General features: G+C 72.9%; 46 protein-coding genes and 2 pseudogenes (1 of these 48 running past the window's edge). 30 read left to right on the top strand and 18 right to left on the bottom strand.

Going from position 1 to position 51,533, the window contains the following annotated elements:
- Window positions 1–179: 179 nt before the first annotated feature.
- Window positions 180–953: a DeoR/GlpR family DNA-binding transcription regulator gene (locus ACFYTE_RS16675; RefSeq protein ID WP_388710155.1), complete on the bottom strand. Its 774-nt coding sequence runs from the start codon at window positions 951–953 to the stop codon at window positions 180–182.
- A gap of 474 nt (window positions 954–1,427) precedes the next feature.
- Here ACFYTE_RS16675 and ACFYTE_RS16670 point away from each other — a divergent pair, with 474 nt between their 5' ends.
- Genes ACFYTE_RS16670 through ACFYTE_RS16655 form a run of 4 tightly spaced genes read left to right on the top strand, consistent with a single transcriptional unit; the run spans window position 1,428 to window position 7,007 of the window.
- A complete protein-coding gene (locus ACFYTE_RS16670) occupies window positions 1,428–2,897 on the top strand; it encodes an APC family permease (protein ID WP_388710153.1) in 1,470 nt (489 codons plus the stop codon).
- Window positions 2,894–4,327, top strand: coding sequence for an FGGY family carbohydrate kinase (locus tag ACFYTE_RS16665; RefSeq protein WP_388710152.1), 1,434 nt, complete (start codon window positions 2,894–2,896; stop codon window positions 4,325–4,327). Before ACFYTE_RS16670 ends, ACFYTE_RS16665 begins: the two co-directional genes overlap by 4 nt.
- Complete coding sequence (locus ACFYTE_RS16660; RefSeq protein ID WP_388710150.1) at window positions 4,324–5,760, top strand: NAD(P)/FAD-dependent oxidoreductase; 1,437 nt, start codon at window positions 4,324–4,326, stop codon at window positions 5,758–5,760. Before ACFYTE_RS16665 ends, ACFYTE_RS16660 begins: the two co-directional genes overlap by 4 nt.
- Complete coding sequence (locus tag ACFYTE_RS16655; RefSeq protein WP_388710148.1) at window positions 5,757–7,007, top strand: NAD(P)/FAD-dependent oxidoreductase; 1,251 nt, start codon at window positions 5,757–5,759, stop codon at window positions 7,005–7,007. The genes ACFYTE_RS16660 and ACFYTE_RS16655 overlap by 4 nt, the downstream gene beginning before the upstream one ends.
- Window positions 7,008–7,118: 111 nt before the next feature.
- Here the strand turns inward: ACFYTE_RS16655 and ACFYTE_RS16650 are convergent, their stop codons facing one another.
- Window positions 7,119–8,120 (bottom strand): helix-turn-helix transcriptional regulator, encoded by a 1,002-nt coding sequence (locus tag ACFYTE_RS16650; protein WP_388710147.1) that lies wholly within the window; start codon window positions 8,118–8,120, stop codon window positions 7,119–7,121.
- A gap of 376 nt (window positions 8,121–8,496) precedes the next feature.
- Here ACFYTE_RS16650 and ACFYTE_RS16645 point away from each other — a divergent pair, with 376 nt between their 5' ends.
- On the top strand, window positions 8,497–11,001 hold the full coding sequence (locus tag ACFYTE_RS16645; protein ID WP_388710145.1) for an NB-ARC domain-containing protein: 2,505 nt from the start codon (window positions 8,497–8,499) through the stop codon (window positions 10,999–11,001).
- Between the two features lie 87 nt (window positions 11,002–11,088).
- Here ACFYTE_RS16645 and ACFYTE_RS16640 read toward each other — a convergent pair whose 3' ends face one another.
- Window positions 11,089–12,795: a hypothetical protein gene (locus ACFYTE_RS16640; protein WP_388710143.1), complete on the bottom strand. Its 1,707-nt coding sequence runs from the start codon at window positions 12,793–12,795 to the stop codon at window positions 11,089–11,091.
- 873 nt (window positions 12,796–13,668) lie between these two features.
- Here ACFYTE_RS16640 and ACFYTE_RS16635 point away from each other — a divergent pair.
- Window positions 13,669–14,574, top strand: a complete 906-nt coding sequence (locus tag ACFYTE_RS16635; RefSeq protein WP_388710141.1) for a hypothetical protein — start codon at window positions 13,669–13,671, stop codon at window positions 14,572–14,574.
- Window positions 14,575–14,875: 301 nt separating this feature from the next.
- A complete protein-coding gene (locus ACFYTE_RS16630) occupies window positions 14,876–15,421 on the top strand; it encodes a hypothetical protein (RefSeq protein ID WP_388710139.1) in 546 nt (181 codons plus the stop codon).
- A 152-nt stretch (window positions 15,422–15,573) separates the two neighbouring features.
- Here ACFYTE_RS16630 and ACFYTE_RS16625 read toward each other — a convergent pair whose 3' ends face one another.
- Complete coding sequence (locus ACFYTE_RS16625; protein WP_388710184.1) at window positions 15,574–15,720, bottom strand: CGNR zinc finger domain-containing protein; 147 nt, start codon at window positions 15,718–15,720, stop codon at window positions 15,574–15,576.
- Window positions 15,721–16,097: 377 nt separating this feature from the next.
- On the opposite strand from ACFYTE_RS16625, the gene uppS reads away from it, so the two are divergent.
- On the top strand, window positions 16,098–16,877 hold the full coding sequence (gene uppS / locus ACFYTE_RS16620; protein WP_388710182.1) for a polyprenyl diphosphate synthase: 780 nt from the start codon (window positions 16,098–16,100) through the stop codon (window positions 16,875–16,877).
- A gap of 134 nt (window positions 16,878–17,011) precedes the next feature.
- Window positions 17,012–18,391, top strand: a complete 1,380-nt coding sequence (locus ACFYTE_RS16615) for an oxygenase MpaB family protein (RefSeq protein ID WP_388710180.1) — start codon at window positions 17,012–17,014, stop codon at window positions 18,389–18,391.
- A gap of 552 nt (window positions 18,392–18,943) precedes the next feature.
- Here the strand turns inward: ACFYTE_RS16615 and ACFYTE_RS16610 are convergent.
- The 3 genes and pseudogenes from ACFYTE_RS16610 to ACFYTE_RS16600 all read right to left on the bottom strand — a co-directional run bounded on the left by ACFYTE_RS16610 (window position 18,944) and on the right by ACFYTE_RS16600 (window position 21,944).
- A complete protein-coding gene (locus tag ACFYTE_RS16610) occupies window positions 18,944–20,662 on the bottom strand; it encodes an amidase (protein WP_388710138.1) in 1,719 nt (572 codons plus the stop codon).
- Window positions 20,663–20,880: 218 nt separating this feature from the next.
- Window positions 20,881–21,178: pseudogene (locus tag ACFYTE_RS16605) on the bottom strand (GrpB family protein).
- 103 nt (window positions 21,179–21,281) lie between these two features.
- Window positions 21,282–21,944: an IclR family transcriptional regulator gene (locus ACFYTE_RS16600; protein ID WP_388710178.1), complete on the bottom strand. Its 663-nt coding sequence runs from the start codon at window positions 21,942–21,944 to the stop codon at window positions 21,282–21,284.
- Window positions 21,945–22,138: 194 nt separating this feature from the next.
- Here ACFYTE_RS16600 and ACFYTE_RS16595 point away from each other — a divergent pair, with 194 nt between their 5' ends.
- The 6 genes from ACFYTE_RS16595 to ACFYTE_RS16570 all read left to right on the top strand — a co-directional run bounded on the left by ACFYTE_RS16595 (window position 22,139) and on the right by ACFYTE_RS16570 (window position 27,893).
- On the top strand, window positions 22,139–22,714 hold the full coding sequence (locus tag ACFYTE_RS16595) for an SDR family NAD(P)-dependent oxidoreductase (protein ID WP_388710136.1): 576 nt from the start codon (window positions 22,139–22,141) through the stop codon (window positions 22,712–22,714).
- A gap of 55 nt (window positions 22,715–22,769) precedes the next feature.
- Window positions 22,770–23,537, top strand: a complete 768-nt coding sequence (locus ACFYTE_RS16590) for an SDR family NAD(P)-dependent oxidoreductase (protein ID WP_388710177.1) — start codon at window positions 22,770–22,772, stop codon at window positions 23,535–23,537.
- The gene (locus ACFYTE_RS16585; protein WP_388710134.1) at window positions 23,537–24,958 is read left to right on the top strand and encodes an FAD-dependent oxidoreductase; all 1,422 of its coding nucleotides are present in this window, start codon (window positions 23,537–23,539) and stop codon (window positions 24,956–24,958) included. Before ACFYTE_RS16590 ends, ACFYTE_RS16585 begins: the two co-directional genes overlap by 1 nt.
- 56 nt (window positions 24,959–25,014) lie before the next feature.
- The gene (locus tag ACFYTE_RS16580; RefSeq protein WP_388710133.1) at window positions 25,015–26,373 is read left to right on the top strand and encodes an MFS transporter; all 1,359 of its coding nucleotides are present in this window, start codon (window positions 25,015–25,017) and stop codon (window positions 26,371–26,373) included.
- Between the two features lie 532 nt (window positions 26,374–26,905).
- Window positions 26,906–27,451, top strand: a complete 546-nt coding sequence (locus ACFYTE_RS16575; protein ID WP_388710131.1) for a helix-turn-helix transcriptional regulator — start codon at window positions 26,906–26,908, stop codon at window positions 27,449–27,451.
- 94 nt (window positions 27,452–27,545) lie between these two features.
- Entirely contained in the window at window positions 27,546–27,893 is a 348-nt protein-coding gene (locus ACFYTE_RS16570; RefSeq protein ID WP_388710130.1) for a DUF190 domain-containing protein, read from the top strand.
- A gap of 12 nt (window positions 27,894–27,905) precedes the next feature.
- Here ACFYTE_RS16570 and ACFYTE_RS16565 read toward each other — a convergent pair whose 3' ends face one another.
- From ACFYTE_RS16565 to ACFYTE_RS16545, 5 genes and pseudogenes are all read right to left on the bottom strand, one after another.
- Window positions 27,906–28,259 carry a DUF190 domain-containing protein gene (locus tag ACFYTE_RS16565; protein WP_388710128.1) on the bottom strand — a complete coding sequence of 118 codons (354 nt, stop codon included), beginning with the start codon at window positions 28,257–28,259 and terminating at the stop codon, window positions 27,906–27,908.
- A gap of 11 nt (window positions 28,260–28,270) precedes the next feature.
- A complete protein-coding gene (locus tag ACFYTE_RS16560; protein WP_388710126.1) occupies window positions 28,271–28,645 on the bottom strand; it encodes a hypothetical protein in 375 nt (124 codons plus the stop codon).
- 40 nt (window positions 28,646–28,685) lie between these two features.
- Entirely contained in the window at window positions 28,686–29,873 is a 1,188-nt protein-coding gene (locus ACFYTE_RS16555) for an SPFH domain-containing protein (protein WP_388710124.1), read from the bottom strand.
- 39 nt (window positions 29,874–29,912) lie between these two features.
- Window positions 29,913–30,077: a hypothetical protein gene (locus ACFYTE_RS16550; RefSeq protein WP_388710122.1), complete on the bottom strand. Its 165-nt coding sequence runs from the start codon at window positions 30,075–30,077 to the stop codon at window positions 29,913–29,915.
- Between the two features lie 277 nt (window positions 30,078–30,354).
- A pseudogene (locus ACFYTE_RS16545) lies at window positions 30,355–30,784 on the bottom strand (hypothetical protein); the annotation flags it as partial.
- 508 nt (window positions 30,785–31,292) lie between these two features.
- Between ACFYTE_RS16545 and ACFYTE_RS16540 the strand changes: the two are divergent.
- Complete coding sequence (locus ACFYTE_RS16540; protein WP_388710120.1) at window positions 31,293–31,877, top strand: TMEM165/GDT1 family protein; 585 nt, start codon at window positions 31,293–31,295, stop codon at window positions 31,875–31,877.
- Between the two features lie 60 nt (window positions 31,878–31,937).
- Here the strand turns inward: ACFYTE_RS16540 and ACFYTE_RS16535 are convergent, their stop codons facing one another.
- On the bottom strand, window positions 31,938–33,953 hold the full coding sequence (locus tag ACFYTE_RS16535; RefSeq protein WP_388710118.1) for a heavy metal translocating P-type ATPase: 2,016 nt from the start codon (window positions 33,951–33,953) through the stop codon (window positions 31,938–31,940).
- A 128-nt stretch (window positions 33,954–34,081) separates the two neighbouring features.
- On the opposite strand from ACFYTE_RS16535, the gene ACFYTE_RS16530 reads away from it, so the two are divergent.
- Window positions 34,082–34,486, top strand: coding sequence for an ArsR/SmtB family transcription factor (locus ACFYTE_RS16530; RefSeq protein WP_388710116.1), 405 nt, complete (start codon window positions 34,082–34,084; stop codon window positions 34,484–34,486).
- 42 nt (window positions 34,487–34,528) lie between these two features.
- Here the strand turns inward: ACFYTE_RS16530 and ACFYTE_RS16525 are convergent, their stop codons facing one another.
- Window positions 34,529–35,497, bottom strand: a complete 969-nt coding sequence (locus tag ACFYTE_RS16525) for a phosphotransferase family protein (protein ID WP_388710175.1) — start codon at window positions 35,495–35,497, stop codon at window positions 34,529–34,531.
- 356 nt (window positions 35,498–35,853) lie between these two features.
- Here ACFYTE_RS16525 and ACFYTE_RS16520 point away from each other — a divergent pair, with 356 nt between their 5' ends.
- Window positions 35,854–36,477, top strand: coding sequence for a histidine phosphatase family protein (locus ACFYTE_RS16520; protein ID WP_388710114.1), 624 nt, complete (start codon window positions 35,854–35,856; stop codon window positions 36,475–36,477).
- A gap of 73 nt (window positions 36,478–36,550) precedes the next feature.
- Here the strand turns inward: ACFYTE_RS16520 and ACFYTE_RS16515 are convergent, their stop codons facing one another.
- Together ACFYTE_RS16515 and ACFYTE_RS16510 are read right to left on the bottom strand one after the other, a co-directional pair.
- On the bottom strand, window positions 36,551–36,685 hold the full coding sequence (locus ACFYTE_RS16515) for a hypothetical protein (RefSeq protein ID WP_388710112.1): 135 nt from the start codon (window positions 36,683–36,685) through the stop codon (window positions 36,551–36,553).
- Window positions 36,660–37,430: a hypothetical protein gene (locus ACFYTE_RS16510; RefSeq protein ID WP_388710110.1), complete on the bottom strand. Its 771-nt coding sequence runs from the start codon at window positions 37,428–37,430 to the stop codon at window positions 36,660–36,662. Before ACFYTE_RS16510 ends, ACFYTE_RS16515 begins: the two co-directional genes overlap by 26 nt.
- A gap of 553 nt (window positions 37,431–37,983) precedes the next feature.
- Between ACFYTE_RS16510 and ACFYTE_RS16505 the strand changes: the two genes are divergently transcribed.
- A complete protein-coding gene (locus tag ACFYTE_RS16505) occupies window positions 37,984–38,775 on the top strand; it encodes an SDR family NAD(P)-dependent oxidoreductase (RefSeq protein WP_388710174.1) in 792 nt (263 codons plus the stop codon).
- 80 nt (window positions 38,776–38,855) lie between these two features.
- Window positions 38,856–39,668, top strand: coding sequence for a polysaccharide deacetylase family protein (locus tag ACFYTE_RS16500; protein WP_388710109.1), 813 nt, complete (start codon window positions 38,856–38,858; stop codon window positions 39,666–39,668).
- Between the two features lie 197 nt (window positions 39,669–39,865).
- Here the strand turns inward: ACFYTE_RS16500 and ACFYTE_RS16495 are convergent, their stop codons facing one another.
- Window positions 39,866–40,933 (bottom strand): galactosyldiacylglycerol synthase, encoded by a 1,068-nt coding sequence (locus ACFYTE_RS16495; protein WP_388710172.1) that lies wholly within the window; start codon window positions 40,931–40,933, stop codon window positions 39,866–39,868.
- 350 nt (window positions 40,934–41,283) lie between these two features.
- Between ACFYTE_RS16495 and ACFYTE_RS16490 the strand changes: the two genes are divergently transcribed.
- The 5 genes from ACFYTE_RS16490 to ACFYTE_RS16470 all read left to right on the top strand — a co-directional run bounded on the left by ACFYTE_RS16490 (window position 41,284) and on the right by ACFYTE_RS16470 (window position 44,911).
- Window positions 41,284–42,192, top strand: a complete 909-nt coding sequence (locus ACFYTE_RS16490) for a DMT family transporter (RefSeq protein ID WP_388710107.1) — start codon at window positions 41,284–41,286, stop codon at window positions 42,190–42,192.
- A 99-nt stretch (window positions 42,193–42,291) separates the two neighbouring features.
- Complete coding sequence (locus ACFYTE_RS16485; protein ID WP_388710105.1) at window positions 42,292–42,447, top strand: DUF6131 family protein; 156 nt, start codon at window positions 42,292–42,294, stop codon at window positions 42,445–42,447.
- Between the two features lie 256 nt (window positions 42,448–42,703).
- Window positions 42,704–43,801 (top strand): Dyp-type peroxidase, encoded by a 1,098-nt coding sequence (locus ACFYTE_RS16480; protein ID WP_388710103.1) that lies wholly within the window; start codon window positions 42,704–42,706, stop codon window positions 43,799–43,801.
- A gap of 19 nt (window positions 43,802–43,820) precedes the next feature.
- Entirely contained in the window at window positions 43,821–44,657 is an 837-nt protein-coding gene (locus ACFYTE_RS16475; RefSeq protein ID WP_388710102.1) for a family 1 encapsulin nanocompartment shell protein, read from the top strand.
- Window positions 44,654–44,911 (top strand): hypothetical protein, encoded by a 258-nt coding sequence (locus tag ACFYTE_RS16470; protein ID WP_388710100.1) that lies wholly within the window; start codon window positions 44,654–44,656, stop codon window positions 44,909–44,911. The genes ACFYTE_RS16475 and ACFYTE_RS16470 overlap by 4 nt, the downstream gene beginning before the upstream one ends.
- A 101-nt stretch (window positions 44,912–45,012) precedes the next feature.
- On the opposite strand, the gene ACFYTE_RS16465 is transcribed toward ACFYTE_RS16470, so the two are convergent.
- Window positions 45,013–45,771: a DUF1275 family protein gene (locus ACFYTE_RS16465; RefSeq protein ID WP_388710098.1), complete on the bottom strand. Its 759-nt coding sequence runs from the start codon at window positions 45,769–45,771 to the stop codon at window positions 45,013–45,015.
- Window positions 45,772–46,068: 297 nt separating this feature from the next.
- Here ACFYTE_RS16465 and ACFYTE_RS16460 point away from each other — a divergent pair, with 297 nt between their 5' ends.
- The 5 genes from ACFYTE_RS16460 to ACFYTE_RS16440 all read left to right on the top strand — a co-directional run.
- The gene (locus ACFYTE_RS16460) at window positions 46,069–46,530 is read left to right on the top strand and encodes a hypothetical protein (protein WP_388710096.1); all 462 of its coding nucleotides are present in this window, start codon (window positions 46,069–46,071) and stop codon (window positions 46,528–46,530) included.
- Window positions 46,531–46,713: 183 nt separating this feature from the next.
- Window positions 46,714–47,460 (top strand): hypothetical protein, encoded by a 747-nt coding sequence (locus tag ACFYTE_RS16455; RefSeq protein WP_388710094.1) that lies wholly within the window; start codon window positions 46,714–46,716, stop codon window positions 47,458–47,460.
- A 165-nt stretch (window positions 47,461–47,625) separates the two neighbouring features.
- A complete protein-coding gene (locus ACFYTE_RS16450; protein ID WP_388710092.1) occupies window positions 47,626–47,916 on the top strand; it encodes a hypothetical protein in 291 nt (96 codons plus the stop codon).
- The gene (locus ACFYTE_RS16445; RefSeq protein WP_388710091.1) at window positions 47,903–50,383 is read left to right on the top strand and encodes a SpoIIE family protein phosphatase; all 2,481 of its coding nucleotides are present in this window, start codon (window positions 47,903–47,905) and stop codon (window positions 50,381–50,383) included. The genes ACFYTE_RS16450 and ACFYTE_RS16445 overlap by 14 nt, the downstream gene beginning before the upstream one ends.
- Window positions 50,384–50,765: 382 nt before the next feature.
- Window positions 50,766–51,533 carry the 5' portion of a cytochrome P450 gene (locus ACFYTE_RS16440; protein WP_388710089.1) on the top strand. It continues 375 nt past the right edge of the window, so 768 of the gene's 1,143 nt are visible here — the first part of the coding sequence; its start codon is at window positions 50,766–50,768; its stop codon lies off the right edge, out of view.

Genomic DNA, 51,533 nt, shown 5'->3' with positions numbered 1-51,533 from the left:
CTCACACCCTGCTGCATGAGCCGGGAGTATGCCTCCCGCTCCCGCGCGAGCTTCTTCCTGCCCTGAGGCCTTGTCCGGTCCTTACGGATCTCGAACTCCATCGCACCCCTTGAACTGGGGTGTTGCAACGACTCCTAGAACCCAAGCAGTTCCCCGCGCCCCTTCGGGGCGCGGGGTGGTTACGCGGTCTTTGGGGCCACTATGACGGTGGTGTCCGCCCGGCTCAGGGCGGTGCGTAGTTCGGCCGGGCACGGTTCGTCCGTGATGAGGGTGTCGAAGTCGCCGAGTCCGCACACGCGGTGCGCGGCGGTGCGGCCGCACTTGCTCGCGTCGGCCAGCACATAGCGGTGCGAGGCGCCCGCGAGCATGGCCCGCTTGGTGGCGACCTCGTCCAGGTGGAAGTCGGTGAGCCCGTAGGGGGCGAGGCCACCGGATCCCAGGAAGGCGGCGTCCACGCGCAGATCGCCGAAGAACTCCACGGCCTGGGCGTTGGAGCAGGCGAGGTCGCCGGGGCGCAGCCGGCCGCCGCTGACCAGGACCTCGACCCGGGGGCGGGTGCTGACCTCCGCGGCCACCAGCAGGGAGGGGGTGGCGATGACCCCGGTGTGGTCGGCGGGCAGGGCGCGGGCCACTTCCAGCGCGGTGGTGCCGACATCGATCACGACGATCTGGTTCGGTTCGATGAGCGCCGCCGCCGCCCGGCCGATGGCCTCCTTCTCCGCGGCCAGGGTCCCGCTGCGCTCGGTGAAGGACGCCTCCTCGCCGACGGGCGCCCGGGGGCTGGTCGCGCCGCCGTGCACCCGGGCGAGTTCGCCGCGCCGCTCCAGCAGCGCGAGGTCCCTGCGGACCGTTTCGTGGGAGACACCCAGCAGCGTGGTCAGATCGTCGGTGGTGACGAACTTGAGCCGGGCGATCTCGGCGACGATTCTGCGGTGGCGCTCGGCGGCGAGCACGACCCACCTCCCTGGAGCTGTGACCGTTTCTGTGGACCTGTGACTGCATCCTACGGGTCCGGCCTGTAGTCCCCCGCGTCCGCACCCACCGGCCCCTCATCGCGTCATCGCGGTTACGCGGATTCCAACCCTTGACGTCGGCCGGGCAAAGGTCCACACTTCCAGTACCTCGCGGTCAATAATCCACAAGAACGGTCAGCATCGGTCGATGCCGGGCCGGCGGTGGGGAGTCGACCGCCACGGCCACGGCCGCGCGCACCATCGCGGCCCGCCGCACCCACAGCAGACAGGCCCCAGCAGACCCCGCACCAGGGGCCCGCCCGCAGACCGACAGTGTTCGGTTCGCCACGTCCACTGGCTCTCGCATCCACCGCGGGGCACTCTTGAGCAGGGAAACGAGTGATGGCACACACAGACACAGGTCCCACGAGACCGGGAACAGACGGCCCGGGCGGCGGTGAGCCCCAGCAGCACATGGCACGAGAACTCGGCTGGTACGCCTCGTTCTCCGTGGCCTTCGGCTTCGTCTCCATCGCCACCGGCATCTTCACCACGTACGGCTCGGTGCTCGCCACCTCCGGCGCGCGGGGCATCTGGGCCTGGCCGATCTCCGTGATCGGCCAGCTGTCCATCGCCCTCGTCTTCGGCGCCCTCGCGGCCCGCATCCCCATCAGCGGCTACTCCTACCAGTGGGTGTCGCGCATCGTGGGCCCGGTGTGGGGCTGGATCATGGGCTGGATCTCGTTCGCCTTCCTGGGCGTGGTCCTGGTCGCCGTGGACTACACGATCGCCTCCACCATCCTGCCGGAGCTGTTCCGCTACGTCGGCACCACACAGAACGCCTGGGTCATCACGGCCGGTGTGGTCCTGCTCCAGGCCATCCTGGTCGCCGCCTCCACGCGCACCACCCACCGGGTCAACAACACCGCCGTGACCGTGCAACTCATCGGCATGATCGCCCTGACCGTGCTGCTGTTCGCGGTGGGCGCCTTCACCGGCAAGCTGGACTTCGCCCACCTCTTCGACACCGGGACCGTCCCGGACAGCGGCTACTACGCGCTGGGCGGCGGCACCCACGCCGGGCCCTTCGCGCTCGCCTTCCTGCTGGGCGCCTTCACCATCGTCGGATTCGAGTCGGCCGCCAACCTCGCCGAGGAGACCAAGGACCCGGCCCGCGTCATCCCCAAGGCGATGGTCCAGGCCGTGCTCTCCCTTGGCGTACTGGGCTTCCTGTTCCTCGTCGCGGTCACCGCCGCGGCCGGCCGGATCGACGGGGTCGCCTCGTCGGCGACCCCGGTGGCCACCGTGATCACCGCCGTACTCGGCTCGGTCGTCGGCAAGATCCTGCTGGTCCTGGTCGTCGTCTCGATCTTCTCCTGCGGCCTGGTGATCACCCTGAGCGGCACCCGCCTGGTGTACGCCATGGCACGCGACGAGCGTTTCCCCGGCTGGCAGCTGCTGAAGCGGATCGACCGGCGCACGGCGACCCCGCTGAACGCCTCCGTGTTCATGATGCTGATCGCGCAGATCATCCTCGCGGTCTTCTCCCACTCCACCGACGCGCTGTTCCAGCTGTTCTCCGCCGGCACCCTGCTGCCCGCCCTCATCTACGCCGGCACCGTCGCCATGTACGCGGTCAAACGACGCTCGCTGCCCGCCTCCCAGGGTTTCTCCCTGGGCCGCTGGGAGGTCCCCGTCCTCGTCGTCGCCGCCGTCTGGCTGGTGTACGAGCTGCTGATCTTCCGCGACGCCTCCTTCCGCGCCCCCTGGACCTATGTACTGGTCCTGTTCGCGATCGGCGCGCTCTACTTCGCCGGTCTGCTCGTCCGGCGCGGACGCGACGGCCTGACCATGCCCGACATGGCCGACGTCGACCGGGCACTCGACACCACCGACACCGGGCCGAAGCCCGCGAACGCCACGGCCGGAGACGACGCACGATGACCGTGATCCTCGCCATCGACCAGGGCACCTCGGGTACGAAGGCCATCGTCGTCGACGACGCGGACGGCACCGTCGCCATCGCCGAGGAGAGCATCCGCCCCCACTACCTGCCGGGCGGCGGCGTCGAACAGGACCCCCGGGAACTCCTCGACTCCGTCCTCGACGCCGGCCGCCGCGCGGTGCGGGAGGCCGGCCGGCCGATCGACGCCGTCGCCCTGGCCAACCAGGGCGAGACGGTCCTCGCCTGGGACCCGGCCACCGGAGCGCCCCTGACCCAGGCGATCGTGTGGCAGGACCGGCGCGCCGAAGGCATCTGCGCCGAACTCGCCGACCACGCCGCGGACATCGCCCGGCGCACCGGCCTCGTCCTCGACCCGTACTTCTCCGCACCCAAGATGACCTGGCTGCGCCGCAACCTCACCCGCGACGGCGTGGTGACGACCACCGACACCTGGCTGGTGCACCGGCTCACCGGGGAATTCGTCACCGACGCCACCACCGCGAGCCGCTCGCTCCTGCTCGACCTGGACACCGCCACCTGGGACCCGGGGCTCGCCGACCTGTTCGGGCTCGGCGCGGAGCGGCTGCCACGCATCGCCGCCTGCGACGAGATCGTCGGCACCACCGGTGCCTTCGGCCCGCAGGTGCCGGTGGCCGGACTGGTCGTCGACCAGCAGGCCGCCCTGGTCGCGGAGGGCTGTCTGGAGCCGGGCAGCGCCAAGTGCACCTACGGCACCGGCGCGTTCCTGCTCGCCAACACCGGCCTGAACCCGGTGCGTTCCAGCGCGGGCCTGACCACGTCGGTGGCCTGGCAGGCGGCCGGACAGACCCCGTACTGCGTGGACGGACAGGTCTACACCGTCGCCTCCGCGGTGCGCTGGCTGAAGGACCTCGGCCTCGTCGAGTCGGCCACCGACCTGGACTCGATGGTCGCGGCCGACGCGGAGGGCGTCCTGTGCGTGCCCGCCTTCGCCGGTCTCGCCGCCCCCTGGTGGTCGCCGCAGGCCACCGCGTCCTTCACCGGCATGACCCTGGCCACCCGCCGCGAACACCTCGTGCTCGCCGTGCTCCAGGGCATCGCCGCCCAGGTCGCCGCGCTGGGCGCCCTGGTCGCGGACGACCTGGGCCGGCCCCTGACCCGGCTGCGCGCGGACGGCGGACTGACCAACTCGGCCGCCCTGATGCAGGCCCAGGCCGACATCGCCCAGATCCCCGTCGACATCTACCCCCACGCGCACGCCACCCCACTGGGCGCGGCGGCCCTCGCCCGTTGCGCCCTCGACCCGGCGCTCACCCTCAAGGAGGCCGTCGGCGACTGGCGGCCGACCACCATCTACGAACCCCGCTGGTCCGCCGACCGGGCCGAGGAGTTCCGTACCACATGGGCACAGGCCGCGACGGCCTGCGCCACCAAGGGAGACCACTCATGACCGCCACCCCCCACCGTCCCCACGACGGCGTCTTCGACGTCGCGGTGATCGGCGGAGGAATCGTCGGCGCGGCGATCGCACGCGAACTGTCCGGCTGCGACGTCTCCGTCGCCCTGCTCGAAGCCCGCGACGACGTGGGCGACGGAACCAGCAAGGCCAACACCGCGATCCTGCACACCGGTTTCGACGCGAAACCCGGCACACTCGAATCCCGGCTGGTGGCCCGCGGCTACCAACTGCTCAGCGCCTACGCCAAGGCCACCGGCATCCCCGTCGAACACACCGGCGCCGTCCTCGTGGCCTGGAACGACGAGGAACTGGCCGCGCTGCCCGCGCTGAAGGAGAAGGCCGAGGCCAACGGCTACGAGCACTGCCGCATCGTCGACGCCGACGAGGTCTACCGCGCCCTTCCCGACCTCGGCGAGGGCGTGCTCGGCGGACTGACCGTTCCCGACGAATCCATCATCTGCACCTGGACCACCAACCTCGCCCTGGCCACCGACGCCCGGCAACGCGGCACCACGATCCTGCTCGACCACGCCGTGACCGGCATCGACCAGGACGACCTGACGACCGTCCTGCACACCTCAGCCGGCGACGTACGGACCCGCTGGGTCGTCAACGCCGCCGGCCTCGGCGCCGACCACATCGACCGGCTCTTCGGCCACGACCGTTTCACCGTCACGCCCCGCCGCGGCGAGCTGTTCGTCTTCGACAAGCTCACCCGTCCCATGGTCGACAAGATCGTTCTGCCGGTGCCCACCTCCCGAGGCAAGGGCGTCCTGATCTCCCCGACCATCTACGGCAACGTCATGCTCGGCCCCACCGCCGAAGACCTCACCGACCGCACCGACACCGCCACCTCCGAAGACGGCTTCGACTTCCTGCTCAGCAAGGGCGAACGCCTCATGCCACGGCTGCTGGCCGAGGAGGTCACCGCAAGCTACGCCGGCCTGCGCGCCGCGATCGACCACCCCGACTACCTCATCGAGGCCACACCCGGGCAGCGTTACCTCCTCGTCGGCGGCATCCGCTCCACCGGCCTGACCGCCGGCATCGCGATCGCCGAACACGCCCGCACCCTCCTCGAAGCGGCCGGGCTGACCCTGCGTACCCGCGGCGACCTGCCCGACCCCCCGCAGATGCCGAACATCGGCGAGGCGTCCCCACGCCCCTACCAGGACGCCGACCTCATCGCCCGCGATCCCGCCTACGGCACCGTCGTCTGCTTCTGCGAACGGGTCACCGAAGGCGAGATCCGCGACGCCTGCCACGCCACCCTGCCCGCCCGCAGTCCGGAGGGACTGCGCCGGCGCACCCGCGCCATGAACGGCCGCTGCCAGGGCTTCTTCTGCGGCGCGGCCGTCGCCGCGCTGCACGCACAGCACCACACCCACGACGGCCGCGCCGGCCAGCACAAGGACCCCCGATGACCGAGCCGCACCTGATCACACCCGACGTCCTCGTCATCGGCGGCGGGCCCGCCGGGCTGACCGCCGCCACCGCACTCGCCGACCGGGCCGCCGGCCACGTCCTCGTCGTCGACCGGGAAGCGGCCGCCGGCGGCATCCCCCGGCACAGCGACCACACCGGCTACGGGCTGCGCGACCTGCACCGCGTGATGACCGGCCCCGCCTACGCCCGCCACCTCGTCCGGCAGGCGACCCGGGCCGGCGCGGAGATCCGCACCCGCACCATGGTCACCGGCTGGGCCGACGACCACACCCTCGACGTCACCAGCCCCGACGGCCGCTACCGGATCCGCCCGCGGTCCATCGTGCTGGCCACCGGCGCCCGCGAACGCCCGCGCACCGCCCGGCGGATCCCCGGCGACCGCCCGCACGGCGTCTACACCACCGGCCAGCTGCAGAACCTCGTCCACCTCCACCACCGGCCCGTCGGTGAACGGGCCGTCATCGTCGGCGGGGAACTCGTCAGCTGGTCCGCGGCCCTCACCCTGCGCGAAGCGGGCTGCACCCCCGCCCTGATGATCAGCCAGTACCCGAAGGCCGAGTCCTTCGCCGCCTTCAACGCGGCCGGCCGCACCCTGCTGCGGGTCCCCGTCGCCACCCGCAGCCGCGTCACCCGCATCATCGGCAAGGGCCGCTGCCAGGCCGTCGAACTGGAACACCTCGACACCGGCCGGCGGCGCACCGTCGCCTGCGACACCGTCGTCTTCACCGGCGACTGGATCCCCGACCACGAACTCGCCCGCAGCGCCGGCATCGCCCTCGACGAGGGCACCCTCGGCCCGCTCACCGACACCGCGCTGCGCACCAGCCGCCCCGGCGTGTTCGCCGCCGGCAACGTGCTGCACCCCGTCGACACCGCCGATGTCGCCGCCCTCGACGGCCGGCACGTCGCCGAGCAGGTCATCGGCCATCTGAACGGCCGCCCCCGCCCGGCCGACGGGGTCCGGCTGGTCGCCGACGCCCCGTTCCGCTGGGTCGCCCCCCAGATCCTCAGGCCCGGCGACCCGGCGCCGGCCCGGGACCGACTGCTGCTGTGGACCGACGAGTTCGTCCGCTTCCCACGGGTGACCGTCCGCCAGGACGGGCGGGTCATCGCCCGCCGCGCCCTCACCTGGCCGGCCGCCCCCGGCCGGGTCTTCCGCGTGCCCTACGGGGTGCTCAGCGGTGTGTCTGCTGCTGGAGGGCCGGTTCGTATCGGGCTGGGGTAGACGGTCTGCGGGGTTTGGTCGGCGGGGGTGTGATGTGGGTGCGGGTTGTTTGTGGCTGGGCGCGCCGTTCCTCGCGCCCCTTTGGGGGCTGCTGTAGTGGGACGGGGTTTGTTAGTGCAGTGGGGTGGTTGTGGCGTTGGTGTAGCGGTGGGCCAGGCGGGCGAAGGCGTCCCGTAGCTGGGGGGGTCCGACGACCTGGACGTCCGCGTCGAATCTGCCGACGGCGGTGGCCAGTCCGATCCACGACCAGGCGCCCAGGAGGAGCCGGCAGCGGTGGGGGCCCAGTTCCTCGACGATGCCGTCGCGGCTGTACGCGGACACCACGGAAGCGGGCAGGTCGAGGATCACCTCGCCGCGGCACGGCCAGCCGCCGGCACCGTCGGAGCCCTGGAACCGGCGGGCGACGAACGCGGCCACATCCCCTCCGGGAACCTCGCGCGGGGCGAAGCGAGGCCCGGTGGGAGTGCGCGGTGCCATCCGGTCGACACGGAAGGTGCGCCAGTCGTCCCGGTCCAGGTCCCAGGCGACCAGATACCAGCGGGCCCCCCAGGTGGCCAGGTGATGCGGCTCCGCCCGACGCGGCGGCACCACCGCCCCTCCGGTGCCGGCGGCTTCCGGCACGAAGACCGGGGAGTAGTCGAAGCGCAGCACTTCACGGTCCCGGACGGCGGCGCTGAGCGCCACCAGCACCTGCGGATCGACCTGCGGGTTCGGCCGGGTGCCCGCACGCTCCACGGCGGTGACCTCCAGGGCGTCGACGCGATGGCGCAACCGGGCCGGCATGACCTGCCGGACGGTGTTCAGCGCCCGCGCCGCGGCCTGCTCGATCCCGGCGCCGGTCGCGGCGGCGGTCCGCAGCGCGACGGCCAGGGCGACGGCCTGGTCGTCGTCGAACAGCAGCGGCGGCAGCCTGCTGCCCGCCCCGAGCCGGTAGCCCCCGTCCGGCCCCTTGGCGGCCACGATCGGGTAGCCCAGCTCCCGCAGACGGTCGATGTCGCGGCGCACGGTGCGCGGACTGACCTCCAGCCGTTCGGCCAGCAGCTGCCCCGGCCAGTCCCGGCGGGCCTGGAGGAGCGAGAGCAGCGACAACAACCGCGCCGAGGTCTTCTGCATGCCCCCATTCTGCCCATAGAACCGGCCACAATCTGTCCGCTTCTGCTGCGAGGGCGGGTGACGTCGGATGACGAGAACGACCAGAAGGCCCCGATCGCGTGCCCGGGCTGCTGACCCGGCCGGGCGCGGCGCGGATACCCCTCGTGCGCCGTACCGTCCACCTGCTCGCCGCCGACGACGCCCTGACCCGGCGGGCCCGGCACGAGACCATGCTGCGCCGGCGGGTGCTCGGCGCCTACCCGGCGTACGCCGTCGGTGGAGCCCGGGCGCGGAGGTCGGGCCGCTTTGTGCGTGCCGGGCTGTCCAACGGTGCAAGATCTCTTTACGGTGGATGCCTGACGGGCCCGTTGCGGCGCCGCACGATGAAGGGGGAGTGGTGGAAGCCGAGTTGGCGGCGCTCGCGGCATCGGGGGCGACGACGCTGGTCGGGTTGATGGTGTCGGAGTCGTGGGAGCAGGCGAAGACACGGCTGGCCCGGCTCCTCGGCCGACGCGGCGCGACCGACTCCGCCGAAGCGGAACTGCGGCGGACCGAGCAGGCGCTGGCGACGGCGCGCTCCGCCCACGACGACGAAGCCGAGACCAGGCTGCGCGGCGACTGGCAGGCCCGCATCCTCGACATCCTGACCACCGATCCCGACCGCGGCGAGGAACTGCTGCGGCTGCTGGCGGAGCTGGCGCCGCCCGGCACCGTGGTCGGCTCGCTCTTCGCCGGCACCCATCACGGCCCCGCCTTCCAGGGCTCCGCCATCTACGGCGGCGTCACCTTCCATGTGCAGGCGCCCGCCGAGAACGGCGGGCGGATCAAACCCGATCAAGTGCCCGCCGTGACCGCCCGGTTCATCAACCGTACGGCCGAACTCGCCCGGCTCGACGAGGCCTTGGGCGCCGTGGGGAACGGGCCGCGGCAGCCCGTGGCGCTCGGCGTGGTGCACGGCCTGTCCGGCATCGGGAAGTCCGCGCTGGCCCGCTGGTGGGCGCACAAGGAACACGCACGCTTCCCCGACGGCCAGCTCTACGTGGACTTCGCACCGCTGAAGGGCGAGGCGGCGACTTCCGGCGCGCCGGGCGGGGACGTCTCCGAGGCCATGGCCATGGTGCTGCGCGGACTGCACGTCGCCGACGAGTTCATGCCCGCATCGCTGGCGGAACGGACCAATCTGCTGCGCTCACGCACCGCGGGACAACGCCTGCTCGTGGTGCTGGACGGCGTCGACCAGCCGGCGCAGGTCCGCCCGTTCATCCCCAAGGGACCCGGCAGCGCGGTGCTGGTCACCAGCCACCGTCGGCTGGGCGAACTCGCCCTGGACGGCGCCCGGATGATCGATGTGCGGCCGCTCGACTCGCACGGCGGGCTGGCGCTCCTGGCGGACCTGTGCGGTCAGCTCGCCGTCGACGGCGAGCGGGACGCCGCCGCGCGCCTGGTCCAGCTGTGTTCCGGGCTGCCGGTGGCCCTGCGGATCGTGGCCGCCCGCCTGTTGAGCGACGACGGCATGACCATCGCCTCGCTGGCCGCGGAACTGGACGACGAGACCGGCCGGCTCGCCGGGCTGTCCCTGGAGGGGGAGGAGCTTTCCATGTCCGCGGCACTCGGGCCGTCCTACCGTCTGCTGGCGCCCGAGGCGGCGCGGCTGTACCGGCTGCTGGGCCTGCTGCCCGCCGGTCCCGTCGACGCCGCCGTCGCCGCGGCCGCCGCCGGCACCGATCTGGCGGCCGCCCAGCGGCTGATGCGCGTGCTCGCCACCGCCCACCTGGTGGAGACCGCGCCCGACGGCCGCCACCGGATGCCCGACCTGGTCCGCCTGCACGCCCGAGAGCAGGCCGCGCAGCAGGAGACCGCCGCCGAGCACACTGCGGTGCTGCGACGGGTGGCCACCCACTACCTGGCCATGACCGCGTTCGCCGACCGGGCCGTGAAACGCGACCGGCTGCGCATCGCATCGCTGTCGCCGCTGCTGGACCAGGCCGTCGACCCGTTCACCGCGCCCGGCGGACCCGATCCCCTGGAATGGCTGGACGCCGAGCGCACCATGATCCTGGCGGTGCTGCGGGAGGCCGCCCGGCACCGGCTGCACGACCTCGTGTGGCCGCTGGCCGAGGCGTTCACCGTGCTGTTCCTGCATCGCCGCTATCTGGGCGCCTGGAAGGAATCACTGGAACTCGGCGTCGCCGCGGCCACCGCCGCCGGGGCGTCCGCCACCACGGCGGCGCAGGTCGAGCAGGCCGCGGCCGCCGAGGCACGGCTGCGCAGCCTGCTGTCCCGGCCGCTGATGGACCTCGGCGAGTACGCCGCGGCACACACGGAATTGGAGACCGCCGCCGCCCGTGCCGAGGTGACCGGCAACCTGGTGCTTCGGGCCTCGGTCCAGGAGTTTTTCGGCCGGTATCTGGACGTGGCCGAACCGGACCGGGCGGTCGAGGCCTACCAGCGCTCCCTGGACCTCAACATCCGCGCCGGGGAACGCCGTGGCGCCGCCATCGCGGCCTTCTTCCTCGGTTGCGCGCAGGATACCCGAGGGGACCATGCCCAGGCCCTGGCGACCCTGCTCAAGGCGCGCGAGGACCTGCTGTCGGGCAGCGAACCCGATCCGCGGATGGCCGCCCGGGTGACGGCCGCCCTCGGCATGGTCCACGCCCACCTGGGTGACACGGAAGCGGCAGTCGCCGCCCTGAGCGAGGCGGCCGACGAACTGCGCCGACAGCGGGCCGGCCACTACGAGGCGCAGGCCCTCGGCCGGCTCGCCGACCTCGTCCAGCCGATGGGGCGCACCGCCGAAGTGCGCCGTTGGCTCACTCGCGCCCTCGCCATCCACACCGCGAACGGCAGTCCGGAGGCGGAAGACCTGGAGCGGAGGCTGAACGCCCTCGACGCCGAGAGCTGAGGCGAGGGAGGACCGCGGACCGTAGCGACCGGGACCGGGCCGACGCGGGCGGTGCGGGAGACACCGAGGTGTCGTTGGCCCGCGGGTTCATCCGGGGCGGACCGGGCGCAGCCGCAGCGCGACGTCCTCCTCCCGCCCCCGGTCGCCGACGCGCATCGTCACCACCGTGCCGTCCACGTCCACGCCACCGCGCAGACAGGTGTAGACGACCGCGGCGGGCAGCCCGGCGTCCAGGGGCGGTCCCGTCACCACGGCCTCCACCATCCGGCCGTCCCGCAGCCCGATCAGCGCACCGCCCCCGCGCACGGGCACGGCGGCCAGCAGGCTGCCCGGCAGCCGCGCCAGCGTCTCCCCGATCCATCGCACCGCCTCGACCGCGCGGTCGGCCGGGCACCGACGGACCACCACCGAGGCGCTTTCCGCCAGCCGGCCGTCACGCTCGTCGTCCGCACACGCCAGATGCGCAAAACGCGTCGGCGTCTCGGTGGCATCCGCCCGGGTGCCCACCGCCGCCGGAAAGCGGCGTACCCCGATCACCGGCTCCCCGTCATCGGCCGCCAGTGCCGTGGTCACCAGCCAGGAGGTGACCTCGGCGCCCGGACGATCGGCCACCGGCACGGACCGCACCGACGGAGCAGCCGCTTCCGGTTCGGCGAGCCGCAGCAGGTGGTACAGGACCCTGCGCAGCCGGGCAAGGGCCTGCCCGCGCGCGGCGAAGGCCCGCTCCGTCACCTCGGCGTATCTGAGCGGCGAGTGGGAGCGCACCGCGTCCTCGATCTGGCCGCGCAGATCGCCCGCCGGGTCGAGACGGGGCGCGCGGGCCGCCAGATCCGCGGCGGCGGTCCCCGCCACCGAATCCCGGCCGAAGGCGCCGAGCAGCACCGGCAGGCCCGCCGCGGCCCCGTACAGGGTGACCGACCCGTGGTCGCCGATCACCACGTCGGCCGCGACCAGGGCGGACCGCCACGCATGCACCGGGGGCACCAGCATCAGGCCCGCGGACACGGCGTCGCCCAGCACGGTGCGCAGCTGCCAGGCGCCGTGCGCGGCCCACACGTTGGGATGCACCACCGCCGCGATGCGGTACTCGTCCCAGGGCAACTCCGCGAGCAGCCGGGCGGGCAGCCCCGGGTGCCCGCCCAGCAGCGAGGTGGGCCCCCATGTCGAACTGACCAGCACCAGTCGGTGCTGTGCCGTGAGCCCCATGGCGGCCCGGTACACCGCGCGCCGCGACCGGCTGATGACCAACTCGTCCAGGCACGGATCACCCACGAGCACCGTGCGCCCGGCCGTCTTGGGATGCGCCGCGAGCAACTGCTGCTCCTGGGCCGGATGCGAGACGGCCAGCCAGGCGCGACCCGCCTCCAGCAGGGCGTCGGACACCACGCCGGACAGCCGCTCCCCGGTACTACGGGAATCCGGCACATGTTTCTGGAAGCCCACGCCGTGCGGCAGCACCAGCACCGGGCAGTCGCCTTCCGGCACCTCGATGTTCTCGCTGGCCGTCACGATGAGGTCCGGTGAGATCTCCGCCAGTTGCTCCCAGGGCATGACCCGGCACCCGGCCTCGTGGAGCAGCGTGAGCACCCCGGCGTTGAAGGCCGAGGTGGGGTCGTAGGCGAACACCACGGCCACCCGCCCGTCGCCGTCCAGTACGGCGGGCAGCGCCTCCAGGACCCGTACCGTCGACGTGACGGTGCGCGCGGCGACCACCAGCGTCCGCTCGCTGTGGAAGGTGCTCCACCGGGACGCGTCATGCCCCACCGGCACCCGCAGGGGCGAACTACCAAACACCGCGGTCACCTCGGGCGGCCATGCCGGTCGGCGCTCGCGGCCCGCGGCTCGCGGCCCGCGTCGGTGCTGGCTCAGCGCATCTCAACGTGCGTGGCAATCCTTCCCCTGGCAGGCAGGCGACCGGAACACGGACAGGTACAGGGACACGGTAACGAATGCCCCCGAGGCGCACGATCCGGCGCGGGCCCGGCGGCCCGGAAGAGCCCGAGGCCGCGCGCCGGTGCGCCTCGGGTGAACGTCGGCCGCGGCGCACCCCCCAACCGGTCCGTGTCCCCGGGAAGTTGAGCCCACCCGCGGCGTCGGCGCGGGGAGTGACGCATCAGGACGACGACACTCCTTCACGAATTCCCTGCACCGATATGGACCGTTTCATCCCTTCACTTGGGGGTGGCGAGGGGTGGCGGTTGCGGCGGGTCCGCCAGGAGTGCATATGCGGGCGACGTACGCCCGGCAGACTTCCGTCACGGACCGGCCGCAGCGGCGCCGTCGCAAGCCGTTCCCACCCGAGGCGCGTTCCTCGCGAGCCGCGAGAGCCGTCCGAGACGGGACCTGTCTGTGCACCAGCGACCCTCGTAGGGAGGCAGCGCGCGCACGCCCGACGTGCGCCGACAGCACGATGTCCACATCCTTCATGCACGATCTCAGCGCTCAGTACATGGCATCGGTGATGTTCGCGCTCACGATGCTCGCGGCCGGCGCCGCCCGGACGGCATGGCGACGCAGAACCGCAGGCCGACGCCGGGCGCGGACGGCCACGCCGATCCCCTCGGATGCCCCACCCGCACAGTCGCCCGATGCGGGGCGTGACGTGCAGGTGACGGCACCGGCCCAGGACCACGGAACGTCGTCCGCCGGACGACGCAAGGTGTCGTCATGAAGACGACAGACCGTCCAGAAGGCCCGAGGGACGACCGGGGACAGCGCAACCGGGCACGGGCCTGGGCCCTGCTCACCGAGAAGACGCCTGGCGCCCGCCGCCTCCCGCGCCCCGACGGCGACTCACCGGGCCGGCTGATGGACATCGCACGGAACTACGACCGGGTCTGCCAACGGGCCGAGGGCGAACTGCAGCCCGATGCCACGGAGGCGGAGATCCTGGCCGCCCTGCTCGGCATCCGCATGCTCCGCGAGAAGCTCGACCACGACGAGCTGAAACTCACCACGCTGGCGCGCACCAAGCGGATCACCTGGGCGCGCATCGCGGAATGGCAGGAGCTGAGCGGCCGTCAGGCGGCCGAGCGGCGCCACCTTCAACTGGGCCGTTCCTACACCCGTCCGGACGGCACGGTGCCGTCCACACAGAGTGAGCGGGTGGAGTACGCCCGTGGGCTGCGCAGCCGCCGCGCCGAACGCCAGTGGGCCCTGGACCATGCCACCCGGATCCGCCGCGTGGCCGCCCAACTGGCCGCCATCGAGGACCTCCAGCAACGGGTGGACGGCTCGCACGAGGCCCGTATCATGCACGCCATCCGTCATGGCGAGGAGGCACCGGACAACGGGCCGCGCAGGGAACCCCTGGTGTGGCCCAAGGCGCTGCGCGAGTGTGTCACCGAGGACGAGCGCTTCCGCAACACCCCGCCGCCGCTGGTCGACGACGGCCTCCACGACGCCCGTTGGCAGCGTCAGCAGCAGGAGGCGGACATCGTGCACCGGCTCCTCGGGCTGATCGGCTACGCCGCCAACCCGAGGAACATCGAACTGACCGACCTGCCGGACCTGGCCGACGCGATCTTCGATCTGTGCAACGACGCCCAGCAGGCGGCGAAGACCCGCCGCTGAGCCCGAGGACGTCGGGCATGACAGGGGACGTCGGGCACGACCGGGGACCGGCCGGATGCCCCCTGCCGTGCGGACCGACGCATGAGCGGGGCGACGAGGGCATCGGGAGCCGGGCGACGGAGGCGTCGGGGAGTCAGGCGAAGGAGGCATCGGGGAGCCGTTCGACTGCTGAGCCCCGAACCCGCCCCGCTCGACGAGGCGTTGGAGCGGACGCCGCCGCCCGGAGCCCGCGCGGCGCGCCTCAGCCGATCGTGCCGTCGCGGTCGATGAAGCGTCCTGAGCCGGCGCCGGGATGCTCGGTGTGCGCCGAGTACTGAACCGGCTCGGCGACGTCGCGGTCGCGGTGTTCGCCGCGGACTGGCAGATGATCTGGTGGAACCCGGGGTGGGCGGCGCTGCTCGGTGACCCGTCGGCCTCCCCGCCGGAACTGCGCAACTTCGCCCGTGAGCGGTTCCCGGTCGGCTCCGACCGCGTACGCATCTCCCGGTGGCCGGTGTCCGTGCGGAACAGCGAGGTCTCGGACCTCGCCGTCGTGTCCGACCTGCGCCGCGCGACCGGTCGCTTCCCGCAGGACGCGCGCCTGGCGGAGCTGATCCGGGAGCTGACCGCGGGCAACCGGACCTTCGCCCGGCTGTGGGCGAGCGGTACGGTGGCCGCGCACCGCGAGGACCGCAAGACGGTCGAGCACCCTGTGGTCGGTCCCGTGGACGTGGACTGCGACGTCCTGACCGACGGTGACTCCGAGTTCAAGATCGTGTTACTGACGGCGGCGCCCGGCAGCGCGGACGGGGACAGGTTCAGGCACGCCCTCGTCGACGCCGACCGCACGCGAGCCCCAGCCCTCTGACGACGCTCGCCGGGTCCCGGCACCCCCCACCGTCATACGCTCGCACCCGGCCGTGCCGCGCCCGCGGGGCCGGCGGGCGGCGGCCCGCAAGTGACGGAAGCGCCGTACGGGGTCGGCGGCCGGCCTCTGGCCGGTACGCCGGCCGCCCGGTGTCACTCGGCTGGGACGCTGTGCTGCCGCCGTTCGCGACAGGTGCGGGCCTTGATCCGGTTGCCGCAGGCGGCCATGGAACACCACCGGCCGGCGCCCCCACGAGACGTGTCGTGGAAGGCACAGCGACAGTCGGGGGCGGTACGCAGCCGGGTGCGGCGTTACGGGCCGTCGGCCACTGCGCGGGCGACCGCCGGGGGCTCGTCTCGGCGCGGTCGTCGGCTCAGTGGTGCGCCGCGGTGTCGGCCGTGCACCCAACGGCCTGGATCGCGGTCGGAAGACGGGGCGTTCGGTATGCGCTGACCGGGTCGGCAGACCGTCGCGGGACCCGTGGCATCCGGCACAGAAACCGCCGGATCGGATGGGCGTTCCCCGGGTGAATCCGTGCCGGGTGCGGCCTGCCGAGGATCCCGGTGCTGACACGCTGCTGCGGAGGCGGGCGGCTCGCGGGGCGGGGTGCCGCGCACCGCGCGGGGGAGAACGACAGCACGGGTGGGCTGGGGGCGGCATGACGGTTCGGCAGGCCATGGGCGGTTCCGCCCCCTCACCCGACCCCGCCCCGCGGCGCGCGGACGGCGACGGCCGGCGGGGGACGCCACGGCACGTCGCGTGTGTGATGGACGGGAACGGCCGCTGGGCCGCGCAGCGTTCCCTGCCGCGTACGGCAGGCCACCGCGCCGCGGAGACCACGGTGATCGACGTCATCGAGGCGGCGCGGTCGGCCGGCGTCGAATGGCTGAGCCTGTACGCGTTCTCCACCGAGAACTGGCGGCGGCCGAGCACGGAAGTCGACTTCCTCATGCGGACGGTGCGTCGCGTGGTGCGCAAACACGCCGTGCTGCTGCACGCGCGCGGGATCCGCTGCCGGTTCCTCGGCGTCTCGGACCCACGCATCCCCGCCGCACTGACCCGGGACTTCGCCGACCTGACGACACTGACCGGCAAGAACCGGCGTATGACGCTGACCGTCGCGTTCGACCACGGCGGGCGCAGGGACATCGTCGAAGCCGCACGGTCGCTGATCCGCAGCGGAGTGCCGGCCGACGCCGTGACCGAGCAGCACTTCGCCGCCCATCTGCCCTTCCCCGACACACCCGACGTGGACCTCGTCATCCGGACCTCGGGGGAGCAGCGCATCTCCAATTTCATGCTCTGGCAGGTCGCCTACGCCGAGTGGGTCTTCCCGCCGGTGCTCTGGCCCGACTTCCGCGCGCCGCACTTCCTGGAGTGCCTGCACACCTATCAGCAACGCGATCGCCGCTTCGGCGGTGTGATGCCGACTTCGAACGGAGAGCCCCGATCGTGACCGACACCGATTCCGGCCACCCCGAGCACGCCGACACCGACACCGGCATCGGCTCCGTCGGCGGCGATCCGCGACGGCCCGCCGCCGAGGCGGTCACCGGGCCCGTGTTCGGCCCCGGCTCGCAGTTCCACGACATGCGCAACGACCCGCGCTGGGCACTGGCGCTGATCCGGGCGACCGTACTGGAGGCCGCCCACCCGCAGATCGGCGCGGCCCTGATCGACAACTCGACGTTCGTGGCCCACCCTTGGCGACGGCTGCGCAACACCCTCGTGAGCCTGCAACGCATGTTCGGTGCCGACGATCACACCCGGCACCGGGAGGCGGCGCGGCTCAATCGCCTGCACGCACGGCTGAGCGGCACCGACGCACAGCACCGGCCGTACGACGCGCTGGATCCCGGGGTGCGCGCCTGGGTGGTCGCCACCCTGTTCGACAGTGCCGTCACCATGTGCCGGCTGAGCGGACAGCCCCTCGAACAGACCGCCATGGAGCATCTGTACGCCGAATTCCAGGGATTCCTCGCCACGTTGGGCGACCAGGCCGGTCATCTGCCGCACAGCCTGCACGAGTTCTGGCCGTACTTCGACCGGGTGGTCGAGGAGGAACTGGAGAACACGGAGGCGATGCGCATCATCCTCTACAAGCTCTTCGATCATCTGCCGGCGCCGCCCCTGCTGAACGGTCTGCCCACGCTGTGGGCGGCCGGCCGCACCGTCGCGGGGCCCGTCGTCGGAGCGATCACCGTGGCCTCCCTCCCGGAACCCTTCCGGCGGCGCGCCGGGCTGCCCGAGATCCCCGGTGCCCAGACCCTGATGCAGAGCGCCTACCTGGCCGCCGGCCTGGCCCGCTTCCTGCCCGAGGGCTGGATCCGGGCCGAAGGCATCACCGACCTGCTGGCCCTGTCGCCCGACAGTGACGACCCACGGGCGATGACGATCACCGCGCTGCACGATCAGGTCAGGCGGGCCGGGGCCCTGATCCGGCTGATCAACCCGCTGTCCGCGCCACCGCCGGACCCGGGGGAGACCGACGTACGGCGCGGCGCCGAGGAGTTCTTCCGGGCCGTGCTGGACCAGACCGGCGACGGCTACCTGGACTGGCCCGACCTCGCCGCCATGGCCCGGGAGCTGGCCGGCCGCCTCGACCTGGACGAGCCCGAGGAGACCAGGCTCTACCACGCCTACGCCGACTGGTGGCGGGAACTCCAGTCGGCCCTCGACACGGACGGCGACGGACGCGTCAGCGCGCAGGAGTACGCCGTGGCCGTCCCCTCCCTGGCCGGACCCGCGTTGATCAGGGTCGCCGAGGTCCTTTTCGACGTCACCGACAAGGACGGCGACGAGCGCATCGACGCCGACGAGTACCGTGCCCTGTTCCGCACCGCGTTCCGCCGCGACACGAACGGCGGCGAGGGAACGTACGGCCGGGTCGCGTTCGTCAAAGACTTCCTGTCGTTCATGTCGGGCCGCAGGCGCTCGACGCCGTACGACCCCCTGTTCGCCGACGCGTGATCCTCACCCTCTCGCGGCGCACAGCTCCTTGGCTGTCGCCCGGAGGTTCGCCGCGGAGGGCGCCACCGTGTAACGCGACCCCGGCACGGGGCGAACCGCAGCTGGCGGACTCGCTCGCGACGATCGTTCCGCTCGGCAGGCTCGGCCACGCCGACGAGGTCGCCGCCGCGGCGGACTTCCTCGCCTCGGACCAGAGTTCACCACCGGAGCCGAACTCTTCGTCGACGGCGGCCTGGTCCAGGTCTGAACGCCGGCCACCGGCCTGCGGCCTCCGCGGCGCCCGCGCCCCACGGGAGCCCCCACGGTCACCGGCCCGGTCGGCACCGTACGCAGACGGGTACCCGCCCAGCCGGCGGTGGACCACGGACCGGCCGGTGGCGTCGGTGAGGGCCGCGGGGATGTCACCGGACGGAGTGGCCGGGGGCGGTGTTTCTCAGCCGCAGGGCAGCGGGGATCGGTCCGTGTCGCCGGCCTCGGTCGGCACCTCGGCCGCCACCGGCGCCCTGAGGCCGCCCGGCAGGGCGCTGTCGCCCTGCGCCGTGATCGTGGCGGTCAGGACGGCCTTGCGGGGGGCTCCAGGCCGGTGGCGAGGGTGAGCAGGTCGAGGTCGGAGCCCGGCGCGCCGACCAGACACAGCCCGACCGGCAGGCCGTCGGCTGACCGCAGCAGGGGCAGCGACACGGCGGGCGCACCCGCCAGCCCGGCCAGACAGGTCATCCGGAGGGTCGCCGCCCGCGTGGTCTCGATCTGCTGCGCGGTCGCGGTCCGCGACGGCGCCGGGCCGGGAGCGGTGGGGAGGGCCAATACGGCGCCGGACAGCAACTCGGTGAGCCGGCCGGCCGCCTCGGCCGTCACGGCCAGGGCCCGCGCCGCCGCGTCCTCGCTCACCCGGGACGCCTGGGCGAACCGGTCGGTCACGTCGGGTCCCAGCGCGTCCGGGTGAGCGGTCAGCCAGGGGCCGTGGGCCTGCCATGCCTCCCACGCCTGGACCATGCGGAACGCCTCGACCCAGCGTTCGAGCTGCTCGCGCGGCAGGTCGACGCCGTGCACCGGCGGCAGCAGGCCCGCGGCGGCCGCCCGCTGGACGACGGCGGAGAACCCCTCCACCACCTCGGGTGCCGCCATGCCCTCCACGGTCGGCATCCGCAGGGTGCGGTCGGCCGGCGCACCGCTCCCGTCGGGGCCGCCCAGCAGCACGCAGGCGATCGCGGTGGAGGCGGCCACGTCCTTGGTCAGCCAGCCGATGGCGTCGAAGGACCGGGCGAGCGGCAGCACGCCGACCCTGTCGATCGAACCGTGTGTGCTGCGCAGCCCCACCAGTCCCTGATAGGAGGCGGGGATCCGAATCGACCCGGCGGTGTCGGTGCCGAGCCCCACGGCGGCCTGGCCCAGCGCCACCGCGCCGGCGGGACCGCTGGTCGAGCCGCCGCTGACCCGGTCGGGAGCGGCCGGGTTCGGCGGCGTCCCGTAGTGCGCGTTGGCGCCCGTCAGGCTGTAGGCGAACTCGTCCGTTCGGGCGATGCCGACGATGTGCGCGCCCGCGCTCAGCAGTTCCGCCAGCGCGGGTGCCGTGTCCGTCTGCGGCCGCTGCTCGGCGAGCCAGGCCGCGACCCCGGCCCCGATCGGCTGTCCGGCGACCGCGAACAGGTCCTTGACCGCGATGCCGACGCCGTCGAGCGGGCCCGAGGACCGGGCGGCCACCAGCGGATCGCCGACGGCCCGCCAGACCGTCCGGTCGAAGGGAGCGGAGTCGGCCGACGCCTTGCTGGAGGGCGGCGTCTTGCTGGAGGGCGGCGTCTTGGTGGAGGAGGGCGGCGTCTCGGTGGGGGAGGGCGGTGCCGTGGCGGGGGACGGCGGTGCTGTGGCGGGGGACGGCGCCGCGGGCAGGGTGACATGCGCGGCGGTGATCAGCCAGCCACCCGCCGCGCCGCGCTGCCACACCTGCGTCTGCGACCCGTGGGCGTCTCCGTCGCGGGTCCGCGCCATCACCAGGGCAACGTCGCTACCGAGCGGTCGTACGTGCAGCTCGACGACCCGCCGCGTGGGCACCCGGCCCTGGGCCGCACGGAACGGGTCGACCGCCTCGTGCCCGGCGAGCAGCCCGCGGCCGTCCGCGCCCAGGGCGTGCGGGCCGGGCGGGAACAGTTCGTCGAGAGTGGCCCGGTCGTCGGCGAGCAGCGCCCGGTCGTAGCGCCAGAACTCCTCAAGCAGGCCGGGCGGTGTGCCCGTCGGGGCGATCACCGCGCAGTCCTGGTGGTCCGTGGTCACCATGGTCGTCCTTCCACGAGGCCGAACTCGGACAGTCTGCTCCGAGCGTGCACGTCCTTCACTTCGCCGACGACCCGAAAGACGTCGACATCGATCACCGCGCCGCGACAGGCGCAGCCACGACCGGCGCACCGGGCAGGACCGGAACCGTCCGCCCGCTACGCCGGTTCGCCGGTGTCGCCGCGCGAAGCAGGTGCCGACGGACCGCCGAACGTGTGCCATCACGGACCACCGGCCTGGCGGGCCGCGTCCATGATCTGCTCCACGGCCCGTGCCTTCAGCGCCGAATACGCGAGGAGGCCCGGCGCCCGGTCGGCCGCTTCCCGTTTGGCCTCGGCGTACCGGGCGGCAGCGGCGGGGTGCGTCGACAGATAGCCGCGGAACAACACGTTGTCCGTCCACAGCCGCCCACCTCGCTCGACCACGTGGACATTGGCGAGCCGCCCCGACGCCGACCTGGACGTCGATGATCGGCTTGGCGTCGAGCCCCGGAACGGCGGTGGAACCGATGTGGGCCACCTCCACCGTCGTCCCGCGCAGGCCGGATCGTGAGCCACTACCTGCACCTGCTCGTCCACGTCAGCCACCTCATCACGCCGGCCGGGACAGGCGGGTTCGCGGTTCAGGTCAGGAGGTTTCCGAGGCGCTTCGCGGCCTCGACCACCGTCCGGCCCAGGTCGTCGATTCCCTCCGGTTCGAAGACCGAGACGCCGATGCTGGTGGTGGCCTCGCCACGGTGGCTGGGTACGGCGGCGGACACCCCGATCACGGCCGGAATGACCTCGCCCATGGTGACCGCGTATCCCTTCGCGCGCGCTTCGGTGACCTCGGCGCGTTCGCCGTCCCGGTACGGGCCGTCGGCCAGCAGGGCGAGACCGCCCGAGCCCTGCTGGATCGAGTGGGTCTGGCCGGGACGGAACGACACATGCGCCAGGGCGCCCCGTGGTTCGACCACCATCAGTGCCCGCATGTCCTGGGTGCCTTCGCGTACCAGCAGGTGGGCGGTGGCGCGGGTGGCCTCGGCGAGTTCGTCGAGCACGGGGCGCGCGAGGGCCCTGAGGTCCTGTTCGACGGGCTCCGCCAGGGTGACCAGGCCCGTCCCGAGGACGATCCGGCGCTGCCGGTCCCTGCGGCACAGCTGGTGCGCCTCCAGGGTCCGCACCAGCCGGTGGGCGACGGTGCGGTGCACGCCGATCTGCTCGGCGACGTCCGTGACGGTCAGACCGTGTGGACGCTCGGACAGCAGCCGGAGGATCAACAGTCCGTGGTGGAGGGTCTTCGACATGCCCGAGTCGACGACGATCTCGGGCTGCGCCCAGGTCTGCGCTGTGGGGTTCACGAATCCATCCCTTGACGAGTTTCAGCCACGTGCCTACGCTCACATTAATCGCACAGCTCGTGCGATTATCGCACACAGGTTGTGGTCAGACAACCTCCCCACTCCGTCCGCCAGGGACGGCCGACCGGCGCGGCCGGGTCGTGCCCGCCGCGGTCGACGTCACCGACCCGGCAGGCCACGAGGAACTGGCCGCGCTCGCCACGAGCGAGTTCGGCCGCCTGGACCACTGGGTGAACAACGCGGGCATCTTCCCGCACGCCTTCGCGCAGGACATCCCGCCGGAGCAGATCGACGCGGTGCTGCGCGTCAACGTCCAGGGCGTGCTGTTCGGTTCGCAGAGCGCCGCCCGGCACATGCGGCCGGGCGGCGCCATCGTCAACATCTCCTCCGTGTCCGCGGTCCGCGTGCGCAAGGGCCGTGCCGCGTACTGCGCGTCCAAGGCGTCGGTCGCCCACCTCACCGAGTCCCTGGCCGTCGAGTTCGGCGACCTCGGGCTGCGCGTCAACTCCATCGCCCCGGGCTACATCGACACCGAGATGACCCGCTGGGTGCGGGAGGACCCCGCCGCCCTCAAGCACGCCCTGGACAGCGTCCCCCTGCACCGCCTCGGATCCCCGCAGGAAGTCCTCGGCGTCCTGCTGTTCCTTCTCTCCGACAGCGCCCGTTACGTCACCGGGCACAGCGTGGCGGTGGACGGCGGTTCCCGTCATGTCTGAGGCCGCGTCCACCGCGTCCACCGCGTACGCCGCGTCCACCGCGTACCCCGAACCGGTGCGCTACCCGTCGGTGGTCCTCGTCACGGGTGCCGCCGCGGGCATGGGTGCCGAGCACGCCCGCGCCCTGGGCCGCCGCGGCAGCCATGTGCACCTCGCCGACGTGGCCGACTGCGCCCCCGTCGCCCGGGAGATCACCGAGGCCGGCGGTCGGGCCACCGCCCACCACCTGGACGTCACCGACCCGGCCGGCTGGCGTGCCGTGGTCGAAGCCGTCCGTGCCGCGGACGGCCGGCTGGACGGTCTGGTGAACAACGCCGGCATCTCGCGGCGGCTGCGGTTCATGGACACCACCGAGGAGGTGTGGGACCGGGTGCTGCGGGTCAACCTCTTCGGCGCCTTCCACGGCATGCAGGCGGTGGCCCCGCTGATGCGGGACGGCGGCGGCGCGATCGTCAACATCTCCTCGATCTCCGGTCTGATCGGCTACTTCTCGCCCTCGTACGCCGCGAGCAAGTGGGGGCTGACGGGCCTGTCGAAGTCGGCCGCCGGTGAACTGGCCGCCTGGAACATCCGGGTGAACTCGCTGCATCCGGGCCTGGTGGCCACCGGGCTGCTGGCCGGCTCGGACGCCTTCGTGGCCTCGGCACAGCGCAGCATCCCGGCCGGGCGGTCGGCCGAGCCCGCCGAGATCACCGACGCCGTCCTCTTCCTGCTGTCCGACCGCAGCGCGTACATGACCGGCAGCGAGGTCACCCTCGACGGCGGCCTGGTGTCCAACGGGCTGTACCACCGCATCCTCGCCGATGCAGAAGGAGCCTTGTGATGACCGGCCTCGACGACCTCGACGTCATCGTGGTGGGCGGCGGCGGCGCCGGTCTCGCCGCCGCGCTGAGCGCCGCCGAACGGGGCGCCACGGTCCTGCTGTTCGAGTCGGAAGGGGAACTGGGCGGCTCGACACAGCTGTCCGCCGGCCTGATCACCGCCGCCGGCACCCGTGTGCAGCGCGCCCTCGGTGTCGACGACAGCGCCGAGCGCCACTTCCAGCACTACATGGACCTCAACCAGTGGCAGCTCAAACCCGGCCTGGTGCGTGCCTTCTGCGCCGCGGCCGGTCCGACGCTGGAATGGATGATCGGTCTGGGCCTGGACGTCCCCGCCGTCCTGTCCAGCGACGCCCACACACCGGGGCTCTGCCGCGCGGGCGTGGAGGACGTGTGGCGCGGCCATGTCCCCCGCGACCAGGGCTACGGCCTCGTCCAGGTCCTCGACCGGGCGCGCAAGGCCCGCGGTGTCGAGGCCGTTCTCCACACCCGTGTCACCTCGCTGCTGTACGAGGACGGCCGGGTCGCCGGGGCCGTGGCCGACGGCATCGAGGTACGGGCCCGCGCCGTAGTCGTCGCCAGCGGCGGCTTCGCCCAGAACCCCGACCTGCTGCGCCGGCACTACCCCGACGCGCTCGACGCGGGCGACTCCCTGTTCGTGGTCGCCGCTCCGGGCAGCCGCGGCGACCACCTCGCCTTCGCCGAGCAGACGGGCAGCGCACTCGCCGGCGACGGCTGGGGGCTGATGCTGCCCACCGCCTACTTCCAGCGCCACCACCACTGGCAGGCCGGATTCCCGCCCGCGTCACGGGTGTACGTCAACTCCTCCGGGCGGCGCTTCATGGACGAGGACGCCTCGTACGCCGTCTCCAGCGGCATCATCCTGGCCCAGGACGGCCCCGTGTGGGCGGTGTTCGACGAGAAGGCACGGCTCGGCCTGCCGACCGGCTACGCCGACTGGACCCCCGCGCGGGTCGCACAGGAGGCGGCGGCCGGGCGCCTGGCCCAGGCCGCCACCCTCGACGCGCTCGCCGAACACATCGGCGTACCCGCCCACGCGCTCACCGCCACCGTGACCCGGTGGAACGCGCAGCTGCCCGAGACCGGCACCGACGCCGACTTCCTGCGCGAGCAGTCCCTCGCGGCCAAGGGCGCCCCGGCCCGCCCCGACCCGATCGCATCGGCCCCGTACTACGCGGCCCGCGTGCTGCCCGCCGAACTCGTCTGCACGCACACCGGGCTGGAGATCGACCACCGTGCCGCCGTACTGGACCGCACCGGCAGCCCGGTTCCCGGACTGTTCGCGGCCGGCGAGGCGGGCGGGGGAGTGCTCGGCATGCGCTACGTCGGCGGCGGCAACGCCGTCGCCAACGCCCTCACCATGGGCCGCATCGCGGGCGGCAACGCCGCCGCAGCCGCGTAACACCCACCCCGCTCAGTCGGATCATCCCCTTCCTCTCCTCTCTCTCAGGAGCCGTCATGGGAACGAACCTCAACGTCGAGGGCAGTGACCCCGGCAGAAGAACGATCAGAAAGGTCTCGCTCCGGATCTTCCCGATCGTGGGCCTGCTGTATGTGTTCAACTACATGGACAGGTCCAACATCAGCTACGCCGAACTCGGCATGCGCGACGACCTGGGCATCACCACGGCCACCTTCGGCGCGGTCGCCTCGATCTTCTTCCTCGCCTACGTCGTCCTTGAGATCCCCAGCAACTTGATGCTGAAGAAGGTCGGCGCCCGGCTCTGGCTGGCCCGCATCGCCATCAGCTGGGGCCTGGTCACCGTGGTCACGGGATTCGTCACCGACGTCACCCACCTGTACGTGGCCCGGATCGCGCTGGGCATCGCCGAGGCCGGCCTCTTCCCCGGGCTGCTGCTCTACCTGACGTACTGGTACCGGGGCCGGGAACGCGGCCGTGCCATCGCGCTGCTCGCGCTCGCCCAGCCGATCGCCATGATCCTCGGCAGCATGACCGGCGGCTGGATCCTCGACCACGCCCACTGGCTGGACATGAGCAGCTGGCGCTGGGTGTTCATCCTGCAGGGCGCTCCCGCCGTCCTCATCGGCATCGTCACCCTGGTCCTGCTGCCCAACCGGCCGGCCGACGCCCGCTTCCTGAACGCCGACGAACGGGCCTGGCTCCAGGCGGAGATCGACAAGGAGTACACCCAGGACGGCGCCGGCGACGCCGGGCAGGAGACGGTGCGCGGACAGCTCAGGACCCTGAAGAACCGCAAGGTCCTCTACCTGGCCGTCGCCAACTTCTTCGCCGCCTGCGGCCTGTACGGCTTCTCCTTCTTCCTCCCGAAGATCGTCCAGCAGCTCGACCCGTCGTACTCGGCCACCAACATCGGTCTGCTCGGCGCCATCCCGTTCCTGGTGGGCGCGGTCGGCATGCTGCTGGTCGCCCGCAGCTCGGACCGTACCGGCGAACGCCGCTTCCATGTGATCGGCCTGATGCTGCTGGGCGCCGCGGGCCTGGGCGGCACCATCGCCTTCCGGCACAGCCCCACCCCGGCCCTGATCTGCCTCAGCCTGGTCGCCGTCGGCGTCCTCGGCTACATGGCCCCCTACTGGGCGCTGGCCGCCCGGGTCCTGCCGCGCGAGCAGACCGCGGTCGGCCTGGCGGGCATCAACTCCATCGCGGCCCTCGGCGGCTTCGTCAGCCCCTACCTCATCGGCAAGAACGCCACCGCCGACGACGTCACCGTCGGCCTGTACTTCCCGATCGGCTGCCTGATCGTGTGCGCCGTGATGCTCGCCTTCCTCAAGGTGCCCCGGGACCGGCGCGACAGCGGGGCCCGGCCGCGCCCGGCCGCCGAAGTCTCCGCCTGACCGCCCCCGCCGCATCGACCCGCCCACCCCACCCGGCGATCCGCCCACCCCACCACATCCGGTCCGGCCGGGCCGCCGCACGCGGCCCGGCCACCCACCGAGGGGCTGATGGGGGAGGAGGGCTTCTCCTCCGACTCCTCACTCCTCCACCACCGGGAGATCCCCTCGGCGATCACCGACTCCCGCCGAACCGGCCGACCGGCGCGAAGCCGCGCTGCGGCAACACCGGCGCCCGGCTCGGCTTCGGAGAGGTCACCGGCCGGATCACGGCAGGCCCCCGCACCGCCCCCACCGACGCGGACGGCGCCGTCGCTGAGCAGATGTCCCTGCTGCACGCGCCCATGGACATGGGCAGCGAACACGCCGGGGACTACATGGTGCGGATGCGCACGCTGTGCATGGGGTCCATGTCGGTGTACGGCGCCTCGGGACTGCCGGTCCGGATACGGCGGACACCGAAGCTCATCCGGCAGCGTGACCCGGGGTTCCGAGGGCCCGGCTGCCCTTCCCCGGGCGCAAGGCCGATGCCCTGGTGACCCGGCCGCTGTCGGGCAGGGAGGGAGTGGGCGCGCTGGTGGCGGCGTTCCTCCTGCGCCTCACCCGGCCCGACCACCGCCTGGGCGTCGCCGACGCCCTGCGACTTGAGACGGTCCTGCTCGATCTGATCGCGACGCTCTTCGCCCACGCGACCGACGCCGAGGACGCCCTGCCGGCCGAGACCCGTCAACAGGTCCTGGCGCTGCGCATCCGGTCCTTCATCAGCGGACGCCTGCACGATCCGGAACTGACACCGGCCGTCATCGCCGCCGCCCACCACATCTCCGTCAGCCACCTGCACCGGATCTTCCAGGCACACATTCCGGCGAGCGGCGGGCCGATGACGGTCATGGGCTGGGTCCGTGAGCAGCGCCTGGAGCGTGCCCGCCGCGACCTCGGGGACCCGGCGCTGCGCGACCGGCCCGTCCACGCGATCTCGTACCGCTGGGGCTTCGCCCATCACGCCACCTTCTCCCGCGTCTTCCGTGCCCGCTACGGCATGGCACCGTCCGAATGCCGGCACGTCCGGGACGCGGACTGACGGTCGGCCGTGACCCGGCCGGGCCCGGCACGGCCCGGGGCCGGGATTAGGGTGGAGACGTATCCCGGTGCCCGGTGACGAGAGGACCGCGATCATGGCACTCCGTGGACGCGCACTGCGCCTGACGGTCATCGTCGACGACACCGACACCTGGCACCACAAGCCCCTGTTCACGGAGATCGTGCATCGCGCCCATGCCTTCGGGATGGCCGGGGCGACGGTCTTCCGGGGCGTGGAGGGTTTCGGGGCGACATCGGTCGTGCACACGACGCGACTGCTGTCCATGGCCGACGACCTGCCCACGGCCGTCGTCATCGTCGACGAGGAGGACCGCGTCCGAGCGTTCCTCTCCCAGCTCGGGGAACTGCCCGTCAGCGGGCTGATCACCCTGCAGGAGGTCGAGGTGGTCCACTACAAGGGCCAAGAGACCACGGCCACTTGAAGTACGGCCACGTCAGGCGGGGGCCCGCGTCGTATCCCGTGCGGGGCAGTGCATGACGTCGACATGCTCGACGATCACCAACCCGCCGTCGACCAGCTCGCGCAGGATCGGAAGGAAGCGACGCACCCGTTCCTCCTCGTCGACGATCACGATCGCCAGCGGTACGTCCTGCTTGAGGGACAGCAGCCGGAAGCCGTGGATCACCGAGGAGGCCCCGAACCCCTCGATCCCCCGGAGCACCGTCGCACCGGCCAGCCCGGCCTCATGCGCGCGGTGCACGATCTCCGCGGACAGCGGCTTGTGATGCCAGGTGTCGCACTCCTCTATGAACACCGTCAGCTGCAGGGCCGGTCGCATCGGTGTCATGACGTCCTCCTCTACCCACCGCCCCGGTGGATCCAGTGTGCCCGGCGCTGGAGCCGGGCCACCGGCGGGGCGGCCGGGGGCGGCGAGGTGTCCTCGGGCGGGTGAAGGCCCTCCGTGGAATACCGCGTACTGGCGATGCTGTCCACGATCTGCTGCTCGGTGAAGTTCTCCGAACCGGGCACATGGGGGACGAACCCGATGAGCACGCCGTCGCTGACGATCTCCGCGTCCAGCCCCGATGCGCCGTCCATGTCCCACAGCGCCTCGATGCCCTCGTCCAGGACCACCCTGATCCCGAACTCGTAGACACCGGCCTCCACGAGATGAGCCATCACCTCCCGGGCCCGCAGCGCCGCCACCACACGGTTGGCACGATCCGCATCCATGACAGCTGTTCCTCCTTCGTATCCAGGGCTCCTGGCGGGTTCAGGTCTGCTCCGGCTCGGCCCGTACCGGCTTTCCACCGGCGGGCGACGGCGTCGAACGCCGGACCGTGTCGAGGATGGCCAGACCCTGCGCCACCACCCCGGCCGCCACCTGGTTGATGCCGTCGGTGCCGTTGAGGACGGTGAGATCCGCTCCGGACATACCGCGGGCCGCCGCCTCGGCGAGGGCCGGCAGATTCTCCACGACCCGGTTGGCCGCGATGAGTTCCTGGTTGCCGTCGCGGAGCGAGGCGGCCCGCGCCGTGTTGGCGTCGGCCTGGGCCTGGGCGATGGCCCGCTCGGTGTAGGCGGTCCCGTCGGCCTCGAACTTGGCCCGGTCGCGGCCCGCCTCGGCCAGGGCCCGCTGCCGGTAGGCCTCCGCGTCCGCCGGGCGCCGTACCTCCGCCTCCAGCCGCTGGGCCGCCAGCGCGGCCTGGCGCTGGGCCAGCGCGGTCTGTTCCTCGATGACCTCCTGGGACGCCTTGGCCTGGGCGAGGGGGCCCGCCTGCGCGGCGCGGGCGTTGGACTGCTCGGTCTGGGCGGTGAACCCCGCCCGTTTGATCGCGGTGTCCCGTTCGTACTCGGCCTTGAGCGCGGCGGCCTGCTGCTCCCGCTGGGCCGCCTCCTGATCGGCCTTGGCCTGCGCTATCCGGGCCTGGCTCGCCACCGCGGCGGCGTGCGGCGCGGCGAGGTTGTCGATGTATCCGGTGGCGTCCTCGATCTCCTGGATCTGGAGGGCGTCCACCACGATGCCGAGCTTCTCCATCTCGCCGTGGCTGCCCGCCACCACTTCCTGGGAGACCCGGCTGCGCTCGCGGATGATCTGCTCGACCGTGAGCCCGCCGACGATGGACCGCAGATGCCCCGCGAAGATCCGGCCGACCAACTCCTCCATCCGCTGCTGCTCCGACAGGAACCGGCGGGCCGCGTTGGCGATCGACACCGCGTCGTCACCCACCTTGAACACGCACACGGCCCACACCTTGAGCCGGATTCCCTGCTGGGTCACGCAGTCCTCGGCGATCTCCGCCTCCCGCAGGGCCAGCGACAGCATCCGGGCCTTCTGCTTGACGGGCAGCACAAAACTGCCGTGACCGGTGACGATCCGGAACTGGGTTTCCTCGGCCCGCCGTTTGGAGCCGGAGATGAGCATGGCCTCATTCGGAGCGGGAACGTGCCAGAAAAACATGAGGGACCACCTCGCGTCCTGCGGAACACCGAAGACACTTCACGGCGGCAGCGGCTCGACGATCACCGAGCGTGCCGAGACGGAGTCGACCACGATCACTCGGACGTCCCTGGCGACCGGTGCCGCGGACCAGGCCGCATAGGCTTCCGAGCCGCCCCGGACGGCCACGAGGACTTCCCCGGGACCGTCCTGTGGGATCGCCACCGTCACTTTCCCCAGTGCCCCCACAGGACTCTGCGAAGAGTCGTCGGCTGCGCGCATACGCCCTCTTGACACACGGATACGGAAGGTCACCTCAAGGGGGCTCCGGGCGGCCGACGGACGAGGACCGCTCGCGCCCGCTCACTCCTTCGGAGAACATCAGGCCGCTGGGCACATCAGCGAAGACGCCCCCGGCGTCCGGACCGGTCGTCTTCGCACCTTCCACGCTACTCCGGCTCGCGTCCCTCGGCGCCTCGCGCCCGAGCGCGGTCGTGGGCGCTCAGCCGGCGGCCATGGCGCGGCGCACACTCTCGCGCAGCAGGACGCGCCGCCGCTCGTGCACGTCCTCGGGTTTCCCGGGCGGTCGCCGCGTAGACGTTGCTGACCGGGGACCAGGTCATGGACATCGTGATGACCATGGCCATCACATCGAACGGGTCGCCCTGCCGGACCAGGCCCGCGGCCTGGCCTTCGCCGGCCAGCCGGATGAGGTCGGGACGGCGAAGGTACTCGTCGTAGAGGCGTACGGCCCAGTCCGCGAGGTCGTCGGCGCCGAGCGGGGTGGTGTCGGCGTCGCGCGGCTGGGCGGTGGCGTCGATCGGCACGACGTTCGTGATCCGGTCCAGGGAGCCGAAGAAGATGGCGTCGAAGAGCCCTTCCTTGCTGCCGAAGCAGGCGTAGCGCAGGCTCCGGCGGAAGACGGCGATCGCGTCCAGGGTGACCTCGCGCAACTCGGGGCCCCAGCCCGTGGTTCTGCCCAGGTAACGGGCCCGGAACTCGCCCTCGTACAGCACGGCCGGCACGAACGGCAGGGCCATGCCCAGAGCGCCGACCGTGCGGGTCCGGTCGGCGGCTTCGACCTGCCACCGTTGATCACGGCGGGCATCACGGCCGTCGGCCGGACGGTTGTGTCCCTCGGGCGTGAGGCGTACCACCCGGCACCGGCTTTACCTCGGCCGTGCCGATTGCTTAGGCTGTGGGCGGCGAAGGGGAGTAGTCCCGCAACACCGCTGGTCGACACACTGGACGTCTTCACGGGCGTCCCGGCCAGTGGGCCGACCCGAAGCGACGGGTCGGTGGACGAGACCTTCGGCCACGGCACAACACGGCCCGCACACACGTGGGGGCCGCGTCATCGTGCCGGGCCGCAAGGGTCCTCCCGTCACCTGTGTGGGTGCCGTTCGAGCCTCCGGCCCGGCCCCAGGAGAAAGCACCAGGATGACTCTCGACCCCCTGGCGATCGTCACCGCCTTCGGGCTGATTTTCCTCGCCGAACTTCCCGACAAGACCATGTTCGCGTCGCTGGCCATGGGCACCCGCATGCGCCCGCTGTACGTGTGGTTCGGGACCTCCACGGCCTTCGTCGTCCATGTCGCCCTCGCCGTCGGTGCCGGCAGTCTGCTCAGCCTGCTGCCGACGACGGCGGTCAAGCTCGTCTCCGCCGCCCTGTTCGCCTTCGGAGCCGTCATGCTGCTGCGCGGAGGGGGCGACGACGAGGACGGCGAAGGCGGCTCCAGGACCGTCACCGGTTTCTGGCCGGTCTACACCACCGCCTTCATGGCCGTCTTCATCAGCGAGTGGGGCGACCTCACCCAGATCACCACCGCCAACCTCGCGGCCACCAACGGCTGGCTCCCCACCGCCATCGGCTCGGCCGCCGCCCTGATGTCGGTGTCCGCGCTCGCTCTGCTCGCGGGCCGCTTCATCGCCAAGCGGGTACCGCTGAAGACGGTGCAGCGCATCGGCGGCATCTGCATGGCCGGCCTGGCGATCTGGACAGTCGTCGAAGCCTTCGCAGGCTGACGAACCGGCCCGTCGCCGGTGCTCGACGAGCACCGCCGACGGGCCGCGCCGTCACAAGCGTCACCCCGTCGCAGGGGTCCGGGCGGCCTCGGCACCGTCCGGGACGGCCGCCCGCCGCCAGGCCGCCTCGCGCAGCAGCCGCAGCCCGTTGAGTCCGACGATGACGGTGGAGCCCTCGTGACCGGCGACACCGAGCGGCAGGGGCAGGTTTCCCGCCAGGTCCCAGACGACGAGGCAGGCGATGAACACCGCGGCGATCACGAGGTTCTGGACGACGAGCCCACGGGCCCGCCGGGACAGGGAGATCACCGCGGGCACAGCGGCGAGTTCGTCGCGTACGACGACCGCGTCGGCGGTCTCCAGCGCCAGATCCGAACCCGCCCGGCCCATGGCGACGCCGGTGTGGGCGGCGGCCAGCGCCGGGGCGTCGTTGACGCCGTCCCCGACGACCATCACCCTGCGCCCGGCCGCCGCCAGTTCCCTGACCGCGCTCACCTTGTCCGCGGGCAGCAGTCCGGCGCGTACGTCCTCGACGCCGACCTCCGCGGCCAGGCGCGCCGCCGCGCGCGGGTTGTCGCCGGTCAGCAGCACGGGCGCGGCCCCGGTGCGCGACGTCAGGGACGCGACGGTCGCGATGGCGTCGGGGCGCAGCCGGTCGGCGACACCGAGCAGACCGACGGGCGTACCGTCCACCGTGACCAGCACTGCGGTTCGGCCGCCGTCCTCCAACTCGGCCGCGAGATCGGCCGCCGCCGAGCCGGTGTGGTCGGCATCGGTGAGCAGCCGGGCGGGCGCCCCCACCGCGACCCGGCGCGCCTCGACAGTGGCTCTGACCCCGACACCGGGCGTCGAGTCGAAGTCCTCGGCGTCCAAAAGGGCCAGTCCCCGCTCCCGTGCCGCGGCCACCACGGCACGGGCCAGCGGGTGCTCGCTCGGGTGCTCGGCCGCGGCGGCGAGCCTCAGCAGACCGGCCGCGTCGAGGCCGGAACCGGCCAGTGGCCGGACGTCGGTCACCCGCGGGGTGCCCTCGGTCAGCGTGCCGGTCTTGTCGAGGGCGACCGCGTCGACCTCGCCGAGCCGCTCCATGACGACCGCGGACTTGACCAGCACACCGTGCCGTCCAGCGTTGGCGATGGCCGAGAGCAGGGGCGGCATGGTCGCCAGGACGACGGCGCACGGCGACGCCACGATCATGAAGGTCATCGCCCGCAGCAGCGCGCCGGTCAGCTCGGCGCCGAAAGCGAGCGGGACGAGGAAGACGGCCAGTGTCGCCGCGACCATCCCCAGCGAGTAGCGCTGCTCGACCTTCTCGATGAAGAGCTGCGTGGGCGCCTTGGTCTCGGACGCCTCCTCCACCATGCGCACGATCCGGGCGATCACACTGTCGGACGCGTCGCGCTCGACGCGCACCCGCAGCGCGCCGGTGCCGTTGAGCGTGCCGGCGAAGACCTCGTCGCCCCGCTCCTTGGCCACGGGCAGCGGCTCGCCGGTGATGGTCGCCTGGTCCACGTCACTGGCGCCGTCGAGCACACGGCCGTCCGCGCCGACGCGCTCGCCGGGGCGTACGAGGACGATGTCGCCGATGGCCAGGTCCTCGACGGCGACGCTCTCCTCACGGCCGTCGGCGGCGATGCGGGCGGCCCTGGCGGGGGCCAGGTCCAGCAGCCCGCGCACGGAGTCGGCGGTACGGGCGGTGGCCAGGGCCTCCAGCGCGCCCGATGTGGCGAAGATGACGATCAGCAGCGCCCCGTCCATGACCTGCCCGATCGCCGCGGCACCGAGCGCGGCGACGACCATCAGCAGGTCGACGTCGAGGGTCTTCTCGCGCAGCGCCCGCAGTCCCGCCCAGCCCGGTTCCCAGCCGCCCGCCGCATAGGTCAGGGCGTACAGGGGCGTCCAGGCCCAGGCCGGGGTGCCGGTCAGCTGCAACGGCAGCGCGACCAGGAACAGGGCCAGGGCCGCCGCTGCCCAGCGGGCCTCGGGCAGGGCGAGGACACGGGTACGCCGCTGCTGCCCGGCGGGGGCGCGGCCCGGCGAGGTCCGCGCTGCCGGGGCCGGGGCGAGGGTGGAGGTCATCGAGGGTCCTTCACACAGGCGTGACAGGTTCGCGCGCAGCCGGAATCCCGGCCGCTCCTCACCACCGTACAGGAAAGAATGAAGACTCGTTCATGCGTTCATGGTTCGTTCTCCGTACGATGATGCCCATGGGTCACGGAGCCGACAGAACCACGACCGCCACCGCGCGCGACCGCCTGGAGACGGTCGGCGCCGCCGATGTGGCCGCCACCCTCCAGGCGCTGGCCACCCCCTCGCGCCTGCGCATCCTGGCCCGCCTCCAGGAAGGCCCCTGCGCGGCCACCGAACTGGCCGACGCGGTCGGCATGGAACAGTCCGCCTGCTCCCACCAGTTGCGGCTGCTGCGCAACCTCGGCCTGGTCACCGGCGAACGCCGGGGCCGCTCGGTCATCTACGCGCTCTACGACAACCATGTCGCCGAACTCCTGGAACAGGCCCTCTACCACGTCGAACACCTGCGCCTGGGGCTGCGCGACGCCCCGGCCGTGGCGGACGCGGCAGTCGGTGCGGACGCGGCGGCCGGTGTGCGCTGATCCCCGCCGGCGGATCGGCCGACGGTGGGGACCACCCGTCCTTCACACCAGTTCCAGTGCCTTCTTCAGGTTGTGCTCGGCGATGCCCGCCATGGACGCACGGTCGGGGAAGCCGCCGTCGAGGAGCCGGAGCGGGCCCGCCGTCAGCGAGAGCCGCTGGGCCAGCGTGTAGAGCGCCAGCCGGCTCTCGTCCAGTCCGTCCGTCCGGAGCGGACCATAGGCGTCCGCACAGCGGATGCGCAGGAAGACGTGCTCCCACTCGACGTCGAAGTACATCAGCCCCTCGATGTCGATCAGCACGGGGTGGCCGTCCGTGTCCACCCGCACATGGTCGGGCCCGAGTTCGCCGTGCACGACGCAGTGCTCCGCGCGCGGTCGCACCCCCGAGGCGAGGCCCCGCAGCCGCTCCGCAAGCCGGTCGCGGGCAGCCGCGATCCGGGGGTCGCGCGACGCCGCCTCGGCGAGGTCGCGCAGCGCCCGGTCCAGGACGATGCCCTCGCACGACGTCCCGCGCGACGTGCCCCCCGTATCGACCACGGCCACCTTCCCGTACCGGGGCGCGCGATACGACCGCATCGCCGCCAGCGCCTCCCCGAGCCGGGCCGTGACCGCGGCGGCCTCGCGTGGATCGCGGGCGAGCAGGTCCTCCAGGCTCTGGCCTGCGATGTCCTCGACGATCACCAGGTCGGCCGCGCCGCGCTCGCCCGCCCGCTGGACGAGCCGGATCCGCGGGACCCGGACGCCGAGCCCGTCCAGGCGTGCGTGCGCGGCTTCTAACAGGCGCAGCCCGAGGCCGGGCGAGAACGGATCCGTCAGGTCGTCGTCGCCCTCGGCCGCCGGCCAGTAGTTCTCGCCGGCGTCCCACAGGTAGGCGATCGCCGTCGTCGCGTCGTCCATCACGAGGCGGTACACGCCTTTCTTGCTGCCGCCCGTCACCCGCTCGACCGTCGCCAACCGCCGCCCACCGCCCAGGGCGTCCCGCGCCGCCCCCGCCAACCGCTCCCGCGTCACCGCTGTGGGTACCACGTCTTCGAACCGCCTCTCCGCCGCGACAACTTCGGCAATCTACGGGACCCCCGGTGACCCGCATAGCCGGGGGCCGACGTGATCGGCCGACTGCGGCGGCGTCGTGGCTGGTCGCGCAGTTCCCCGCGCCCCTTCGGGGTGCTGCCGTGCCCGGTGTCGGCTTCCGGGCGGTGCCGAGACCGGTTTGCTCCGTGACCGGCGGCCGACGGGCTGGAGATCGGTCCGCGCCGGACGCGGAGGAGCCGGACCACCGCCGGAACCGGGCCACCGCCGGAACCGGGCCGGCGAGGAACGACGTCGTGCTCACGAGGCCCTTACCTGATCGTGAAGGAGTCACGGGTATGACGCCAACGGCTGCTCGCTACCTCTACCTTGTCCGGCACGGCGAGGCGCTGCCTGACGAGAGCGGGTTGTCGGAGAACGGACGGCGGCAGGCGACGCTGCTCGGCCGTCGATTGGCGAAGCACCCCATCTCCGTGGTGCACCACGGTCCACTGCCCCGGGCCGCACAGACCGCGGAACTGATCGGCGAACACCTGGACGGCGCCGCTCTTCGGACTTCGGAGGCAGCCGGTGACTATGTCCCGTACGTCCCGCGCGGGGAGGAGCTGCCGTCCGACAGCGCCGACCATTTCCTGCGTTTACTCGCCCAGGCCACGGCCGAGGACCGCGAGCGCGGCCCGGAGCTGGCGGAACGGGCCCTGGCGCAGTTCACCGGTCCCGCGGCGGGCGACCGGGAGCGCCATGAGCTGGTCGTCACCCACAACTTCCTGATCGGCTGGCTGGTGCGGCATGCCATGGACGCGCCGAAGTGGCGCTGGCTCGGGCTCAATCACGGCAACGCGGCCCTCACCGTCATCCGGTATGCACCAGGCCGGCCGTCGTCTCTGCTGGTCTACAACGACATGCGGCACCTGCCTGCCGAGTTGTGCTGGTCGGGGTTTCCCGTCGAATTGCGATGGTGAGGCGTTGTGTGACCGGGACTTCTTCGACGCCACGATGAACGGGCCACCTGCGCCCGCGTGTTGATGGGGGCGCCTACGAGATCAGGCACCAGTAGCTGCCGTAGTGGCCGATGCCGATGCGGCCGGCCTGCGGGACGAGGTGTGGGTCGGGTTGGCCCACGGCCGCCATCGAGCATGCCGGGTCACCGACCGTCCGTGCGGCGGCCATCCGCTGAGCCGCGGACACTGCCGCCTGGGACGTGTACCACGTCGTGGTGACCGGCGCGGGGCGGCTGGTCGACGGTGTCGGAGTGGGCAACGGCGCAGGAGGCACCGGCCTCGGTTGTGTGGGTGCGGGTGTGGGCGTCTGTGTCGGTGGGGGTGTGGGTGTGCGGGACGGCACATGTGTCGAAGGCACTGGCCTTGTCGGTTGTGGCAGTGGCAGTGGCAGTGGCAGTGGCAGCGGCTTCGGCGGAATCGGTGCCGGTGTCGGCTGTGCAGGTGCCGGTTTCTGGGCCGGCGTATGTGCCGACGGCCGCGGTTGTGCGGATGCGGGGGTCGCCGTCGGCGTCCTCGTCGGCCGCGGCTGTGTCGGTGCCGGTGTCGGCGCCGTCGGCGTGGCCGGGGGGCGCGAGGGTGGTGCCGAGGGTGCCGGCGTCGCGGACCGGGTCGGTCTCGGTGGCGCCTGGGACGTCGGTAGGGCCGACGGGGGCGCCGTCGTCGGATGGGTCGGCGGCGTCGGCTGCCGAGCCGTCGCCGTCGGCGGGGGCGCCGGTGGGCGCGTCGCCGTCGGCCGCGGCGTGCTGGGCGCCTGCGTCGGTGTCGGCTGCGTGGTGCTGGGGGTCGGGGTCCCCGGCGTGGTGGCGGATGTCTCTGGCTGCGGCGTCCGCGACGGTGGGGTCGGCAGGGACAGGTTCCCCGAGGGAGACGGCGTCGGGCGGGGCGTGCCGCCGTGCGGCCCCGTCAGAAACCACACGCCGATGCCGCCACAGACGACCACGGCCGCGCCCGCCGCGATCCACGGGGCCTTCCGGGGTGGGCGTCGGTGACGGTTCATGGTTCTCACTGTCCGTCCGGCCGTCGGGGACGACAAGCGGGGCCGGTAGCGTCCCAGGACCGTTTCCGACGCCGCCGACCTGCGGTTATCGCACAGCGTCGGGCCATGCCCCGGACCCTCACCGGCCCATGACGCCCGGTGCGGCCCGGCGTCGGCGGCCCGGGTCCGGCACCGTCGCGGCACAACGGGTCCTCGCATTGCTCCATTCGGCTTCGGCGAACGCGGCGTCCCCGTCCACGATCCGTGGCCCGACGGTCCGGAAAACCGGCCGCCGAAGCGGGCCGCGGCCGGTCCGGAAGCGGGTTTGAAACCGGCGAGCCGCGGCTACCCCTCGATGGTCGTCGTCATCGTCGAAGGCACGCGTGCGCGAGGACCGACGGGGCTCAGCGGGCGCGCCCAAGGCGGCCCGCGGACTCCGGCGCCGTGCCGAGGCCCGCCACGCGAAGGAGGTCAGCTTGGGACGCGCCACGATGGATCCGTACACGGGGCCGACCACCCGCGCATCGGGCACCGTACCCACGGCGGGCGTGGCGCTGGTGACGGGTGCCTCTTCCGGGATCGGGGCGGCCGTCGCACGCTCCCTGGCGACCGAGGGATGGGAGCTGCTGGTCTCCGGACGTGACCGCGCCCGGCTGGACACGGTGGCGCGTGAGACGTCCGCCGTCGCGATTCCCTGTGACCTGGCCGCCGCCGACGGCCCTCGGCAACTGGCCCATCGCGCCTTCGGGAAGGCACAGGACATCGATCTGCTCGTCGCCGCGGCGGGGGTGGGCTGGGCCGGGCCGTGCGCCTCGATGCCCGCCGACGAGGTGGACCGTGTGCTCACCGTGGACCTGGTCTCGGTGGTGCACCTGGTCCGGCTGATGCTGCCCCACATGACGGCGCGGCGTCAGGGCCGGCTCGTGCTGATCGGTTCCGTCGCGGGATGCGTCGGCGTGCGCGAGGAAGCGGTGTACTCCGCGGCGAAGGCGGGCCTCGGTGCCTTCGCGGACGCGTTGCGCTACGAGTTGAAGGGCACCGGTGTGCGGGTGACCCATGTCGTGCCCGGCGTGGTGGACACCCCGTTCTTCGCCCGGAGGGGGGTGCCCTACGCGCGTACCCGCCCGCGTCCGGTGCCGCCCGAGCGGGTGGCCGCCGCGGTCGTCACGGCGGTACGCCGGGACCAGCCCGAGGTGTTCGTGCCCGGCTGGCTCCGGGTGCCGATCGCGTTGCGCGCCCTGGCACCCACCACATACCGGTGGCTGGCGGGCCGCTTCGGTTGACGGCGCGACGGCGCGACGGCGCCCGCGCGGGAGCCGCGTTGGGGCCGGACGACCGCGCGGGGCTGTGAAGGGAGACGGACGTGCCGGACGACATCCACTGGGGCCGGTTGTTCAGCAGGGCGCTCGCCGTCCCTGCGCTCGTCGCCGCCGCCCACATCGGGCCGGCCGGAACCTGGCTGCCCGGTCCGCGACGCGCCCTGCTGCCCGTGCTGGCGGGCAAGGGCGCCGCGGACCATGTGGCGCTCACCTTCGACGACGGTCCCGATCCCCGTTCCACCCCCGCCTTCCTGGCCGCCCTCGACGAACTGGCGGTCCGTGCCACGTTCTTCGTGCTGGGCGAGCAGGTGCTGGGCCACGGGCGGCTGAGCCGGGACATCGTCCGGCGCGGTCATGAACTCGCCGTCCACGGCTGGACGCACAACCGCCCCTGGCGGCCCGCTCCGCGCCGGGAGACCCGGCTGCTCGCACGAGCCGCGCACACGGTGGCGCAGGTGTCCGGCACCGCCCCCATCTGGTACCGGCCGCCGTACGGCATCCTGACCGGCGACCGGCTGCTGGCCGCACGCCGCACCGGACTGCGCCCGGTCCTGTGGACGGCCTGGGGCCGCGACTGGACCGGCGACACCACCGCGCGGTCTGTGGCCGCGACCGTACTGGCCGACCTGCGGGGCGGGGGCACGGTGCTGCTGCACGACACCGACCGCCATGCGGCACCGGGGTGCTGGCGGGCAACGCTGGCCGCCCTGCCCGCACTCGTGGGGGCGTGCCGGGCGGCGGGCCTGACGGTGGGCCCGCTCGGCGAGCACGGCGTGGCCAGCCCGGTGCGTACGCCCGATGCGGGAGCGGCGGTCATCAGGGGCAGATGGCCGGGCATCGGCGTTGGTTTCCGGTGATTCGGTACGTGGCAGGGCCGGGTACTCGTCCGTTCCGGTTGCCGCCGCGAGCGCGGGTGGTGAGCCGGGTGCGTACGCCTGGTGCGGGGGTGGTGGGTGTCAGGGGCGGATGGCGGGGCATCGGCGTTGGTTTCCGGTGATTCGGTACGTGGCGGGGCCGGGTCTCGCTCGATCCGGTTGCCGCCGCGATCCCGGCGTCAGGCGTTGCCGGTGGACCGGTCCGTCCTCCCGTGGGCGGTCAGCCGCTCCAGCGGATGGACGACATCCCCCCGGACCAGGCGGCGACCGGGCACCGAGCCGCCCGAGCCGAGGCGGTCCAGGGCCCGCACCAACTGCCGCGCGTCGTCCGCGTACTCGGTCAGGCCGAGCGCCGCCATCCGGTGCACGCCCTCGGCGCCGTGGCCGGGAATCGGACGGTACCCGATGACCGGGACACCGACGGCGAGCGCTTCCAGCGCGGTCTGCCCCGCGGCGTTGTCGACCACGGCGGAACAGGCCGCGATCAGGCCCGGCATGTCGGCCACCCAGCCCAGGGCGACCGTCCCCGGCACCTTCGCCAGGGCGCCGCGCAGCCGCTCGTTCCGCCCGCACAGGGCGACCGGCAGGTACCCGGCGCGGGACAGCAGCCGGGCCGTCGCGCCCAGCCGGCTCCCGACCCCCCACGCCCCGGCGGACAGCAGCACGGGCGCGCGGTGCCCGGCGGAGTCGGCGAGCCGGCGCCGCCAGGACGACTCGCCCACCGGGTGCGGGCGGAAGCGGTCCGGCAGCAGCGGACCGCACGCGGTGGCGGGCCGTCCGAGGCGCAGCCGTACGTCCTGGGCGATCTCCTCGGTGAGACAGAGGTGGAGGTCGTTCCCCCGGTGCAGCCACTGCCGGTGCACCGCGAAGTCGGTGATCACCACCGCGCTGGGGACCGTGAGCCGTCCGCGGGTGCGCATCCGGCCGGTCAGCTGTGCGGCGAGATGGAAGACCGCGACGACCGCGTCGGCGTGACCGTGTGCCACCTCGGTGCGCAACCGGTCCTCGGCGAGCGCGGCGAGCGGGGCGCTGCCCGGCCGCGGGCCGTCGTCGGCACGGAAGAAGGCGGCGTAGATGCCCGCGTACACCAGGGGGGCGTGCCGGATCGACGAGCGGTAGAAGCCGCGCAACCCCGCTCCGATACGGGCGGGCAGCAGCTCCAGTACGTCCGTGTGCAGCGCCTCGTGTCCGGCCGTGCGCAGACGCCGCGCCAGCTCGACCGCCACCGCGTCATGGCCCGCCCCCATGCTCGCGCTGACCACCAGCAGACGGCTCACAGCCGGCGCCGCACCGGTTCGGCGGCGCCCCGCCCGGGCACGGCGGGGTGCGGCGACGGGCAGGGATCCGACAGGCACGGACGCGGGCACGGACACATATGCGGCATGGTCACCTTGTATCGCACAGTGGGTCACAGGTATCCGCACGACCGGCCGCCAAACGGGGGCCGGTCGGTATCCACCCGTCGTGCGTAGCCACAGCGGGCAGGTTTATCCCCGCGCACGGCGGTTACCACTGTGTTCGTGCCGCCGGCTTCTGCTCGCCCACCGGCTGTGCGGTGGCCGCTCGTCGGGGCTTCCCGCGAACGACAGGCATCCGCATGAACGTGCTCACCGTCGTCACGGCCCTGCTGTCCGCGCTGTGCAACGCGGCGGCGTCCGTCCTGCAGCGCAGGGCCGCGGTCCAGCCGGACGAGGTCCGCGGCCGGGGCGCGAAGGCGGCGATCGCCCGGCTGGCGGGGCTGCTGAGGCGTCCTTTCTGGTGGGCCGGCGCGATGGCCATGCTGCTGTCCGCGGTCTTCCAGGTCATCGCCCTGGACGCCGGGGAACTGTCGGTCGTGCAGCCCCTTCTGGCCAGCGAGCTGCTGTTCACCCTGCTCATCGGTGCGGTGGTGTTCCGGCACTCGCCCGGCGCCCGGACCTGGCGCCCCTTCGTGATGCTCGCCGTCGGTCTGGCGGTCTTCCTGCTCAGCGCGTCCCCGTCCCAGGGCGGGGAACGGGCCGATGACTGGCGCTGGCTCCTGGTCGGCGGCGGTCTTGCGTGCTGTGTCGCCGTTCTGCTGGCGGCTGCCCTGCGGCTGCGCGGCCCGCCGCAGGCCGCCACGCTCGGCACCGCGACCGCCGCGTGCTTCGCGGTCACGGCCGCGCTCATCAAGGAGGTGACCGCGCGCTTCCCGGGCGGACCCGCCGCGGTCCTCACCACGTGGCACACCTACGCCGCCGCCACCACCGGTCTGCTGAGCGTGCTGCTGCTCCAGTGGACGCTGCGGGCCGGCACCCTGGCCGTCTCCCAGCCGGCCCTGACGCTGGGGGACGCCCTGATCAGCGTCGCCCTCGGCGGACTGCTGTTCGGGGAGAGCATCGCGCTGGGCTGGCGCCTGCTGCCCGAACTGGTGGGTGTCGCCCTCATGGCGGCGGGCATCGTCGGACTGACCCGGTCGCCCGTGGTCAGTGGCGGCGGCAGCTGGGACGAGGCGGCGTCGGAGTCGTCGGTGCCGCGAAACCGCTGACCGGGTGATGGACGCCGTCCCGTTTTGCCGCCGGTGGACGGGATATTCGGCGGTCATGAGGTCGATGAGGTTCGTACAACGAACCCCGAGGGAGTGACCATGATTGTTCTGGGGATCATTCTGCTGGTCGTGGGATTCCTCACCAGCCTGCACTTTCTGTGGACGATAGGGATCATCCTCCTGGTGATCGGGCTGATCCTGTGGATCCTCGGTGCCGTGGGACACGCGGTCGGAGGCCGTCGTCACTACTGGTGAGCACACCAGGGGCGCCGGGCCGGGGACGCCGGCCGGGCAGGACCGTCCGTCCCAACCTGCCGGTGGCGGGGGCCGGGGCTGGGCCATACGGTGACATGAGTGCCCCGGAAGCACCCGATCGGGTCAGTGCCTGCGCGCGGATTCCGGGCCGCCGCAGGCCGGAGCCGCCGCCGCTGCACGCAGATGTGCGCAGGTGTCTCCCCGTTCGCGATCATCGCCGACCTCTGTCCGTGACCGTCAGGAAGGGGAGCCCTTCATGCCCGCACACTCCCAGGGGCCGGTGCCCCAGCCCGTGTTGTCGCCGCTCACGAGCGCGGCGATCTTCCTGGTCGTGACCATCGACGAGGGCGGCGAGCCGGTCGTACGGGAGACGTTGTCGGACCTGACCGGGCTCCAGCGGGCGGTCGGCTTCAGGGCGTCACAGGACGGGCGGCTCAGCGTGGTCGCGGGCATCGGCTCCACCGCCTGGGACCGGCTGTTCGCCGGCCCCCGCCCGGCCGAGTTGCACGCCTTCCGCGAGTTGACCGGCGCCCGGCACCACGCCGTATCGACCCCGGGTGACCTGTTGTTCCACATCCGCGCGGCCCGGCTGGACCTGTGCTTCGCGCTGGCCGCCGAGATCATGGAACGGCTGCGCGGTGTGGTCACCACCCGCGACGAGGTCCATGGCTTCAAGTACTTCGACGTGCGTGATCTGCTCGGGTTCGTCGACGGCACGGAGAACCCGACGGGTCCCGCGGCGGACGCGGCGGTCCTGATCGGTGACGAGGACCCGCCGTTCAGCGGCGGCAGCTATGTGATCGTGCAGAAGTACCTGCACGATCTCCAGGCGTGGAACGCCCTTCCGGTCGAGGCACAGGAGTTGGCGATCGGGCGCCGGAAGCTGTCCGACGTGGAACTGGACGACGCCGTCAAACCGGCCGACTCCCATGTGGCGCTGACCACGATCGAGGACCCGGACGGCACGAAGCACGAGATCCTGCGCGACAACATGCCCTTCGGCAGTGTGGGGGAGGGCGAGTTCGGCACCTACTTCATCGGCTACGCCCGCACCCCGGCCGTGACGGAGCGGATGCTTGAGCGCATGTTCCTGGGCGACCCGCCGGCCTCCCACGACCGGATCCTGGACTTCTCCACCCCGGTGACCGGGTCGCTGTTCCATGTCCCCACCACTGACTTTCTCGACAACCTCCCCGATCCGCCGACCGCAGGCGAAGCCGAGGAGACCGTCGGTGCGGACACAACCGCCGGTGCGGACGAAACCGTCGGCGCCGACGAGACCGAGGCCATGGCGACGGCGCTCCCGTCGGCGGCCGCCGACGGCTCCCTCGGCATCGGTGATCTGAGGACGTGACAGGAGGCGAGCCCGCACGATGGACAATCTGCACCGGGACCTTGCACCCATCTCCGCCGCGGCGTGGGCCGATCTGGAGGACGAGGCACGGCGCACGTTCACACGGCACATCGCGGCCCGCCGGATCGTCGACGTGCCCGAGCCGGGCGGTACCGAACTGGCGGGTGTGGGCAGCGGCCACCTCGCGGACGTGGCGGCGCCGGCCGAGGGGGTCACGGCGCGCGTACGCCGGTTCCAGCCCCTCGTGGAACTGCGGGTGCCGTTCACCGTCGACCGGCAGCAGGTCGACGACGTCGCGCGCGGCGCCAGGGACGCGGACTGGCAGCCGGTCAAGGACGCCGCTCGGAAGATCGCGTTCGCCGAGGACCGCGCCGTGTTCGAGGGCTATGCCGCGGCGGACATCACCGGACTGCGGCAGAGTTCGTCCAACGCCGCCCTGGCCCTGTCCGCCGAGGTACGCGCCTACCCGGACGTCGTCAGCAAAGCCCTGACAGCGCTGCGGCTCGCGGGCGTCGGCGGCCCGTACGCGCTGGCGCTGAGCGCCGAGGCGTACACCGCCGTCAGCGAGACCTCCGACTACGGCTACCCGGTGATCGAGCACATCGCCCGGGTTCTGGACGGCGACATCGTCTGGGCGCCGGCCATCGACGGCGCCTTCCTGCTGTCGAAACGCGGCGGGGACTTCGAACTGCGCATCGGCCAGGACCTGTCCATCGGCTACCTGTCGCACGACGAGACGACCATCCGGCTGTACTTCCAGGAGACGCTGACCTTCCTCGCGTACACCGGCGAAGCCGTCGTGCCCGTGCGGGCGGAGACATCCACGGCCGGCCGGCCACGGGAGGCGAGGCTGTGAAGGCCGCGGTCGTCGCAACCGGCGCGGTCGGATCGGCCACGGCCGAGACGCCGAAGGTCGCCGGCGTCACCAAGGCCCTCTGCCTCGCCGAACGCGGCGGCACCTGCCGGGAGATCGCGCACGGCGGCACCGCCGATCTGCGCTGCGCGGCCCCGCTGTCCCCGACGGCCGGCATCCGCTCCGGCGGCTCCGCCGACCTGGCGGGCGCCGCGCTCGTTCGCAGAGTCGGACAAGGGCGTCCGGGCCCTGTGTGAAGCCGCCGTACGGGCCGTCCGGGTCGGGGCCGGCTGAGCGCCGCCGGCCCGCGGCAGCACGGGGCCGCCATGCCCCGCTGACGCGTGCCCGCGCTCGATCCTCAGCCCGGCGGCGCCGGGGCCGCGCCTTGCCCGGCCGGGGCGCGACGCACCCGGATCAGCGGCTGACAGGCCGTCAGGAGTGCGCACAGGACCAGCACGGCGGGAAGGACGGCGGCCCACGCCGGAGCCGTCCGCAGGAGTGCCATGCACGCGCCCGCACCCACGATCAGGGCGCCCAGCCGGGCCGGCACCCACCGGTCCGGGCGGGCCGCGCCCACCCCCTTGACGATGTACGTGGCCAGCGTGCCGGTGAGATAGGTGGTGGGCGCCGCGGCCCGCCCTGCCGCCACCATCGCCGCCGCCTGGATCCCCATGGCCGCCGCGGCACCGAACTGCAGGACATCCCGCATCGTGTCCCCCGGCGCGCCGTCGGCGGCGGCCCAGATCCCCGCGCCCACGCCGAGCAGGACGGCCTCGCCGCCCAGGCAGAGCATCACCGGTGCCGGCCAGTGCGTGACCACGCCCGTGCGCCGCCGTGTGAGCCACGCGACCCCCGCGGCGCCCAGGCCGAACCCCGCCAGCGCCAGCAGTGCCGCCGTCACACCCGTGTTCTGCCCCCGGCCGATCGCCATTCCGAGCAGCGCGAGGTTGCTCGTCATGACCCCGGCGAACACATGGTCGAGTGCGGTGAAGGAAACGGCCTCCACCGCCCCGGAGGCCGCGACCAGCAGGACCACCGCCAGACGCAGCGCCACCTCCGGTCCGGCAGGCGGTCGCGCCGGGTGCGGTTCGGCTCCTTCTCCGCGGACCTCGCTCACAACGCCGGAGCGTAACGCAGGCGGGGCCGCCCGCCCGGGTCGCCTGGTCGGTTCGGGGTCACCCTCGTGTTGTCGGAGCGGTGAGCCGTCCGAGCCGATCCGCTCGGTCTCCGGCACCTAGGCGTACCTGCGCGAGCAGACATCGGTGTACTCGCGTGACGGCGAGTGCTGCCCGCCATGATGCGCCCTTGTGTTCGGGACCCGTCCCCGTGGTGTGCCCGCAGGAGGACCGTGGAACGGAAAGACCGTGAAAGGCCCGTGCGTACGGGCGCCGGGCATGCGGTGAGGGGCTGGACGATGGGGAGCGGAGCGCACCGGGGCGCCATGGCGGTGCTGGGGCTGGGCATGGCGGTGGCCGTCGTGGGCTGCGGGTCGGGCGGCGGAGCGGCAGATGACGGACCGGGGCGCGGCGGCTCGGGTGAGGGCGCCGAGCCGCCGCCCTCGTCCGCGGCTTCCACACCCGCCCGCGCCGGGGGAGCCGCCGACGGCACCGATGTCGCCGACTGCTTCGACGGGCGCTGCCGGATCGTGGTGACGAAGCAGCCGACGCGCATTCCGGTCGACGACCGGTTCGGGGTGGGCTCGCTGGAGGTCACGAGCGTCACGGCGCGTTCCGTGGTCGTACGGGCCTCGGGCGACGGCACGTTCCTGTCCACGTCGGTCGGCGAGGGTGGCACGGGCAGCCTGAACGGGCTGGGTTTTCACGTGGCGGAACTGCGCGACGGACACGCCGTACTCGACATCTTCCCGACGAAGTAGCCGAGCCGGGCAGGCGGCGCCGGACGGCGCGCGCCGCTCCCCGGGGCATCTGTGCCAGACCGCTCCGCTCATTGCCTTGTTCCGGCAATCCGGTTGGCGGGTGCGCTGCCGGTGGCCGCCCTGGGCGCTGCTCGGCCCCCGTGTTCCAATGCGCTGACGAGGCATTAAGGGGAGGAACGTACGGTGAGGTCGGGAAGGCAGGACGGGCTACGGGCCGGCGCATGGCTGTTGCTCGCGGTTCTGGCCGTCGGCGGCGGGGCGGCGATGGCCTACGAGATACCCGGAGCGCTGGAACGCGAGCGGGAGTACCGTGCCGCGCCGGCCTGCGCCTCGGTACCGGTGGTGGCGTCGGGCTGCCTGTGGAAGCAGGAATTCACCGTTCGCAAGGCCGACTTGCACCGCGGGAAGAAAGGCGATCCACCGGAGGCCGAGTTGTTGCTGCCGTCCGGCAAGCAGTGGGACGTGACATTCCCGCAGACCGATCCGGTGGTGTCGGAGATGGAGCCGGGCGACAAGGTCGTCGGCGTCATCTGGCACGGGCAGGTGGTCGAGGTACGGGACACCGCCGGACAGCGGCAGCAGACGTACGCCGGGCCCGTGGGGTGGCCGGAGGACCGGTTCGGCGGGACTCTCGCCTGTTTCTCGTTCGGTCTGACGGCCCTCGTCGGAGGGCTGTGGGCACTGTTCGCGCGGGGCAACCGGCGGCACGGGAGAGCCGCGGCCGTGGTGCGGTGGCACGGCGTCGGCCTGGGCGCCGCCGCCATCCTGACGCTCTGGGCGCAGGCCGCCAACGACTGGCCGATGTGGGCGATCCCGGCGATCTGGGGTCCGGTCGCGCTGCTCCTGCTCGCCTCCATGGTGGCCTTCTGCGTCGCCGCGCTCCGCGACGACCTGGACGACGACACCCCGGCCACGGTCTACAGTCCGTAAAACGATAACAACGACATAGAAAAAGATGTTATCGACGGTAATATGCCCGTTATGCTGGCTCGGGTTGCGGACGCCGGAACGGATCCTGCGCGCCGCGGCGGGGTCTGGCCGCCGACGCTGTGCCGCCTGACCGGCGACAGGCCAGGACCCGACGGACCCGGAGTCGTGCCGTCACCGATCGCGACTTTGCCGCCCGAGCGGGACCCGGACCTTGCGACCCTCGCCCGCGAGCACATACTGCGCACGATCACCACCCTGGGCGAGGGCCGGCCCGAGCCGCCGGAGGGCGTCGCGAGCCGGGTCCCGGCCCGGCTCGGGAGCGCAAGCACGGTCCTGACGCGGTCCGGGCGCGCACCGCTCGGCGACCGGCTCGATCGCATCGCCGACACGGGCGAGCCGGGTCCCGCCGCCCGGGAGACACCCGGCAGAAGGGATGGCTGCGATGCCCATATGTGAGGACACGGCGCCGATCACCAGGTGCGGAGCGGGGCGGCCGGCCGGGCCGGTGCCCGACACCGCGGTGGCGGTGATCGACGCGAAGGGCACGGTGGCCGGCTGGACGCAGTCCGCCGAGCGGCTCATCGGCTTCACCGCCGACGACGTGATCGGCCGCTCCGCCACGGAACTGCTGGCGGCGTCCGAGGACGGCGCGAAGGCATCGGCAGGCGCGCGGCGGTGCCGTGACGAGGGCGGCTGGTCCGGCCGCGTCGGCCTCCGCCATCGCGACGGCGGCCGACTCGACGTGCACGTGCGGGTTGCCCCGCTGTCCGGCCGGGGCGCAGAGACCCACTGGCTCGTCGCCGCGACCGGCCGGCGGACTGTCACCTCAGCCACCTCAGCCACCTCATCGCCGGTGCAGGGAGTGGCGCTGGAGTCGCTTCTGGCCAGCGCGCCGATCGGCGTCGCCGTCCGTGACCGGGAGTTGCGCTGCATCTGGGTGAACGACGCCTTGGAGACCCAGGACGGCATCGCCCGCGAGCGGCGGCTGGGCCGGCGCCTAGCTGAGGTGCTGCCGGGGTGCGAGGCCGACGCCGTCGAGGCGGTGATGCGCGAGGTCCTGGCGAGCGGCGCCCCGAAGGTCGACCACGAATACCGGCTGAGCCTGCCCGCGGACCCGCGCCGCGAGCACGCCTTCTCGACCTCCTTCTTCCGCCTGGACGACGCGGAAGGCGGCACGCTCGGCGTGTGCGCCATGATCGTCGATGTGACGGACCGCCAGCGGGCGCGGGAGCGGCTGGGCATCCTCAGCGAGGCCGGCACGAGGATCGGCAGCACGCTCGACGTGATGCGCACCGGGCAGGAACTCGCCGACTTCACGGTGCCGCTCCTCGCGGACTACGTCACCGTCGATCTGGCGGAGTCGGTACAACTGGGCGAGGAGTCGCAGGCCCGGCTCGGCGCGATGGGCGGGCGGATACCGGCCTTCCGCCGGGCGGGTGTCGCATCGGTCCACGAAGGGGCCCCGGAATCCCTCTGGCCGCGCGGGGAACCGGTCTTCGTCCCCGCCTCCTCGCCCTTCACCCGTGTCCTGACCTCCGGCAAGCCGCACCTGGAACCGGTCCTGGACACCTCCGCCGGCACCTGGCTCGATGAGGATCCGGGACGGGGCGAGAAGATCCACCGGTTCGGGATGCACTCCTTGATGATCCTGCCGATCCACGCGCGCGGTGCCGTGCTGGGCGTGGCGGTGTTCGTCCGCGCCGACGATCCCACGCCGTTCGACGCGGACGATCTGCTCTTCGCCGAGGACCTCGTCGCCCGCGCCGCGCTCAGCCTGGACAACGCCCGCCGGTACGTCCGCGAACGCGCGGCCGCCCTCGCGCTGCAGCGCAACCTGCTGCCACGCCGGCTCTTCGGCGGGGCCGCCGTCGACGTGACGTCCCGCTACCTGCCCGCCGACACGGAGGACGGCGTCGGCGGCGACTGGTTCGACGTCATCGCGCTGTCCGGCGCCCGAGTGGCCCTGGTCGTGGGCGACGTGGTCGGGCACGGCATCAACGCCGCGGCGACCATGGGCAGACTGCGCACCGCGGTGCACACGCTCGCGGCCATGGACCTGCCGCCCGACGAGCTGCTGGCCCGGCTCGACGACACCATCGTCCGGCTCGCCGAGGAGGACCTGGACGACCCCACCCGGACCGACGCGGTCGCGGGCGCGACGTGCCTGTACGCCGTCTACGATCCGGTCACCCGGCGCTGCACGATGGCACGGGCCGGGCACCCGCCGCCCGCGATCGTCCAGCCGGACGGCCGGGTCGGCTTCCCCGACCTCCCTTCCGGCCTGCCGCTCGGCGTCGGCATGGCCACCTTCGAGGCCGTGGAGCTTGACCTGCCCGAGGGCTGCGTGCTCGCCTTCTACACCGACGGACTGGTCGAGACGCGCGACGCGGACATCGACGCGGGGATGGACCGGCTGGGCGCCGCCCTGGCGCGGCCGGACCGTCCCCTGGACGAGCTGTGCTCGGCCGTGGTCGGCACCCTGCCGGTGCGAGCGCCGTCCGACGACGCGACCCTGCTGCTGGCCCGGACGCATGCGCTCAGCCCGTCCCGGATCGCCTCCTGGGAGCTGCCGGCGGATCCGGCCGTCGTCGGCCACGCCCGTACGCTGGCCACCGACCGGTTGAGAGAGTGGGGTCTTGAGCATCTGGCGCCCACCACCGAACTGATCGTCAGTGAACTGGTCACCAACGCCGTCCGGTACGGCGCGGGCCCGGTCACCCTGCGGCTGATCCGACACCACGTGCTGGTCTGCGAGGTCTTCGACGCCAACGACACGGTTCCGCGTATGCGTCATGCCCGCGCCACCGACGAGGGCGGTCGTGGCCTGTTCCTCGTCGCGCGACTGTCCCACCGGCACGGCACCCGCTTCACGACCGGCGGCAAGATCGTCTGGGCGGAACAGGAACTGACCCCCTCGATCTGACACGGGCGGACCACGAACAGCCCCGCGCACCCGCGTCGGCCGCGCATCGACGACGAACGCCGGGCCACCCCGACCTCGCTCGCGGCCGGGGCACCGACATGGCCACCGTGCCGCTACGGCGCCCACGCGGCGGCCGGCTCGGCGACCTCGCACGGCACCGCCTTCGCGTGGGCCGCGCCACCGTACCCGGCGACGGCCGCGCTGATCGTCGCCGGACCGAGGCGGCGGCGGGCGCGGAGACTCGCCCATGACCCGTCGCCCGGCCGGAGGGCGCGCCCGGACACCCGTGGCCCGCCTGCGACGCATCGCGCACCGGCCCTCGACCGATCCGCGAGAGCCCCGGTCCCCGGGGGCTGCGGCCTCGGTGCCCTAGTCTGGCGGCATGATCACGCTCGCTCAGCTGGCCGAGGACCCCCATCCGCATCTGGCCCGGCTGAGGGGCACCGCACCGGTGGCGTGGCTTGCGGCGCTGGGCGGATGGATGGTCACCTCACGCGCCCCGGCGCTCGCCGTGATGCGGGACGCGCAGACGTTCACCGTGGACGACCCCCGGTTCACCACCGCGCGGATCACGGGCCCCAGCATGCTCTCCCTCGACGGTGCCGAACACGCCCGCCACCGTGAGCCGTTCACCGACCCCTTCCGTCCCGCGGCGGTGCGGGACTCCTTCGCGGACACCGTGCGGCACGAGACCGACCGGCTGCTGGACGGCCTCGAAGGACGGGGGGAGGCCGAACTGCGGCGGGAGTTCGCCGGACCGCTGGCCGCCAGGACCATGGCGCGGGCCCTGGGCCTGGACGGTGTTCCCGTCGACCGGGTACTGAGCTGGTACGAGGCCATCGTGCACTGCGTGCACGAGCTGACCGAAGGACGTCCCGCCGGTGCCGAGGGCCCCGCCGCCTACGCGGCGCTGCGGGAAGCCGTCGCCGCCACGGTGGACGCCGGATCACCCCGGTCCCTGCTGGTCACCGCCGCCCGGGACCTGGACCTGCCGGACCTGGCCGGCAACGCGGCCATCCTGCTGTTCGGCGGGATCGAGACGACCGAGGCGATGATCACCAACCTCCTGTTCCACCTCCTGCACGCGCCACGGCGGCCGGCGGAACTGCGGGTGGAACCGGAGCTGCTGGACAACGCGATCGAGGAGTCC

It is taken from the genome of Streptomyces sp. NPDC004629 (assembly GCF_042873595.1).
In the GTDB taxonomy this organism is placed as follows: Bacteria; Actinomycetota; Actinomycetes; order Streptomycetales; family Streptomycetaceae; genus Streptomyces.
This window is presented reverse-complemented; position numbering and strand designations above follow the sequence as displayed.

Excerpts from the sequence above, each read along its gene's own strand:
- ACFYTE_RS16670 (WP_388710153.1), top strand. The coding sequence starts at position 1,428 with ATGGCACGAGAACTCGGCTGGTACGCCTCGTTCTCCGTGGCCTTCGGC.
- ACFYTE_RS16665 (WP_388710152.1), top strand. The coding sequence starts at position 2,894 with ATGACCGTGATCCTCGCCATCGACCAGGGCACCTCGGGTACGAAGGCC.
- ACFYTE_RS16660 (WP_388710150.1), top strand. The coding sequence starts at position 4,324 with ATGACCGCCACCCCCCACCGTCCCCACGACGGCGTCTTCGACGTCGCG.
- ACFYTE_RS16655 (WP_388710148.1), top strand. The coding sequence starts at position 5,757 with ATGACCGAGCCGCACCTGATCACACCCGACGTCCTCGTCATCGGCGGC.
- ACFYTE_RS16650 (WP_388710147.1), bottom strand. The coding sequence starts at position 8,120 with ATGCAGAAGACCTCGGCGCGGTTGTTGTCGCTGCTCTCGCTCCTCCAG.
- ACFYTE_RS16635 (WP_388710141.1), top strand. The coding sequence starts at position 13,669 with ATGAAGACGACAGACCGTCCAGAAGGCCCGAGGGACGACCGGGGACAG.
- uppS (WP_388710182.1), top strand. The coding sequence starts at position 16,098 with ATGGGCGGTTCCGCCCCCTCACCCGACCCCGCCCCGCGGCGCGCGGAC.
- ACFYTE_RS16615 (WP_388710180.1), top strand. The coding sequence starts at position 17,012 with ATGCGCAACGACCCGCGCTGGGCACTGGCGCTGATCCGGGCGACCGTA.
- ACFYTE_RS16610 (WP_388710138.1), bottom strand. The coding sequence starts at position 20,662 with ATGGTGACCACGGACCACCAGGACTGCGCGGTGATCGCCCCGACGGGC.
- ACFYTE_RS16600 (WP_388710178.1), bottom strand. The coding sequence starts at position 21,944 with ATGTCGAAGACCCTCCACCACGGACTGTTGATCCTCCGGCTGCTGTCC.
- ACFYTE_RS16585 (WP_388710134.1), top strand. The coding sequence starts at position 23,537 with ATGACCGGCCTCGACGACCTCGACGTCATCGTGGTGGGCGGCGGCGGC.
- ACFYTE_RS16580 (WP_388710133.1), top strand. The coding sequence starts at position 25,015 with ATGGGAACGAACCTCAACGTCGAGGGCAGTGACCCCGGCAGAAGAACG.
- ACFYTE_RS16570 (WP_388710130.1), top strand. The coding sequence starts at position 27,546 with ATGGCACTCCGTGGACGCGCACTGCGCCTGACGGTCATCGTCGACGAC.
- ACFYTE_RS16565 (WP_388710128.1), bottom strand. The coding sequence starts at position 28,259 with ATGACACCGATGCGACCGGCCCTGCAGCTGACGGTGTTCATAGAGGAG.
- ACFYTE_RS16560 (WP_388710126.1), bottom strand. The coding sequence starts at position 28,645 with ATGGATGCGGATCGTGCCAACCGTGTGGTGGCGGCGCTGCGGGCCCGG.
- ACFYTE_RS16555 (WP_388710124.1), bottom strand. The coding sequence starts at position 29,873 with ATGTTTTTCTGGCACGTTCCCGCTCCGAATGAGGCCATGCTCATCTCC.
- ACFYTE_RS16540 (WP_388710120.1), top strand. The coding sequence starts at position 31,293 with ATGACTCTCGACCCCCTGGCGATCGTCACCGCCTTCGGGCTGATTTTC.
- ACFYTE_RS16535 (WP_388710118.1), bottom strand. The coding sequence starts at position 33,953 with ATGACCTCCACCCTCGCCCCGGCCCCGGCAGCGCGGACCTCGCCGGGC.
- ACFYTE_RS16530 (WP_388710116.1), top strand. The coding sequence starts at position 34,082 with ATGGGTCACGGAGCCGACAGAACCACGACCGCCACCGCGCGCGACCGC.
- ACFYTE_RS16520 (WP_388710114.1), top strand. The coding sequence starts at position 35,854 with ATGACGCCAACGGCTGCTCGCTACCTCTACCTTGTCCGGCACGGCGAG.
- ACFYTE_RS16515 (WP_388710112.1), bottom strand. The coding sequence starts at position 36,685 with ATGGCCGCCGCACGGACGGTCGGTGACCCGGCATGCTCGATGGCGGCC.
- ACFYTE_RS16505 (WP_388710174.1), top strand. The coding sequence starts at position 37,984 with ATGGATCCGTACACGGGGCCGACCACCCGCGCATCGGGCACCGTACCC.
- ACFYTE_RS16495 (WP_388710172.1), bottom strand. The coding sequence starts at position 40,933 with ATGGGGGCGGGCCATGACGCGGTGGCGGTCGAGCTGGCGCGGCGTCTG.
- ACFYTE_RS16490 (WP_388710107.1), top strand. The coding sequence starts at position 41,284 with ATGAACGTGCTCACCGTCGTCACGGCCCTGCTGTCCGCGCTGTGCAAC.
- ACFYTE_RS16485 (WP_388710105.1), top strand. The coding sequence starts at position 42,292 with ATGATTGTTCTGGGGATCATTCTGCTGGTCGTGGGATTCCTCACCAGC.
- ACFYTE_RS16480 (WP_388710103.1), top strand. The coding sequence starts at position 42,704 with ATGCCCGCACACTCCCAGGGGCCGGTGCCCCAGCCCGTGTTGTCGCCG.
- ACFYTE_RS16475 (WP_388710102.1), top strand. The coding sequence starts at position 43,821 with ATGGACAATCTGCACCGGGACCTTGCACCCATCTCCGCCGCGGCGTGG.
- ACFYTE_RS16460 (WP_388710096.1), top strand. The coding sequence starts at position 46,069 with ATGGGGAGCGGAGCGCACCGGGGCGCCATGGCGGTGCTGGGGCTGGGC.
- ACFYTE_RS16445 (WP_388710091.1), top strand. The coding sequence starts at position 47,903 with ATGCCCATATGTGAGGACACGGCGCCGATCACCAGGTGCGGAGCGGGG.